This window comes from Vibrio sp. R12-SW3-ISO1 (assembly GCF_059834005.1).
This window is the reverse complement of the sequence record NZ_JCBDGK010000012.1, coordinates 1-49,608: the sequence shown is the minus strand read 5'-3', so window position 1 is coordinate 49,608 and position 49,608 is coordinate 1. Positions and strand designations below refer to the sequence as shown.

Here is a 49,608-nt window from a genome sequence, read left to right as displayed (position 1 = left end):
TCACTAAGGGCAGCCATGACACCGAGGGCCGTTTCATCGCACTCGCAGACAAACCCTTGGTAGCTTTCAAGTTGTTTACTATCCATAGACATAAAAAAGCGATAAGCGGCAATTTCACCTAGAGGCTCAGCCCCTGTTCTTAGCTCTCGAACAGGCAGCGCATTATTTGCCATGACAGACATGTAACCTTGATGACGAAATTGGTAACCATCGCCATACGTTGTGGGAGTGACGAAACATATATTAGTGAGTCCCTTATCCACTAAATGTTGCGTCGCTGCTCGTCCCCCATTGAAATCATCCGGTGCAACCCAAAATGAGCCTTCACACATTCCAATGCAAACGTAAGGGAGATTTAATTGCTTACACATTGCAATACGATCATCATTCGTGGTGATACCGAGCAAGATAGCGCCCCCGACTTGATGTAAGTCTGCGTCGCCAAAACTGACCGGAAGAAGATTTCTACCTGATTTGCGAATCGCTGTGGATAATGATGGCCATAACATCCCTAAATAACGCGAGGCATAAAAATCGAGTGGCCCGAGAGAGATAGCAATAGTGTTCTTATGGCTTCCCGTTAGCTCACGTGCTGAAGAGCTAGGCACATAACCAAGATCTTTACAGATATCTAGAATACGTGCTCGCGTTTTCTCACTAATGCCCGGTTTGTTGTTGAGAGCTCGACTCACCGATGCGATTGATACACCGGCTATTTTAGCGGCCTCATGAATGGTTGTTTTCTTCAACTCTTCCTCTGATTTTGATGATGTCACCGCGCTCTCCTAGAACGTAAACAACGTAAATTTATGTTTATTATCTGAATAAAGAGGAAAATAACAAGAAGTATTTACGTATTCTGTATAGTAAATGCGTAAATGGCCATGTCACCATCTGTTTGGCTAGGTTTACTGTCGTAAAGAAAACGCATCTCCCCACATAACACCCATAGCGTTCATGCTACAATGCGAGCGACATCCATAGCACTAGAGTATCATCATGGCGTTTTCTCACCTTGGCCTCAGCGAGCCGTTGGTTCGTGCAATTGACGAACTGGGCTACAGTAAACCGACCCAAATTCAAACCAAAGCTGTCCCTGTCATTTTACGTGGCGACGATTTAATCGCCGCGGCTCAGACCGGTACAGGTAAAACCGCCAGTTTTGTCTGGCCAATTTTGGAGCGACTCGCCCAAGGAGAGACTCAGCGTAAAAAACGTTTTCGTGCATTAATTCTGGCCCCAACCCGCGAGTTGGCCGAGCAGATTGATGAAAAAATCCGCCACTACAGTCGCCACATGCCGCTCACCTCTGTCGCCCTGTTTGGTGGTGTGGATGATAAAGCGCAAAAGCAGGCGTTGATCGAAGGCGTTGACATTGTGGTGGCCACACCGGGGCGCCTACTCGATTTATATGGCCAGCGCGCCGCCTATTTTGAAGAGGTCGAAGTGTTGGTGCTGGATGAAGCGGATCGCATGTTAGACATGGGCTTTATTGACGATCTGAACAAAATTCTCGACCGACTGCCAACCGATATTCAGCATCTCTTGTTTTCAGCGACCCTATCCAACAAGGTCAGAGAGCTTGCCAAGACGGCGGTTAACGATCCGTTTGAAATCAGTATTGCCGCCAATCAGGCATCGAAAAAGAACATTGAGCAGTGGCTGATTACCGTTGATAAAGATAAAAAATCGGCCCTGTTGAGCCATCTCATCAAAGAGAACGACTGGGACCAAGCGCTGATTTTTATTGAGACCAAACATGGCGCGGCTAAACTCGCCGATCAGTTGGCCAAACGCGGCATTGACGCTGAAGCGTTTCATAGTGGTCGTAGTCAAGCGATAAGAAAGCAGCTTTTAGCGGATTTCAAAGCCGGTAAAATCCGTTACATGATCGCCACTGGCGTGGGCGCACGCGGGATCGATATTGAAGGGCTGACACGGGTGATTAACTACGACCTGCCTTTCCCTGCCGATGAGTACGTCCATCGCATAGGACGAACCGGTCGCGCCGATGCCCAAGGTGAGGCGATCTCGTTTGTCTCTAAAGATAACTTTAAGAACCTGTGCATGATTGAGAGCCGCTTAGGCCACTTGATTGAACGCCGTGAAGTGGAAGGCTTTGAGCCGCGCAAGCCCGTACCGATTTCGATCCTCAACTATGTGCCGAAACATAAACGTCAACCTAAGGAAGAGTCATGAGTCACCCTGACATCAGTCATCCGACTAAGATGACGTTTTTCGAATTCTTGACACCGCTGGTGGCACAAGGGAAAAAGACCATCACGATTCGCGATGAAGCTGAGTCCCATTATGTGCCTGGCACTGAAGTCGAGGTGTTGACACTCGAGACGCAGCAGAGCGTTTGCACCATCCGCATTCTGTCTGTCGAACCGCTGCGCTACGACGACATCAACGAATTTCACGCAGAGCAAGAGCACCTACCGCTGCCTGAGCTGAAAACCTTGATTCGTGACATCTACCCCGATCTGGATCAACTGTTTATGATTCGTTTTGAGCGAGTGGCATAGCCTTTTTCACTCGCCCTGTGCGTGTCTGAATCAGTAGGCACGCACTGATCAACCCCAGTCCGACCCAGCCTTGAATGCTGAACCTCTCACCTAGAAACATCACTGCCAACAGTGCCGCCACCAAAGGCTCAAACAGAGTGAGTAATGTCGCCGTGCGCACTTCGACACTGCGCAAGCCAAAACCAAACAACAGGTAGCCGATAAACATCGGGATCACAGCCATATAGAGAGCGACAGCGCTGTTGATTTCTGATGCAAACAAGGCACTTCCCGTCCAAAATAGTGTAGGCAGCAACAAACATGCACCAAGGCCGAAAATCGCCCCCATCGCACTTTGGGATCGTACACCTAAGGTAATAAGCTGCTTGGCTGCCAGTGAATAACCGGCATAACTCGCCGCAGCCACTAACCCCAACACAACACCGAATGTAAAACGCCCATTGTCCAAGGTGTTCACACCATCACCTTTGGTTAGGGTTAACAGCATGACCCCAATCGCCCCAAAAGCGAAACTGATTAGCCATTGTGTCGATAGCGCTTTAACCGTGCCAAAAAGACGCTCAAAACAGACGGTAAACAGTGGTGCAGTGGCAATAGAAACCACCGTCCCTATCGCAACACCTGACCACCGCATCGAGGTATAAAACGCCAGCGGGTACAAGGTTAAAGCCAACGCGCCCAAAATCAGCGTACCAACATGTTGGCGCAAAATTGCCAGGTCTTTTATGAGTGCGGGAACAGAGATAAGAGCCAAAAGTAATCCCCCCAATCCCATCGCAAAGGCACCGATCGCTAACGGGTGAATGGTCGGAGCGAGCGCCGCAGCGCTGCCAGTGGTTCCCCAAAGTAAGGAAGCGAATAGGATGGCACCAATAGATTGCCATTGTGAAGAAGAAACGTGAGCAGACATTGCCTAATCCAAGCCAGAGATACTCCATTTAGCTTACGGCATGCATAAGACATCCAATGTGCAGAAAGGACGGTTTATTCGGTTATTCTGATGATTATGGCGCTGTTAGAGATGACGTACTTGCTTCGGTGACAGTGAAAAGTGCACCTGAAATCGCCGCGAGAATGCCGACGCGTCTTGATAGCCACACTGCTCTGCAATTCGAGCAATACTTAAGTCGGTGTGAGTCAATAGTGCATGAGCTCGTGACATACGCTCTGCCGTAATATACGCGTGAACGGTTTGTCCGGTGTGCTTTTTGAATTGCGATTTAAATTGTGTCGCACTCAAACAGGCGATGCGACTGAGAGATTCAATGCCCATCGGCGCATCGATATGAGCACTGATGTGCGCTTTTACCCTCTGAATTCGGGCATCACCACTGCGCTGCATTTCTTGTCGTGCTAGCAGCGATGTAAGCAGTTCAAATGCTTGAGTTTCCAAAGGCGTATCAACAGATTGCTCCAGTTGCGCTGCGAGAAACTCAATGTAGTGCTGAAGTGGTGTCGAGATTGAGAACACCGGCATCTTAGCAGTCAGTAAGGGCTCTGGCAACGTGTCGCTATCCACGACTAAAAAACGGGCGGCTTCATCGGCTCGGAAAATGTGCTCAAGTGTTTTCTTCACCACCACACACTGTCCTGGCGAAACCTTTCCGCGATAGTCTTCAAGCTCAATATCAATCGCTCCGCTTAGGGGCAAAACCAATTGATGATAAGTGTGCCAATGACCGCGTTTTTGTTTGGTGTATGAGCGAACACTGATGTCCATACTGTTCCTTGTCCCACTGCATGAGCAGAGCATTGATTGACGCACTAGACGACTGGTCTATTTTTACACTATAGTAGCGGCCATGAACGCAAAAACACAAGATACTCGTCAGCACATTCTCAATATTGGCTATCAGTTGGTGGTCAATAAGGGCTTTACCGCCGTGGGGTTGTCTGAACTGCTGAGCACCGCCCAAGTGCCGAAAGGCTCTTTTTATCACTATTTCAAATCGAAAGAGCAGTTTGGCGAGGCGCTAATTAGCGAATACATTCGTGAGTACATGGCGCGCAGCAACGCGATATTAACTCAGACCGATCTGAACGGTTTTGAAAGACTCGTTCACTATTTCTCTCGCTGGCTGGAGAAAGATTCAGGCACCTGCAATGCGAACCGCTGTCTTGTGGTCAAGTTGAGTGCCGAAGTCGCCGATTTATCCGAGCCGATGCGTCAATCGCTCGCCAAAGGCGCAGAAATGGTGATCGAAAGCCTTGCTCACTGTATTGAAGTGGGCATTGACGATGGCTCAGTCCAGGTAGTCAACGCACATGCCACGGCCACACAGTTATATCAACAATGGTTAGGTGCGAGTTTGCTCAACAAGCTTTTTCAAGATGAAACCCATCTTGAACTGTGTTTACTTAGCTCCAAAGCCTTGCTGGGTAATCCGGCCGTCAAGTAGCGCTGGATCATCACACTTTGCTCCCCCGTTATCGACTATGCTGGTAGCGGGATTTTTTGGCCATACAACTAGACGACTGGTCTAATAACATAACTAAGACGTACTTTATGTCATGTCTACACAGGAGAACATCATGTCAGATTCCATTAACCGACGCGTAGTGCTTGCATCTCGCCCCAATGGCGCCCCCACTGCGGATAATTTTCGTCTAGAGACAACGGACATTCCAAGCCCAGCAGAGGGCGAAGTCCTGTTGCGCAGTGTTTACCTCTCCCTTGACCCGTACATGCGCGGACGGATGAGTGATGCAAAATCCTACGCAGACCCGGTTGCTATCGGTGACACCATGGTCGCAGGTACCGTGTGTCAGGTCATCGAATCTCGCCACGATCAGTTTAAAAACGGTGATTGGGTGCTGGCCTACAGCGGATGGCAAGATTACGCACTGTCAAATGGCGAAGGCCTAATCAATATGGGCCAAAACCCGGCGCACCCTTCCTATGCGCTCGGCGTAATGGGCATGCCTGGCTTTACCGCTTACATGGGCCTACTTGATATTGGTGCCCCCAAAGAAGGCGACACGCTGGTCGTGGCTGCCGCCACTGGCGCGGTCGGTTCTATGGTTGGCCAAATCGGTAAATTGAAAGGTTGTTACGTTGTCGGTGTAGCCGGCGGAGAAGAAAAATGCCGTTATGCGGTGGAGCAGCTTGGCTTTGATGCGTGCATCGACCATAAAGCGGACGACTTTGCTGATCAACTCGCCACGCATTGTTCAAAAGGCATTGATATCTACTTTGAAAACGTTGGCGGTAAAGTGTTTGACGCTGTTATGCCATTGCTCAACACTGGCGCGCGCGTACCATTGTGTGGCCTTATCTCACAGTACAACGCCACCTCTTTGCCACAAGGGCCAGATCGCCTGTCGATGTTGATGGGGCAATTGCTCGTTAAACGCATCAAGATGCAGGGCTTCATCATTTTTGATGACTACGGTCACCGTTATGGCGAATTCGCTCAAGATATGAATCGTTGGCTGGCAGAAGGTAAGATTCACTACAAAGAGCACTTAGTGGAAGGGCTAGACAACGCGCCTGATGCCTTTATTGGCCTACTCGAAGGGAAAAACTTCGGTAAGCTGGTCGTAAAAACCAACGAGCCGGTATAAGGAGTCGTCATGATTACGCTGCACCACCTAAACCAATCGCGCTCTAAGCGCATCATTTGGCTACTAGAAGAGCTGAATCTTGAGTATAAAATCGCGCCTTATCAACGTGATAACGTCACGTTTCTCGCGCCACCTGAACTCAAAAGTGTTCACCCTTTGGGTAAATCGCCCGTCATAGAAGACCAAGGGCTGGTGATCACCGAATCTGGGGCCATTACAGAGTATCTGATCCAACGTTACGGGCCACATCTCGCACCTAAAGCAGACAGCGATGACTATGTCGATTACCTGCAATGGCTGCATTTTGCGGAAAGCTCAGCGGCGCTGCCCTTGCTTCTGAAAATGTTTGTCGCCAAAGATGGCGCGCAGACCAACTTCCTTGCCGGCTACGCCGATCTTGAGTTAGATAAAGTGATGAGTTACGTCAATCAACGTTTAGAAGGTAAACGTTACTTGGTCGCCGACACCCTCACCGGTGCGGATATCATGATGTCTTTCATCGTGGAAATCTTAACCAAGTTCGGATTGCTGGAGCGCTACCCTCATATCGCTACCTACGCCAAGCAACTTGCGACTCACGACAAGTTCAATAAAGCGGAGCAGTTAGAAGCGCAATATGGTTAAACCGTAAGCGTTAGCACCGTTAGAAATCAAAACGCCGCCCTTTTTCGTCACTAAAAGGGCGGCGTTTTTTTGGGTTATTCTGTCGCTTCGTGAATCGCTTCTTTGGTGTCCTTCCATACTTTGGAGGAGTCTTCTTTCACTCCTTCCCAGGTATTGGAACAACCGGCGAGCAGTAAGACAAGCGTTGCAATCATGGCAGAGAGTTTCATGGTAAATCCTTTACAATTTCGCGTTCGTTTCGACAAAGTAGATTAACCAAGTTATGGATAGCAAAAAAGGGCTAAATCGCCCTTTTTGTCACACTTCTGACCGAAGCTTATCGCAAGCAAATATTCAATTTATGCCACTTGGACTGAGCCATTCATCTATGTCAGAATGACCGCTTTCAACGTCACACAATGAAAGCCCTACTATGAATTTCCAAGCCGCAATTTTTGATATGGATGGCCTATTACTCGATACCGAGCGCCTCTGTATGCAGGTGTTTGAACAAGCCTGTGACAACGTTAACCTCCCGTTCTACCCTGATGTCTACCTCTCCATCATTGGTCAAAATGCGGTCAGCATTGATAAGACATTTCGTAAGGTGTACCACGACGATCTCGATAAGCTCGATGCAGAATGGCGTAAAAACTACAAAGCCATCGTTAATCATCAAGCCATTCCGGTCAAAGAAGGCGTGCTTGATCTGCTGAAGTGGTTAAAGGCGAACAAGATCCCAACCGCTGTTGCCACCTCATCACAACGAGAGGTTGCCACGGTGAAATTAAAACTGGCGGGATTGGATCAATACTTTGATTCTCTAACGTGCGGCTGTGAAGTGACCCAAGGCAAACCTGACCCAGAGATTTATTTACTCGCCGCTCAAAGGCTCGGCGTTGAGGCCGCGCAATGTGTGGCGTTTGAGGATTCGAACAATGGTGTGCGCAGCTCCATGGCTGCCAATATGACGACGTTTCAGATCCCTGATTTGGTCGCGCCTTGTGAGGAAGTATTGGCATTAGGCCACTACGTCGAGTCTTCGTTATCGGATGCGCTGGCGCGCTTGAAAACGGAAACAATGGTGGCCTAACACCTAGGCACTATGAATAGATTTTGCTCTCGGCGCGGCGGTTAATATGCGACGCCGAGGGTTCATCGAAATCGACCAAAATCAGTTCACTGTACTTTTTCTGTTGCAAGTTCAAAGGTTTAACTTGCTGCTGGTGTTTACGACGCTTTTGGCGCGCCTTTCTAATCATCTCATCCATGGTATGACTCCCTAGCTAACTGTGGTCAAACAGTTGTTCAATTTGACCGCAGTTTCACTGTAGCAGTTCCCTCTTTTTGCTCCATTGAATTTCCTATCTGCTGTGTAAAATGATCGTATTTTGTGATCCTGTTTGAAAGCGCAGCACCGATCGCTTGCAAATAAGAAGGGTGAAATGTGCTCAAGATAGTGCCCTGTCTCTGACTAGTGTTGTCGTGCCTATTACTGATTATCTCGCCTAACGCATCCGCCGATATGCCAAAGCACTCTGTGTCATAACTCAAGGTTCTATCAAATTGATCCAAGAGCCTTTTAATTGTCTGTTGCCACCCCAACGTGTGAAGTATGCCCTATGATGTTAGGGCACAAAGCAACGTTGGATAAGGAATTAGAATGACTAACCAATACGTACCACCTAAAGTTTGGACAATGGAAGAAGGCAACGGCGGACAATGGGCCAGCATCAACCGACCAGACTCAGGCGCGCGCCACGAACAAGCCCTACCCGTTGGCGAGCATCCGCTACAACTGCATTCTCTGGCGACGCCAAACGGACAAAAGGTCACAATTTTACTCGAAGAACTGCTTGCGCTCGGTGTCAAAGAGGCCGAGTACGACGCTTACTTGATCAAAATTGGTGACGGTGATCAGTTTGGTTCTGGCTTTGTCGAAATCAACCCGAACTCAAAAATTCCGGCCTTAGTGGACCGTTCTGGTGAAACGCCCATCAACGTCTTTGAATCTGGCCACATCCTGCTTTACCTTGCGGAAAAGTTTGGTCATTTCCTACCTAAAGATCATGCGGCGCGAACTCAAGTGATGAACTGGCTATTTTGGCTGCAAGGCTCTGCGCCTTATCTGGGAGGCGGCTTTGGTCACTTCTATGCGTATGCACCAGAGAAATTCGAGTACCCGATCAACCGATTTGCGATGGAAGCCAAGCGTCAGCTCGACGTACTCGACAAAGAACTGGCGAAGCACACCTACCTCGGTGGTGAAGAGTACAGCATCGCCGACATCGCCACCTGGCCGTGGTATGGCAATCTGGTGTTAGGTCACGCCTATAATGCCGCAGAGTTCTTAGACGTCGACAGTTATCAGCACGTCAAACGCTGGGCGAAAGAGATTGAAGCGCGTGAGGCTGTGCAGCGTGGCCGCATCGTTAACCGTGCATGGGGTGAAGAGTGGGAGCAAGTGCCTGAACGCCATAGCGCGGCAGACATTGATAAAGTACTCGCACTGAAACCTTAATTATCCCGACCTCCTCTACTGAATAACCCATTCAGCTCATAACCAAGGCAAAAATTGCCTTGGTTTTTTTTGTGTTCAATAGCCAATTTTGGTGAGAACCAACTTGTGATCGGAACCGTTGGGTGTCGAGAGACTTTCTCTGTGGCACAAACGCCGCCCAGCATTGGCCGATTGTAGCCACAGGTGATCAATGGCAATCATGGTTGATGCAGGCGTTGCGACTTGTGCGCCCCAATTAGGCCAGCTCGCCACCGGCGCGGTCTGAAAGGTGGGGAACAGCTGCGCAAAACGTCGGCTGATGGAGGATAGGTTAAAGTCTCCGACGATCAGCACTTCATCATCAGGGTATTGCTCATTCAACGACTCAATGGTTCGAATTAACGCGTTGCGACGATGCCAGAGTTCTTTGCTGCGCGGCGAAGGTGGATGCGCCACCATTAGAGTGATGGGATCTTGTTTTGGTGGATGCCATAGCGCGCGAATCACGCTCTGCTGATCCGGCGTGTGAAACACAGAGGCGTCCGTTAACGGGGTGGTGCTGAGAATCATTTGGCTCGACGGGTAACCGATGCCCTCTTGGCCGCCATAGAAAAACGGATAGCGGTCATCGAGCAATTTAAGCTGCTCACCAATCTCCGGCGCCACTTCCTGCATCACAATCAAATCCGCCGGCTGCGTTAATAAATAGTTGATGAACTGATGGATGTCTGGATTTTCGTAGTAGAGATTGTATTGCAATACGGTGACGGGGGTATCGCAATCAGCGACGAGTGCTTGGCTGCCTTTGGGTGTCATCAAGGCAAACGCGCCGGCAAGGACAAGGCAGACAAGCGTTTGACCGTAACAGCGGGCCAGCCCCAACACGAGCGCAAGCAGTACATAGCCAAACATAAACAGCGCAGGAAATGCGACGATGTTTTCTACCCACCAGAGGGACTCTTTCAGTGATAACCCTGCCCAGCACAAGGCTGGGAAATAGACAATTGCCCAAAGAATCCAACGCTTCACTCCACCTCTCCCTCAACGTTAGCGCCACTTGAGACAAGGCCCAATCGCGCGTAACAAATTAGAGTAAGTATGGTCGATGATTGACGTTTTCACCGAGTTTTTAACGGCTTAGCCCACGGCTAAGCCGTTAAGATCGGCTAAAGTACACCGCGTGATTGCCTAAAGCGGCTCCACGCGTACGGCTGCGACCTTAAATTCCGGGATCTTAGCGTGCGGATCTTTGGCCGTGGTGGTCAAACGGTTGACCGGTGACTCCACAAAATGGAACGGAATAAACACTACCCCAGGCTGCATACGCTTGGTGACAAAAGCGTCGATCTCAATCTCACCTCGCCTGGTGGAGACTTTCAGCCGTTGCCCATTGCCAATGCCTAAGCGCTCGGCATCCTGCACGCTGATCATCGCTCTTGGCCCGGCAAGGTTATCCAACCCTTGGGTTTTTCTCGTCATGGTACCGGTGTGAAATTGCTCCAGCACGCGGCCGGTAGTCAGCACTAATGGGAACTCCTCATCCGGCAGCTCTGCGGCATAGCGAAAAGGAATCGCCTCCATTTGCCCTTTGCCACGCGAAAACTGCGTCTGATGCATGATACGCGTCCCTTCAGGGTTATTCTTATTGCTCGGCCACTGCACGCCATTAGGCGGGATGTTGGCCCACTTTAAACCACCATATTGTGGCGTGACTCGTGCTATTTCATTGGTGATATCCGAGACCTGACGATAACGCCACTCCCCGCCCATCGCATTGGCGATTTCCTGAATGATCCACCAATCTTCTTTCGCCTCGCCCGGCGGCGCTACCGCAGGAGTAATGCGCTGCACTCGGCGCTCTGTGTTGGTAAAGTGGCCCGATTTCTCGGCAAAGCTACACGACGGCAAGACCACATCAGCGTACTGCGCGGTTTCGGTAAGGAAGATGTCTTGCACCACCAAGAAATCGAGACTCTCAAGCCCTTCAATCACGTGGGCTTGATCCGGATCGCTCAGTACCGGGTTTTCACCCATCACATACAAACCTCGCACGCTGCGTTCGCACGCACCATCGATAATTTCTGTTAAGGTCAATCCGGGCGTAAGCGATAGATTGGGTGCATCCCAAGCAAGAGCAAATTTATCTCGCACCAAGGGGTTATAGACCTTTTGGTAGCCCGGGTAGTTATTGGGCAACGCGCCCATATCACACGCACCTTGCACGTTGGATTGGCCGCGCAGAGGGTTAATACCGCCGCCTTCAATACCGATGTTGCCGCACAAGAGTTGCAAATTGGCGATGGAACGAACGTTATCATGACCGGTAGTGTGCTGAGTGATGCCCATTGAGTAATACACAGCGGTGCGTTTCGCCGTGCCTATCATGCGCGCCATGGCGAAAATATCGTCCGCCTTCACACCGGTGACCAGCTCCACGTTTTCTAACGCGTATGAGGGCGACATAACCTCTTGCATCATGGTATCAAAACCGTCTACGCGCTCTTCGATGTAGTCTCGGTCATACCAACCGTGTTTGATGATTTGCTGCATCACGCCATTAATCAGCATCACATCGGTCCCCGGACGATGCGCAAGATAGAGCTCCGCGTGATCGGCCATGGCGATGCGTTTCGGGTCGGCGACAATCAAGCGCGCGCCATGGTGACGCACCGCTTGTTTAATGTGCGAAGCGATGATCGGGTGCGCTGATGAGGTATCGGACCCTATGATAAAGATGATGTCAGAGTGCTGAATGCTCGGAATATCATTGGTCATCGCGCCACTGCCAAGCGCCGCTTCAAGCCCGGTGACTGTCGAGGCGTGGCACAAACGCGCACAATGATCGACGTTATTGGTGCCCAGCTCTCGACGGATGAATTTCTGAAACGCGTAGTTATCTTCGTTGGTGGTTTTCGCTGAAGAGAAACCGGCCAGCGCATCCGAACCAAAGTCGCGTTTGATGGCAGAAAACTTGTTCGCAATCAGCGTAATCGCTTCAGACCAAGACGCCGGTTGCAACCAACCATCTTTACGGATCAACGGAGTGGTGAGGCGCTCGTCACTGCCAATAAAATCAAAACCAAAGCGACCTTTGACGCACAACATACCTTCATTAACCGGAGAGGCTCCGCCTGTCACCGCCATGATACGATTGCGCGCTTCATCCACATGCAGCGTCAGTTTACAGCCAACGCCGCAGTAGGTGCATATGGTATCCACCTGTTTCAATTCAATATCCCGGCCTTGCGCTTTATTGCGCTTATCCACCATCGCCCCAGTCGGACACGCTTGCGTGCACGCACCGCACTGTACGCAGGCGGAATCGCCCATTAAGGTGCCATTGGGGCCAAAGTTAGGTCGTAAATCGGGGCGAAGTTTCGGGTGGCCTTTTTCGTCGGTCATAAAGCTCAGCACGCCATGAACGCTTTGCTCACGACACGCTTGTATGCATTGCCCGCAACTGATGCAACGGTTGGCATCAAAAACAATAAACTCTGAGCTGCTATCGACGCAGAATTTATGCCGCTCATCGCGCACCGCTTGCCAATCGGCTGCGGATTGAACCTTCACCGATTGCGGGTGGTGTTGCTCGGCCTGATAAGTGGTGGCGTAGTCACGCAGCGCACAATCGGTGTTGGCTTGGCAGCCACATTCTAGGCAGCGCGCAGCTTCCGCTATGGCTTGCTCGTTATCAAAGCCTAGCTCGACTTCGTCAAACGAGCATTCACGCTGCTCGGCGCTGAGCTCAGGCATGATCATCCGCTTCACCTGCTCTAACTGCTTAAACTGAGCAGGGTCGACTTTGTTTAACGACGGCTCTTTGCGCGCATTAAACGGTTTAACAGGCAGTGATGCCATGGTGCCATTGAAAAAGCGATCGATGGCTTGCGCGGCAGTTCGTCCATCCGCTACCGCTTCAATGGCAGTGGCTGGGCCTCGGCGAAAATCACCGATACTGAACAAGTTACCACTACCGTGATGCATAGTAGTCTCATCCACATCAGCGGTATTCCATCGGGTGATAGGAATATCCAGTGTTTCATGACGCATGAAATCCAGATCTGGGGTTTGTGACACGGCCGCAATCACGGTATCAAACGCTTGTGTGAAATACTCGCCGGTCGGCTCTGGACGACGGCGACCTGAAGCATCGGGTGTCCCCAGCGCCATGCGCTCAAAGGTGACTTGATGCACGCGCCCTTGCTCGTCCGCATGGTTTTCCACTGGGTTAGTTAAAAAGTGGAACTTGACCCCTTCGTGTTCCGCTTCCACGATTTCATAATCTTCGGCAGGCATTTCATCGCGGGTACGACGATAAATCAGTGTAGTATCGGCGCCAGCTCGCACCGCAGTACGCGCACAATCTATCGCGGTGTTGCCCCCACCGATCACCGCCACTTTTTTCCCGGTGGTAAAGCGCTGCTCGGTGACGTAATCCTTGAGGAAATCCACTCCAAGATAGCAACCCTCAAGCGTGCTTCCCGGGTAGTGCATTTCGACCGCTTTGGACGCGCCAACCGCAAGACAAACGGCGTTATACTCTTCACTCAGCGCACTGAGCGTGTTCGCCTCTCCTAACTTGCTGTTGGTATGAATCGTCATGCCGTTGCGACACAGCAGATCTATTTCTTGATCAAGAATCGATTTGGGTAAGCGATACTCAGGAATGCCATAACGCAGCCAGCCCCCGGCTTGTGGCATCGCCTCAAACACGTCCACTTGATAGCCTTCATTCGAGAGGTAGTAGCCCGCTGTCAATCCGCCCGGCCCACTGCCAACAATCGCGACACGTTGTGGCTTGTCGGCTTTTTTCTCCGGTACATAGGCCTGATAGGCACGCAGATCAGCGTCGGCTGCGTGGCGTTTGAGCTGGCGAATCGCGATCGGCTCATCGACGAGCGAGCGGCGACACTCACTTTCACAAAACGCAGGACAAACGCGGCCAATCGACAATGGCATCGGCAGCGTTTTTTTAATCACTTCGACCGCTTTTTGATGGTCATTTTGCGCAATATGGTAGAGATAGCTCTGAATATCGACCCCAGCGGGACACGCGGTCTGACACGGCGCTTCACAATCGGCGTAATGATCTTCCATGATGCGATTTAAGGCCCTGCGGCGATGCTCTGAAAGCGCAGGAGACTGCGTTACCACATTGAGCCCAGAGTAGACCTTCAATTCACAGGCACGTTTCATGCCGCCACTTTCCACTTCGACCACACACAAATCGCATGGGATTTTGTCGTTTGAACGGTTCAAACCACACAAAGATGGGATCTCAACGCCGCAGACGTTCGCGACCTCAAGTAACGTTTTGTCCGTCTCGACAATTCGATAAGCTCCATCAATGATTATCTCAATCACACCGCACTCCATTCTTTGCGACATTACACCTTTATTAACCATACAATATTAATGGTTAATAACCTGTGATTGATCACACATTCGTACTCTTTAGCACGTGAATTTCCGCAGTGGATTTCATATCAAACCTATGCTCACCTAAGTTTCTGATATTGTTCAGCATACATCGATAATCATACAAATAAATTAGGCATCATATTGTTAACAGAAAGGGTAATTATGTGGCACGTCATTTTCATATTTGTAATGTATAATTTCGTTTTTAACATTTAATAATAGATAACAATAATGTTACTTTAGACACCGTTGGTCACACCGATGAATCAAGAGTTTAATTGACGAAAAACGGTGTTAATGAGACACCATTCTTTCGGTATTTTTATGGTGATTACTATTGGGGTAATGACTTTGAAAATATCGCTTTAAATGGCGTTTAATAACACTCTCTACGTGTGGCAAACATTCCAAACTATCTCATTTCATACTTTGATCCGTGCGGTTTGCCCACTGCACGGTTTTTTTTCGTCTTTTTCTCGAGACATCGCATTTTGTGAAGCATCGCAATAATTATCCACTTGATTAACAGGTGAATAATTTTTCTCATGTCGAAGCGCCAGTTTGCCCCCTATAATTATCCAATTGTTTAATTGTTGATTGGAGAAGCCCGTGCAAGAGAGACCACGCCGCGCAGGTCGACCGACGCAAAACATTGATGCCCGAGACGCGCTCATCCTTCACGCGCGCGAACTGTTTATGGCGATGCCGTATGACAAGGTCTCGACACGTTTGGTTGCGCAAAAAGCGGGGGTCAACGCCGCGATGATTCGCTACTACTTCGGCAGTAAAGAGGGGCTATTTGAGACCATGCTGAGAGACACACTCGAGCCGATGAAACATCAATTGCAACAGATGTTTAGTGTCGGTTCTCAGCAAAGTTTTATCGACATTATGCGCACTTACTATCAAGAGATGCACAAAACGCCGCACTTTCCCAAGCTCATTTGGCAAGTGATGAATATGCCTGCGTCGCAAACCCAGCGAAAACTCATGCAGAAAGTCTTTGATGATGTGAGCCGGCCCATGCAGTCAATGATTTTTGAGAAGCTAGCCGCCAACGGCATTATTCGCCCTGGTATGGATCCCCTGCTGTGTCGAGTCTCCTTTATCAGCTTGATGGTGTTTCCGTTTATCGCACCCGCTTCTCTTCTCTCGATTCATGGCATTGAACTAAGCGAATCTTTTTTAAACCGATTACTTGAACACAATATTGACGTTCTTAAACATGGCTTTTTACAAGCCCAAGGCGAACACGATGAAAATCAATAAGAAACTTCTGTTTTTCCCTGCCCTTGGGGTCGGGATCCTCATTCTCGCCCTCGCGATCATGACCAAGCCGCAACTGCCCGTAAAGCCAGCGGGTGAGCGTGCCAGACTGGTCGATACTCAAACACTGGAACTCAAAGCGATAGCGCCACTGGCAATTGGTTTTGGCAAAGTTGCACCAAAAGTCGAGTGGAAAGCCATCGCGGAAGTCACCGGGAAAATTGTCTATCGACACCCGGATCTTGAAAAAGGACAAGTCCTACGTGCGGGGACGGAAATTCTGCGTATTGACCCGCTCGACTACGAACTCAAATTGGTTCAAGCCCAAGCTGATCTCAATTCTGCTCACACTTCTTTAGCTAAGCTCAACCAAGAAGAAGCCAACCTCAAACAGACGTTAGTGATTGAGTCAAATCGACTCGACATTGCCAACAAAGAACTCGCGCGCCAACAAAACCTGCGTCAAAAAGGGCTGAACTCTCAATCTGACGTTGACCAGCAGCAGCAAAGCACCTTATCGCAACGTAAACTGGTGCTCGACATCGAGAACCAAATCGGATTGATGCCTGACGAAAAACGCGTTGCAGAGGCGCAAGTAAAAGTGGCAACCTCCAAAGTGGACGAGGCCAAGCGTTCTCTTGAGAAAACCATCATTCGCTTGCCTTACGACTTACGCATCGCCAGCGTTGACATCGAGCAAGACCAAGTGGTCAATCTCCAGCAAACCATGGTGGTCGCTCATGGCATACAAGTGATGGAAGTGGAAGCGCAGCTCTCGATTCACGACATGCTGACTATCGCAGCAAGCCTAGGTGAATTTGGCCGCGACGAATCCGGCATTCCGCAACCCAATATGACGGATATTAAGGCTAACGTGCAACTAAGCAGCGGAAACCTAAAAGCATCTTGGCCTGCGCGTGTGGCGCGCATCAGTGAAACGGTCGATCCTAATCAGGCGACGGCGGGCATCATCCTCGAAATCGAGCAAGACTATCGCGCACTTGCGCCGGGCGCTACGCCGCCACTGGTTAATGGCATGTTTGTACGCGCGGAAGTCGAAGGCCAAGCCAACCCGAGTTGGGTCATTCCTGAACGGGCCCTCCATGGCAATACCATTTATCTGCTCGATGAAGAGAGTAAATTGCGCATGGTGCCGGTGGAGGTACTTTATCGCCGCAATAACCAAGTGGTGATCGAGGGGGATTTGGAGCAAGGACAAGCGCTGATTCTCAATGATCTCCTCCCTGCGATTGAAGGGATGCTGCTCAAAGATGCGCGTTCGCCACAGGAGCCGAAATCATGATTCGTTTTTTCGCCAAGCACCCAACGGCGGCCAACTTATTGATGCTCACCTTGCTACTGCTCGGCGTGACATCTCTCACCACCATCAAACGTGAGACATTCCCTGAGTTTGATCCACCTTATATCATGGCGGGCGTCGTCTACCCCGGCGCGTCGCCACAAGAGGTCGAAGAGAGCATTTGTGTGCGCATGGAAGACGCGGTGGATGGTCTGGCCAATATCGTTGAAACACGCTGTGAGGCGGTCGAAGGCTCAGCGCGTTTAGTGCTCAAACTCGACGAGAAAGCCGATATTGGCCGCATGTTGGTGGATGTGCAAACTCAAATCAACGCCATCAACGATTTTCCGCAGGAGATCGAATCCCCTATCGTTCAAGAGTTGGATTGGAACGAGCCTGTGGTTGATGTGGCTATCACCGCAGATACCACATGGCCAGAGTTAAAAGCCTACGCCGAACAGCTTAAGCGAACGTTAAAACTTGACTATGGTGTATCGCTCGTCGATGTGGCCGGGTTTTCTGATCACCAATACCGAGTGGAACTCGACACCAGTGCCATTCGCCAACTGGGTCTGAGTGTTGGCGATATCGCGACGCAAATCGGCAAGCAGAACGTCAAACTGCCCAGTGGCAACGTGGAAACACCTGACAAAAACTTTCTCATTCGCTTTGATGAGCGACGCGTCACACCAGAGGCGCTCGAAACGATTGTGGTTGGCTCTGGGCCAAATGGTTCTCTGATTCGCTTGCGAGACGTGGCTAAAATCACCGATCGCTTTGAGCTCGATGAGCAAAAAGTGTTGTTTGATGGTCACCCATCCGCCCTGCTCAAAGTGAGCAAAAACAAAGAAGACGACGCACTGCGCATTAAAGAGCGCGTGGCTGCCTTCGTGGCCGACCAACAAGTGCACGCGCCCGATGGCGTCACCCTTGAAATGACCAATGACCTCTCCTCAGTGTTATGGGACCGCCTGACCATGATGGTACGCAATGGTTGGCAAGGGATCGTGTTGGTGTTTGCCACCATGTGGCTCTTCTTTAGCTTACGCTACTCGTTTTGGGTGGCCGCAGGCTTACCGGTGGCTTTTTTAGGTGGGCTGTTTTTGATGGCGCAGCTTGGGCTATCCATTAATATCATGTCCTTGGTCGGCTTGTTGATGGCCATCGGTATCATGATGGATGATGCCATCGTCATCGCTGAATCCATTGCCGCCCACTTAGATCGAGGTGAAGAGATCGATGACGCGGTGATCAAAGGCGTCAAAAAAGTGCTCCCTGGGGTGATCTCCTCCTTCTTAACCACGGTGTGTATCTTTGGTAGCTTGCTGTTCTTGCAAGGTGAGATGGGCGCAGTGCTCAAAGCGGTGCCGCAAGTGCTGATTTTGGTCTTAACGCTCAGCTTGGTGGAAGCGTTTTTGATTTTGCCGAATCACCTGTCGCACTCACTGCACAAGCAGAAAGTCGAAAAAGCGCCCAATCGTTGGAAGAAGCGACTGCTCGATTCATTTGAGCATTTTCGCAACACCACGCTGGTCAATGCTGTCGACAAAGTGGTGGCCTACCGTTACGCATTTTTAGGCGCGGTGGTGGCGATGCTTTTGATCTCTGCCTCAACACTGGTGAGTGGCGTTTTGAAGTTCCAACCCTTTCCTGAACTGGATGGTGACATCGCCGAGGCACGCGTGATTTTACCGCCGGGCTCTTCGCTGCGCCAAACTGAACAGGTGGTGGATCGCATTGTTGCTTCAGCACGCAAACTCGATAAAACCTGGAGTCAGGAGTTTGAGCAAGGCAGACCGCTTGTTGAGCACATCACTAGCCAGTTTAATACCAACGCGGATGCCAATGAGTCTGGCCCACACATTGCGACGGTGAGACTCGATCTGCTTGGCGCGGAAAGTCGCAACACCCTTATTGATGACTTCATTGCTGCGTGGCGTGATGATGTCGGTGAGCTCGCCGACCCCATTTCTTTGGTATTTAAGCAGCCGACAATGGGACCGGGTGGCCGCGCGATTGAAATTCGCGCCAAACATGATTCATTGGAAGAGCTGAAAGCCGCCTCCATCGAGATTCAACAATACCTCAATGAATTTGATGGCGTACATGGCGTCTTAGATGACATGCGCATGGGCAAAGAAGAGGTGTTGGTGAAGCTGCGCCCAGGCGCCGAGAGCTATGGGGTGAACGGGCAACTGATCGCGTCGCAACTTCGCGCAGCATTCTTTGGACAAACGGCGGATGAAATTCAAGTCGGCGTGGAGAACATTTCTATCGAGGTGAGGCTGGACAAAACGCAGGCTGGCGATCTTGGCCAGTTGGCCAACTTCCCTATCATTCTTGCAGACGGCAGTCAGATCCCACTTGCCAGTATTGCAACCTTGGATTTCCAACGCAATTACGTGCGGATTCAACGTATTGATGGGCTAAGAACCGTCAGTGTGTTTGGTGATACTGACAACACCAAAGCCAACTCCACCGCCATCATTCGTCAGTTTCAGCAGCAAGAAGCGCCAAGACTGGTCGCTAAATACCCGGGGCTGAGATTTGATTTTGAAGGCGAAGCGAAAGACGCCGCGGAAACCGGCGCCTCAATGGGTAAAGGATTTTTGCTCGGTCTGTTTGGCGTGTTCGCCATCTTAAGCTATCAGTTCCGCAGCTATCTTGAGCCGTTTGTGGTCATGCTGGCGATTCCACTGGCGTTTATCGGTGTGGTGTGGGGCCACGTGCTGCTTGGCCACCCATTGAGTATGCCGAGTATGATGGGCTTTGTATCGCTGGCGGGGATCGTGGTGAACGATTCCATCTTACTGGTGCAGTATATCCGCCACCATGTCGATGAAGGGGACAGCGTGCACGACTCCGTGGTCAAAGCGAGTCGCGAGCGTTTTCGCGCCGTCTTTCTCACCTCGATGACCACCGCCGCCGGCTTACTGCCGCTCCTGACGGAAACCAGTTTGCAAGCGCAGGTTATCCAGCCACTGGTCATCTCGATTGTGTTTGGTATCTTCGCCTCGACACTCCTGGTGCTGTTTATGATCCCGGCTGCCTACGCCATCCTAGCGGATTTTGACTTGGTGCATAAACACGAGGAAATCTAACAACAAAGGCACCCGCGGGTGCCTTAATTGATTGTGAGATGAACTCAGTGGGCTAGAGAGTAAGGGGAATCAGCTCCAAACCGAGTATCGAACTCACCCCCATCACCACCAGCAATGACACTTTAAACACCGCCTTAGACCACACCATGTAGTTCTCCTCGGTGACCGGTCGAAACGTCACTTTTGTCCACCATAAACAGACCGCCGACGCGACCAGCAGGTATTCCCAACCCGCTTCACCGAGCAGATACAACCCCAGCGCAACCAAATTAAACGCCAGTACATACGCCAACATATGTTTGCGCGCCGTTTGGATACCGGCCACTGCCGGTAACACCGGAATGCCCGCCGCTTTGTAGTCGTGCATGCGAAACATGGCAATCGCATACGAATGGGGCATTTGCCACAAACTGAACAAGGCAAACAACAACACGGCTTCCAGACTGATGTAGTTGGTCACGGCCAGATAACCAACCAAAGGCGGCACGGCGCCAGAGACGCTGCCAACTAAGGTGCCATAGACCGAGGTGCGCTTGTACCACATAGTGTAAAAGAACACGTAAAACACGTAGCCCAACAACACCACCACCGTCGCGAGCGGATTGGCCAAGGTGTAAAGCATACCCGTTCCGACAAGCAGCAAGATCAGGGCAAACACAAAGGCGTGATCGACATTGAGCTCACCTTGCGCCAACAAACGACGCTCGGTTCTCGCCATTTTTACATCAATATCTCTATCAAAGATGTTATTGATGACGCACCCTGAGGCAATCACCAACGCAACGCCAACCAAGGTGCTCAGGAGCAGCGATGCGCTCGCGGACTCTGATTTAGCCGCAAGGAAAAACCCTGCGGCAACAGAGATCATATTGCCGATGATGATGCCCGGCTTAGTGATCGAGAGATACCCTTTCAACATGAGCGGCCTACATCATCATGTTGATATTAAGGTTCCACATGATCCAGATAGAGCCGCCAATCAAGATAAGAACCACTATCGCGGTAAACATCAGCGAGACGAAGTTCCACTGGCCTTCTTCGGTGCGCGTTTCCATATGGAGGAAGTAAACAAAATGCACCACCACTTGAACAATCGCGCAGCCAAAGAGCACCGCATAGGTCCATGCCGGTGACAAGCTTTGCGTGGCAACAAAGTAGAACGGTATCGCAGTTAAGATCAACGAGGCGAGAAAGCCTTTCACGTAGTCTTTTTTCCCGCTGTCCGCAGCTTGATGACTCATGGCATGACTCCTACTAAGTAAACGATGGTAAAGACACAAATCCAGACGATGTCGAGGAAGTGCCAGAACAAACTCAAACACTGAAAACGCATTTGCATGGTGTCCGTCAGCCCTTTAGTGCTCAGTTGCCAGTAACACACGACTAACCACAGCAAGCCAAAACTGACGTGCAGCCCGTGCGTTCCAACCAAGGTGAAAAAGGCCGACAAAAAAGCGCTGGTTTGAGGCGTCGCCCCTTCCGCTATCAGGTGATGGAACTCATACAGCTCCATCGCGATAAAGCCTGCGCCAAGCAGGAAAGTGACGATCATCCAACGCTTTAGGCCAGCGACATCACCACGTTTCATCGCAATCATGCCAAAACCAAAGGTGATACTGCTCAGCAGCAGCAACATGGTTTCCACAAACACAAACGGCAGCTCAAACAGCTCCTTGCCTGTCGGACCGCCTGCGGTGGCGTCCGACAACACCGCATAAGTGGCGAACAAACTGGCAAACAACACACAGTCGCTCATCAAATAGATCCAAAAGCCAAACTGCTTGTTTGCGTTACCATCATGATGGTGATCGTGCTCGCCATGTCCAGCGAGCGTTTGAGTATCAGCGTGCATACGTCACCTCCATATCCTCATCGTTGCACTCTTGGTCAGACGAGCCTTGACTGGCGCTGGTCGCTCTTTCACGATGCGCCGCTTCAATCGCTTTGATTTCATCGACTTGGACGTAGTAATCCACATCATCATTGAAACTGTGCTTGATACAGGTGACGACCATGCCCACCAAGCCGATGGCCGCAAGCCACCAGATGTACCAGATCATCGCAAAGCCAAACACCAAGGCCCACGCCGAGACATAAATGCCCGTTGGTGTGTTTTTAGGCATATGGATCGGCTCGTACTCAACCTCGCAGGTGAGATCGTGTTCACCGCGCTCTTTCTGATACCAGAAGGCATCAAGCTCATCCCCTTTGGGCAGATGGGCGAAGTTGTAAAATGGCGGTGGTGAAGAGGTCGACCATTCGAGTGTACGACCACCCCACGGATCGCCCGTCACATCGAGGTTTTGTCTGCGATCGCGGATGCTGACGTAAATCTGGATGAATTGACACAACACACCCAGCGCGACAATCGCCGTTCCGAAAGCCGCGACAGCAAGCAGTGGGAAAAACTCTGGGTCGATATTTTGGCTAATGCGACGCGTCATGCCCATAAAGCCCAACGCGTAAAGTGGCAGGAAGGCGAGAATGAAACCAGTAATCCAGCACCAAAACGCACGTTTGCCCCAAGACTCATTGAGCGTAAAGCCCGTCGCTTTAGGGAACCAATAAGTGATCGCCGCAAAGCAGCCAAACACCACACCACCAATGATCACGTTATGGAAATGCGCAATCAGGAATACCGAGTTGTGCAAGACAAAATCCGCCCCTGGCACGGCCATCAAAACACCTGTCATGCCACCAATCGTGAAGGAGATAAGGAAACCTACCGTCCACATCATCGGCGTGGTAAATCGGATACGACCGCGGAACATGGTGAACAACCAGTTAAAGATTTTTACGCCCGTCGGTATGGAGATCACCATGGTCGCGATGCCAAAGAAAGCATTGACGTTTGCCCCTCCCCCCATCGTGAAGAAGTGGTGCAACCAAACAACGAACGCCAAAATGGTGATGACGATTGTTGCCCATACCAGAGAGGTATAACCAAACAGCTTTTTGCGTGAGAATGTTGCGGTCACTTCAGAGAACACCCCAAACACTGGCAGAACCAGAATGTACACTTCAGGGTGTCCCCACGCCCAAATCAGGTTGACATACATCATCATGTTGCCGCCCATATCATTGGTAAAGAAGTGCATCCCTAAGTAGCGATCGAGCGTCAGCAGCGCAATCGTCACGGTCAAGATCGGAAATGAGATGATGATCAGGATGTTGGAGCACAGTGAAGCCCAAGTGAACACGGGCATTTTCATTAGTGGCATCGAAGGGGTTCGCATGCGCAAAATCGTCGCAAAGAAGTTAACCCCAGATAAGGTCGTTCCAACCCCTGATATTTGCAGCGCCCATATCCAATAATCCACACCCACCCCGGGACTGGCCTCAATCCCCGACAATGGCGGGTAAGCGAGCCAACCTGTTCGGCCAAACTCACCGACGGCAAGCGACATATTGGTTAAGATCACCCCGACGACAAACAGCCAAAAACTCAAGTTATTGAGGAAAGGAAATGCTACGTCTCGCGCGCCAATCTGCAAAGGGATGATGATGTTCATCAAGCCAATAATCAGCGGCATCGCGACGAAGAAAATCATGATCACGCCGTGCGCCGTGAAAATCTGATCGTAGTGATGCTGCGGTAGATACCCCACTTCACCGTACGAAGACAGCAATTGCTGGCTGCGCATCATCACCGCATCGGCAAAACCACGAATCAACATGATCATTGCCACCGCAATATACATAAAGCCTAATTTTTTGTGGTCAACCGAAGTAAACCACTCACTCCATAGGTATTGCCACTTACCCATGCGGGTAATGGTACCCACTACCGCCAACCCCACTATCGCGATCACCGCCATGGTCACCATGATAATGGGCTCATGATATGGAATGGATTCTAACGTTAATCTTCCGAACATTATCGTTACCCTTTATGTTCTGTACTGTGCATGTGATCGGTCATTTCCTCATCGCCACTCATATTGAGCGAGCCCATAAACTGCATCACCACAGAGTGAAATAAGTCATCAGGGACATGAGAAAAGTAAGTCACAGGCACGTTTTCGCTCGGCGTTGCCAGTGCTTGGTAATCATTGAAATCACGCAGCACCTTAGGTTGCGCTTTCACTTCGTTGACCCAATTCTCAAACGCACTCGCATCAGGCAGAGCATGAGCGGTAAACTTCATGTGAGAGAAGCCTTCACCGCTGTAACTCGCTGACATTCCTTTGTATTCACCTTCATGATTGGCGATAAGATGTAGGCGCGTCACCATGCCCGGCATGGCATAAATTTGACTGCCAAGACGCGGTATGAAGAAGGAGTTCATGATGTTGTCGGAGGTGATTTTGAATTTCACCGGCACATCTTTGGGAAACGCCACGTAGTTGACGGTGGCAATATCGTGTTCTGGGTAGATAAACAACCACTTCCAGTCCAATGACACCACTTCGATGGTCATGGGTTCAATATCACTGTCTAGCGGTGTTGAAGGTTCCAGTTCATGGGTGGAGCGCCAGGTAATCACGGCCAAAATCGCGATGATAATGATAGGGATCGTCCATACCACAATCTCAATTTTGGTCGAGTGAGACCATTCCGGCGTGTATTCTACATCCGTATTGCTGGCGCGGTACTTATAAGAAAAATAGATGGTCATCAAGATCACAGGAATCACGACGATCAACATCAGAACCAATGCTGTAATGATCAGCTCTTTCTCTCGTACTCCAACCAAGCCTTTAGGATCAAGTAAAGCAGACTGACATCCAGAGAGGAGTATCGTGGCGACGAACGCACTCACCCTCAACAAGATGTGTTTATATCTTGAGGCTTCCATTGACTTTCTCGACTGTCGTAGCGGATAAACACCGACAACGTCGATGTGTTGAGCAATCCGCGGTTAAACCGTATCCATTTGCTATGGATTTTATTTACTTGCACAACCGTGTTTGCTTTCGCCACATCGAGGCATATCCGCTCTGATGGCCGTGTACTCGTCACTACCACCGCCCATTTATGCCAAAATGTTACAAAAGAAACACTTTGTTACAAACGGCGCATTATGCGGATCTAAAAATCAAATCATAGCGCCGCAAAATGCAATCTTACCTTCCATATTTGAAACAAATTACAACCTAAATCCATGTTTTAAATATGGATTATGAATATAAGGCCCTGTATTTACTGGACTGGGAATATTGATCTGGGTCAATCAATGTGTAGAAAATCGAACGACTTGAAGCAAGTGGGAAGAGGAATTTAGAGGGAATTTTCTTTGTCAGCGCAAAAGGTGTTGCAAAATGTAAAAAATTATTTCATGCAAAAAATAAGGCCAGAGAACATGCTCTGGCCTTATCTTAGAATTCTCTCATCCGAGCAATTACGCTGCTTCAGATGATTGAGCGATTTGTAGATCTTTAGCTGGGTAAGTCAACATCAATCCGTCCGCTTTAACGTGCACGTAAAAACCGCCACTGCTTAAACCGTAAACGGTCATTGGGCCGAAGTCCTTACCTTTTGTCGCTACTACCACATCACCGATTGCGTACATTTAAACCACCTCAATTAACTGGATTTTTCACTAACCTACCTTAGGTTATGCGGCGACTGTAAGGGCATTTTTATCCGGTGCCTAATCCAGTTTTTTATCGTTTCGATTAGCAATAGTTAACCATTTTCAATTAGCGCTGGATTTCTCGTAATAGATTGAAAATAATGACCAACCAACACCTTCCCATTCACCGAGGGTGCCAACGAACAAATATGGGAGAGCGGGCAATGACGCAACCGATCTATCTCTTTGATTGGGGAGATACCTTAATGGTCGATTTTCCAGACCAAAGCGGAAAAATGAGTACATGGGAAAAAGTCGAAACGGTAGAAGGCGCCGAGCAGACGTTGCAAGCGCTCGCAAAAGAGCATGCGGTTTACGTGGCCACCAGCGCTCAGCACTCTTCAGAAAGAGACATTGAACAAGCCTTCCAGCGAGTCGGGTTAGACAACTACCTGAACGGCTACTACTGCAAGGCGAACCTAGGGTTAGAGAAAACCAGTGTGGCGTTTTACCACGCCATCGCACAATCGCTGGAGGTTGAACCAAGCCATCTGATCATGGTTGGAGATTCACTGGAAAAAGACATCTACCCTGCCCAACAAGCCGGGCTCAATACGGTTTTGTACAACCCAAGCAACGATGCGGTACCTGAAGGCATCACACACATCCAGTCACTAACTCAGTTGCTCGAACGCGACTAAAGTACAGGCCAGTGAACAAAAAAGGCAGAGCTCAGTGGTCAATACCACTTTGGCTCTGCCCTTTTCATCTGTGACAAACTCGAGACATTAACGTCAAATTAAGCCGCCGTGGGTTTGGGCTGATAGCGACCCGGTTTATGGTTCATGGCCAAGATAAGGTTAGTCGCAATCGCGCCCAGTACCGACAATAGAATCAGATGGATATCGACGATAAACAGCGACAAAATCACGATGGTACAGTCAAGACCCATTTGCACTTTACCGGCACGAATACCAAAGCGCTCCTGAAGAAACAGCGCCAAGATGTTAAAGCCACCTAAGCTCATTTTGTGGCGGAATATCACCAGCATACCGACGCCGATTAATCCACCACCCAGTAACGCCGCATACACGGGTTCAATACGGGCAATCTCAATCAAGTGATGAAGATGGTCGACCGCAAACGACACTATGGTCACCGCAATAAACGTGTTGATGGTAAAACGCCAGCCCATACGAGTGACCGACAAAATATAGAAGGGTAAGTTGAGAGCGAAAAACACCTGACCAAAACTGAAATCACTCACTTTAGTGAGGAAAATCGCCAATCCCGCGGTGCCACCCGTGAGCAGCCCCACCTTGTTAAAGAAGATCACCCCAAGTGAGACCAGGGCACTACCTAAAATGAGGGCGAGTAAGTTTTCTCGCAAGCTATGTTCGTTGTCCATAATCCGGCTTCCTATCCTTTAGATTCAAAATATTCTCAGAATCAAACGGGCATAAGATGAAGTTGTTTGGCAAAAATGTCGAGATCGTCCGTGATAATGATCACATCATAAGTGTTAAAGGAAGTTTACACAGTGTTCACCAATTCAGTGCATTTAGCGAGTACCAGCCCACACCGCCGTGTTTTGAAAGAGGTTGAGCGCAACTCGGTGAGCGCTGTGCCGCTTTGATCCGTACAAAGCCTTGTGATTAAACAGACACAAGCGTCATTGAGAGGAGTAAAGCAGAGGATGAAGGTTTTAATCGTGGGTGGCTCTGGCGGTATTGGCCTTGCTATGGTCAAGCAGCTTATTGAAGATGACACTATCGACACCGTTTATGCGACGTTTCGCCAACGTCAACCCTTGCTTTCGCATCCCAAGCTCAACTGGTTTTTGGTGGATGTGTGTGATGAGGCGCAGATTGAGCACTTAAGCCAAACCATCTGCCAACTCGATTGGGTCATCAATACGGTGGGCCTGTTGCATGACGATACGCATCAACCAGAAAAGCGACTTGCGCAGCTCGACAGCGCGTTTTTCCTTCGCTCAATGCAGACCAACGCACTGGCGACAGTGTTGCTCGCTAAATACTTGCAACCGCTGCTGATGAAGAGCAAACAGCCTAAATTTGCGAGCTTATCGGCTCGGGTCAGCAGTATCAGTGACAACCGTTTGGGTGGCTGGTATAGCTACCGCGCCTCAAAGGCGGCGCTCAATATGATCATCAAAACCCTGAGTATTGAGTGGTCACGGTTTAAGCCGAGCAGTTGCGTATTCGCGCTGCATCCAGGGACAACCGACACGGCACTGTCGAAGCCTTTTCAGTCCAATGTCCCCGAAGGAAAACTGTTTTCTACTGAGCGCGTCGCGCGTCAACTGCTGGCGATAGTGTTACAGGCCGATGAGCAGCTCAGCGGTGAGTTTCTCGCTTATGATGGGACGCGCATTGAATGGTGAATGGCCTGTAACAGAACATCACGCCATTAGTCACATCGTGCTCGATCAACACTAGTTAGCGATGGGCTGAATCGATAAGTGGTGGGAGGCCACTTGCCATGATGGGCCTCTGTGGCCTTTCGCTTGGTACATCGCTAAGTCCGCCAAACGCATCAAACTGGCTCGGTCTTGGGCATGGTCTGGGAAACAACTCACCCCGATACTCACGTCTAATCTCACCGCTTCGCCCTCGAACACGATAGGTTGATTGAGGTGATGCATCAGCTCATCAATAAGAGCATCGAGACAGGAGAAATCATCGAGTAAATCGAGACAGACGACAAATTCATCGCCACCCAGCCTACCGACAAAATCACTGTCACGGAACGAATGGCTCAATCGATGCGCCACCGTCACCAAAATACAGTCACCAGCGTCATGGCCCAAGGTGTCATTGATCTGCTTGAATTTGTCCAAATCAATAAACAGCAACGCGAGCTTGTGGTGCTGCAAACGCGCTCGTTGCAACGCGTCTTCCAGTTTGGCATTGAAGGCTCGACGATTTTTTAGATTAGTTAACGTGTCATGCTCAGATAAGAACGTCAGCTGCTTCTGTTTCTCTTTTAACTGTAACGTTTGACGTTCCACTTCACGTTGTAACTCTTGCTTGGTCACCGTGGTCTCTTTGAGGTTGCTGGTCATACGATTGAAAAAGGTCGCAATGGTTTCAAATTCTGAATCCATTTTTTTCAGCGATACCTTGGAGTCCAAATCCCCTTTGGATACCGCCACAATCGCCCTTTTGATTTCCGTCGCACCAATACGATAACGAAGGAAAATGTGCAAACTGATCAAACACACCACAACCGAGCCGATGATCATCCACCCAGCGGCAAACCACATCAAGGCTTTGAGTTCGCGGGCGCTCTTATCCAAAACTTGGCGATGCACATACGCCAGCTCCTCCGTCATGTTTTGTACAATCATGCTGTAGCGAGATTGAAACAGCTCACGACTACTCAAATCACTCGCTAACGGTAAGGCCGTATCTTGCGCCGAATAGATCCGACTCTCTTGCGCAATCACAGCGGAAAGGCCATCACTCATTCTTTGCATATTGTCCAAGCGGTGATCACGGTTTTCAAAAGTGCTGAGCTGCGCCGCGAGGTCTGAATGAGCGCTGATGACGTGATGCAAGCTCTGCTCATCATAAAACTGCATAAATAACCACAACTGACTTCGCAGCATATCCACCGACAGTTGTAGTTCGACCACCTGATCCAATTCGATTTTTGTTTGACGCTGCTGGGCGTTAATGTTCAGCAATAACACCACAATCAACACGGTCAGTACGAGTGTGGTCCCAAACAATAGCGAGAGTTTCTTGGTTAACGACTTCAGCATAATTATTCTCGCAGCTCCGACCATTGCTCAAACGGCTCGGTGTAGAGCAGTTGACGAAAATCTGGCATATCATTGTCAACCAAACCATTTTGCTTCGCCCAACGTGCCTGGATCTGCAGGTTGGACAGCAGAGCGTTGCCTAGGGACAATCTGAACACATAGTCATCCCACGACCACGTGATTTGTTCCGCCGGCAGCGCAAGAAACTCCGCCGCCAGCTTCTGCGCGTTGTCTGGGTTGAGGTGAATCCACTCTATCGCTTGATCGAGCGATTGAATCAGTTGCATAGGAGCATCATTAGCTTGAGCCAAATAGGGTTGAGTAGAAAGTAGATTAAAGCTCAATTGATACAGTCCGGTTAAACCGAGATGATTAATTTCACCGCCGGTTGCTTGGTGAATCTGGTAGATCATGGGCTCCCAAGCCGAAATGGCATCCACCTGCCCTTCAAGTAGCGCTGTGACAATCTCTGAAGATGCTACAAACACCTTGTTGATATCGAGATGGCTCGCCTCATGGGACAGCAAGACCGCATCTAAATAGAACTCGCTCGCACTGCCTTGAATCACGCCAATGCGTTTACCTTGCAGTTGACTCACTTGACGAATGTCCGACGAACTGAGTGAGACCAGTTTTACGTCATTGTCTGACTCGACGAAGGTGGCCAGTAGTGCCAGTTCAGGGTGATCAAAAGCGTTAAACATGGCCACCGATTCCGATGCGGTCGCTAAATCGACCTCGCCTTGCATCAGTAAATTCGCGCACTCGACCCCACCGGTGCATGGGATCATTTCAACGGATAAGCCCTGTTTGTCATACAGCCCCAACGCGTTTGCCACAATAAAGGGAGTGGAGAGTGGCGTCGTCGAGACGGCAATCCTCATCCTATTCAATTCACCTTGCTGGTCATCCTTACCTTTGGCGCCCAACCACATAAACAGTGCGACGAAAACCACACTGATCCCTATCCATAGCCACTGACTTTTTATTGTTTTCTGCATTCATTCTTCGCTTTATGTACGCAATCATGCTCGTATAAATCTAGTCAATAGTTGTCTATCTGGACAGAAAAAAATGAATAAAGCCGAGGATTTCTCACAATTAACGCGCCCATCAAGCAAAGTGCGCCTTCGGTTGTTGTGCGATTCATCATAGTTAGCCTTATTGGGCTTAATACCTCATGCTTTAGCTCCCCAAACTGGTGCGCATGCACCCAAGCACGCACCAATAAAGTGAAATTAAATTACATAAAATGAATCTTCCGTGACATTAAAAATTAGCTGTTGATCACATTTAAACAATGAACTATGTTATTTACATACAAACATGTAATTTAACTACAACGAGGGAGTTGGGTATGTTATCAGTGATTAAAAATCTATTCGTTCACGATAGAGACTACGCAGGTCGCGACATCGACCTCGTCATCGAACGCCTGGCGGCGCAAACGAAAACCGACCGTCACGCGTGGTCTTACTTACAAGACCTGTCCGTTTACGAAAACACCACCAGCGGCATGCGCGTGTATCCGCATGAAGTGGCAAAATACGCCGCATAAACGGCGCGCTCAGTCGAACATCGACATTCACATCTCAATAGGCCTCATCGCGAGGCCTATTTTTGTTTCCCTTGTTACACAGTTTTCTTGTCAAAAGGTGACTCCTCGGACTACTCATTAAGTATCATTTCATATAGGTTGTTATCAAAGCGGCGACTCAACTTATGAGTGACTCTATCGGTGACGCGATATTACGCATAATCAGCGAGACATCGCCCTAGAAAGAAGTGAACCATCGTATCTAGGACACAATCAGTGGCTTGATGCGCGGTGTAATAAGAATAAAGTGGTTGTCTATGTATAGTATTTCGCTTTGTGTTCGCTCCAACACTCAGCTAGAGAAACATCTTGAAAAGCAGGAACTTGGCTTTTCTTCTGCGATTCTCATCCAGTTATTTTCCAGCCAGTCCCCTAAGACAGTTCAAGGGCTTTCTCGTACCTTGCACAGCAAATGGCCGGATGCCGTGATTATCGGCGCCAGTGCCCAGCACGTGATCCACGATGGGGTCATAGAGCGCGGAGCGACACAGGTCGTGATCACCCGATTTGATCACGCCACCTTGACCTATGCATCAGCACCAAACGCCAACGGTGCACAAGGCGGTGAGTCCCTGTCTCACTCTCTGTCACTGAGTTCAGAGACCAAGGCCATACTCTGCTTCGTTGATAGACTGACGGCAAAAGGCAACACCTTCTTCCGCTGCTTTGATAGTAGCGACATCCCCGTCGCGGGCGGCGCCTCAACCATCACCGAAAAAGGCCGCTGGGTGCTGCTCAATGGCGAATGTTCCCAAGAGTGTAGCGTCGCGGTCGCGATTCACAGCCCTAAGCTTCACGTTTGGCGCTCAGCGTTCAGTGAGTGGAACGCCATAGGGCAAAGATTTAAAGTCACCCAAACTTCCGACAATACCGTCTATACGCTCAACCATCAAAACATTACCGAGTTGTACCAGCGCTACTTAGCCGATGGGCAGCAACTGCCGCAGCAAAAGCTGATTGATTTCCCGCTCATTAAGGGCGACCCGCCCCATCAAGATGTCTATCTACCGCAGTATGTGGATGAGAATTCGGGTTTGGTGTTTGATAAAGCCCTTAACGTTGGCGATGAGGTTCAGTTTTGCTATGTGCACCCCGAACTCACCATTCACCAAGTTCAAGACAGCGCTTACCACCTGGCTCAGCAGCAGCCCGATGCGATCTTTGTCTTTAACTGTACGTCTCGACTGGACTTTATCGAGGGCAATCAAGAGGTAGCGCCACTGCAACAAGTCGCGCCGACGTATGGATTTTATTGTATGGGCGAGCTCTACAAAGAGGCGTCCACTCAAGAGATTTTGCACCACAGCATGACGTACCTTGCCATGCGAGAAGGCGACGCCAGCGGCCCTGTACCGTCACTCACACTCGATAACACCTCCAGTGTGTCGCCGCTGTTTTCGATGATCCGCAACGCGTTTGCTGATTTGGACACGCGTAATCTGCAAATGCAGCACAAAATCCAATCCCAAGCCGAGGAGTTGGCATCAAGTTATCGCATTGACCACACCACAGGATTGCCGAACCGCTCTGTTCTTCGTCAACAACTGGCAAAAATCGGAGACGACAAAGCCCTGTTTACACTCAAGTTAGCTAATCTCCCTGAAATCAATGAGAAATATGGCTACGCCATTGGTGACCGTCTGCTGGTACTGCTGACCTCTTTTTTCATCGACAATCTGGATGATGTCTTTGCGGACAACGCCACCTTGTATAGCCTTGGCGTGGGTGAATGGGCGACGATTTTTACCCTTGATAATCAGATAGACAGCGTGCGCGAGCGCTATTACCGTGCCATCAAACAGATAGAACATTTCGATCTGGACCACCTTGGCATTGTGGAAACCGACCACATCGCCGTATCCATCTGCGCAGGCGTGGTGTATCGCCGAGACTTCCCACACTGCAGCCCGGATGAGCTGTTGTTTAAATCGGTCGATGCGCGTCGCTACGCAATCAAACATCACCGCTATTTGTATAACGCCAGCAACTTGATTTCTCAAGACCAAGAGCGTCAGGTCCGGTTGAAGCAATTATCTGTGGCGAACAGCGCCATCAATCAACATCAAGTAGTGCCGTTTGTCCAACCGATCTTTGATGCCAAAACCCGAGAGCCCGCGTTCTATGAGTGCTTAGTACGCTTGCAGCATCAAGGTGAGATTGTCTCTCCGGGCTTGTTCTTACCGCATATTCAAGGCACGCGTCTCTACACCAAGATGAGTCGTCAAATGATCAAGCACACCTTTGCTAAAATGCGCTTGAATAACGATATCTTCTCATTGAACCTCTCTCCGCAAGATCTCCTCGACGACCGAACGCTGGCCCTGTTAGAACAAGAGGTGCATAGCCTTGCTGACCCGAGCCGAGCCGGCATTGAGATCGTCGAGTCCGAGCAGATCCGCAACTTTGCACGCATGCGTGAAGTGTGTGACCATTTTCGCGCCATGGGCGTTGCGATCATTGTGGACGATTTTGGCTCTGGTTATTCCAATTTGGATGAGATCATTAAGCTCGAGCCGTCAGTCATCAAACTCGACGGCAGTTTGATTCGCACCATAGACCAAGACGCCAAACAGCGAAAAATCGCCTCGCAGCTGGTCCGATTGTGTGAAGTCTTTGACGCCAAAACCGTCGCAGAATTTGTGCACAATGAGCAGGTATGCCAAATCGCCACGGACATTGGCATCGATTACCTGCAAGGGTTTCATTTAGGTGAGCCAAGAGCGCTGAATTAAAAGGCGCTCAATAAACATACCAACGCGCACCAAGTGCTCAACTTGGTGCGCGTCTGTTCAAGGGTCTTTTACTGCTGCTCAGCGCGAATTCGTAGTACTTGTGCGTAAGTACAATCTCCGAGCATATCGTAAGCATGAATCGCCTCCTGTCCCATGACGAAGGGATGAGGCTGATTAGCCTGACGATTAGGTAAATCTCGCAACATTTTTTCCGACGAGCCATCGCGAGTGGGATGATTGGACAGGTAAATATCCACGCCAGCCTCTTTTGCAATCTGTTTAAAACGCTGAGCGGCCTGACTGTAGGCAAGGATTCTCTCTTCATCAGGACCATAATTGAGCCCTGTTCCGCCCCACAAACTGACGATGTGTTGTTCACCGTTGTCGTATACCGGGAAAATCAGTGACATCGTACCCGGCGTGTGACCCGGAGTCAGATAAATGCTCACTTTAGTCTCACCTAGAGAGATGGATTCACCGTCGGCTACTGTGATGTCACGTGATGGTTTCTTACCCCAACGAGGACTGGCAAAGTCTTGCACTGGCTGCTCCAGACGCGTCCACTCGACATCGGTCATCACCAAGCGTGGCTGGTAGTGCTCGACGAGGTATTCTTGTCCACCATAGTGATCGCCATGACCATGCGTAATCAGCAAATACTTGATTGAATTGGGATCCAAACCCAACTCAATCAACCCCGCTTCAATATATTGCTTAGCTTGCGCGTTGTTATTTAACGCATCGACTAAGATAATGCCGTCACTGGTTGTAATGGCCCAACTGGATACGCCACCCGTGCCGATGTAGTAGAGGTTATCAAACACCTGTGTCGGTGGGATGGGTTCAGAGCGCCCCTTGCCGCTTTTCTTTTCTTTGCGCTTCTGTTCGCTGTTCACTGTGCGAATCGCCATATTTCGAATCGGCGACTCAAGATCGCAAATATTGGTCAAACCTGGAAACAAGTCGGCGTATTGCATGCCTTTTTGCGCATACTCTTGCGCGGTGGGTTCACTGGCATGGGCGCAACATGCCAATGCCATTAGAACAGTCGATGCGAGTACTTTCATTGGTTGCTCTTATCCTATTAAAAAGTGGTGTTAACCGCTAACCAGTAACGACGCCCGTCTTCAACATAACCATACTCATCCACCGTTGTTTCTTGATCAAACAGGTTGTAAATGCCTGCCATCAACTTGACGTTGTCTGTCACTCGCCAATTTGCTCCGAGATCAACATAGGTGATAGACGGTGCTAATGTGCGCGTGCTTGTGCTGGTAATGTTGTCTTTCTCGCGGCTTTGATAATTGACACGCAACCACGAGTTAACGTCATCGCGAATCGCCCAATCACCATTGGCAGAAATTAGATGCTCAGGTGACTGCACAAGCGGCAATCCATTATCCTCGTCATCGGTCTTTTTCTCACTGTGAGTATAGGTGTAACTCGCGCTGACTTTAATCGTGCGCGTCAAACTTTTTGCCACAGAACTTTCTACACCGTAAGTGTTAGCCTCATCAATATTGACGTAGGTGCGATCGCAGCGTCTGCGGTCGGTACAACTCGGGTCGACAAAGTCGTTTTCAATTTTGTCTTTAAACTCGCTATAAAACAGAGTGACATTAGCCGATAGATCCGCAGTATCAACAAAATAGAGGCCCACCTCGGTATTCACCGATGTCTCAGGCGATAGGTCTGCATTACCATACACATCGCAACGACCGTTACAACTAGGCTGCGCCCAGTCTTCATCCATTTCTGTGAGTGTCGGCGCTCGGTAACCTGTCGATACGCCCCCTTTCAGTGTCCATTCAGGGGCCAGTGACCACACCCCGTAGACTCTCGGGCTAAAGTGACCATCAAAAATATCATTTTGGTCATAACGAAGACCCAACGTCAGTGCAAAGTCATCCGTTAAGTACCACTCGTCTTCGGCAAACAGTGACCACTGCTTGTTTTTAGACGCCAGTGCGTTGCTGTCGTCCGCCAACTCTTTCTGCTCAAAGGAGGCGCCCAAGGTCAAGTAATGTGCAGCAAGGGGTAAGCTCCACTGTGTGTTGAGTAAACTGTTTTCAATTTCTTTCTCAGCACCGTTGTTACGTACTGTTTCTGTGCTGATAAACGTGGTGCCACTGCCCCATTGATAATTACCCGAGTGAGTCCCAGCCACTGATTCACGTTGATATTCACGCTCAGCGACTTGTGACTCGCGTGACACTGACTTATCAAGCGTCGTGACACGCTCTTGATCATGCTGAGTGTATTCAACCGAAAAGGTATCTTCATCAGTCGGAGTCAAATGCACCGCAGCACGGTAGTTGTCGAGCGTCTTACCCGCATAACCACCTTCTATTTCATCCTCTTTTCGCTCTTGGTAAAGACCTGTTAGCGATACACTCAGCAGATCTGGAATCACTGGACCCGCAAGATACAACTGACCTTGATAGCCATTGCCTGAACGAGAATTCTCTTGCAGCGTTGTCTCCACTTGCAGACTGCCGTGCCACTCTTGGTAATCTTTACGAGTGATAATGTTGATCACACCGCCCAGAGCATCGGAGCCATATAGAGTAGACATGGGGCCACGTACCACCTCAATACGTTCAATCGCACTCAAAGGTGGAAGCCAATCTTGCTCGGTAAACGTACTGCCGTTGGTCTGCGTTTCACGACCAGACTGCTTACGGCCATCCACTAAGATCACGGTGTATTCTGAAGGCATACCGCGGACGGAAATATCTTGACCATCACCACCACCGGTAACGGTCACACCCGGGATGTCTTGTAATGCATCAGTAAGATCCTTATAGGCGCGATTCTCGATTTGAGCACGGTCGATAACACTAATGGAAGCCGGCGCTTCAGTAACGGTTTGCTCGTAACCTGCCGCAGTGACAACTAGGGTTTCCATAGAAGAATTGTCATCGGCGAAGGACGGCATGGATGTCACTGCCGCACTGGCGATCGCCAACGCAACAGGACGAAGAGAAAATGGGCAAATAGACATAATGGTATTTCTTAGACATATAATTGATAATCGTTCTCAATTTAATATCCAATGAAAATGATTCGCAACTACATTATCATCAACAATAGCGAATGCCATTATCCCATTTATGCATAACGATCGGCCTTTTTATGCAGATGTGTGCTCTACGTCAAACAGATCCTTAAAGATGCCGCGAACCCAAATACACATAGGGTCGTCATGAAAACGCTTATGCCAATACAAATAGACATGTTGGAACGCCAATCTCAACTCTGGCGGTACTTCTCTCGCAATCAGGCGCGTATCTTGGCATGCACGCTGCGCGTACGGGGTTGGCAGGTGGAAAACAATATCGCTGGTCGCCGCAATATCTGGAGCAGCATGAAAGTTCGACAGTTGCACCGGAATCGACAAGCGATTCTTTTTGTCCACTAATCCAAGTTCCATAAATTTATGCTCGAAAGAGAGGGTTTTCTCGCCCTGCAACGAGATTTGACCAAAGCTACAGCCCAACAAATTTTCGGCTGTTAATGTCTCATTGGCCAGTGGATGCGATTTACTCATCAACAAGCGAAAATCTCGCTTGGAGACCAGTGCACGATAAAGATTTTGGTCGCCACTGGCGGGCTCATGTGACGAGAGTGCAAAGTGCACATCGCCGGCGATCAAGGCCTCAAAGTGACGTTGCGGCGTGGTATCCAAACTGACGATCATATTGGGTGCACGCTGTCGGATTTGTGCGATAACAGGCGGCATCAAAGTATTGATTTGCGGTTGCAAACCAAAGAAGCGAACGGTGGTTTCGATGCTACTGGGATCAAAAGACTGCTTATGAACAAGCGTTTCCAAGCTATTGATGATGAGATTGATGTCTTGTTTAATGCTGTCGGCTTTGGTGGTTAACTCATAACCCGAATTGGTGCGCACCAACAACTCATCATCAAACAGCGTTCGCATTTTCTGCAAAGCTCGACTGACCGAAGATTGGCTGATGTTCATCGCCAAAGCAGTATTCGAAACGTGCTTCTCTTCGAGTAAGTTTTTCAAAATCAGCAGCGAGCTAATGTCGACCTGGGATACATTCATGCTTGGACAACTCTAGAGTCAAAATTCGTCTTAGTCCGCTAGGGTAATCTTTGCTAAGAGAAATGTCAGGAATAAATTGAGCAAACCATGACAGGGACACTCGCCCTCAAGAAGTCAATACCATTAAGCCCTGCCTTAACGCAGGGCTTAATCCGTACAGGGTCATCGCCTCGCCGGTTACTCACCAAAAACTAACAGCTCCGCCGCGTCATTCGATGGGTTGGGGCAAATGACAAAGCGAGACGACATGTTAAGATTGGAGGGGGTTCTACCGCGCATTTTCACTTCGCTTAGCCAGCGCAATTCGCTCTGCCAGCTCAGCAAAACCAAACCCGCCGTTTGAGTCGGTGATCCACTGTGGCTGGTGATTAAGCTGACTCAGGACATGGCGAATGTTGTGCACGCCAAAGGTCGTCGATAACCACTCGAACATCCCTTCATCGTTAAGCGAGTCACCCACGTAAGCGATATTGGACAACGCCGGAAGTTGGCCATGATTGTGCGCGCGAAGATAGGCTTCACTGCTGGTGCGCTTAGTGTGCTGACCCAACCAAGCGTTGATGTGAATCGAGCTTTGTGTCGCATTGACGACTTGCTCGTCCACTTCAATAGCGCGAATGTCAGCCAGCAGTTGTTCACACAACGCTGTTGATAATGGAGTACGCTCTTGGCCTGTGTTGACTGCGACATCGCAGTAACGAAACGCTTGATCGCTGGCAAACGTTACGTCTGGGTAGTCACGCAGCCGCTCGGCAATACGCTCGATTAACGCTCTCTGCTGGCGCTTCATCTCATCCAAAGGCGTAAGTGTGTGGGTGATGAATCCACTTTCGCTGCGGCGCATCCAAAACGCGCCGTTTTCACCAATCACACCATCGAGCGGCCAGAGTTTGGCCATTTGATCGCACCATCCAGCGCAAGCACCCGTGACACCCACCACTTTCACGCCGACATCACGCAGCAGCGTTAACGCATTCAGCGTTTGCGCAGGCAGCTGTCCTTGCCAGGTTAACGTGTCGTCGACATCGGTGAGTAACCAGGTGATAGACGCGAGCGACGCTTGGTTAGCGCTAAGCAACGAATCAGGCATTCACCACCTCTTGATGGCGGCCTTCGGTCAGTGAAATGCGCTTCGAGGTGTTGGCATCAAAAAGATGCAGATGCTCGGGTTTGATGTCGACACCAAAGCTATCACCGATGGCGATTTTGCTATGACCTTCAACCCGCACCACCAAACGCTGCGCCTCTTCGTCGAGCGTTTTACAGTAGAGCAAGAGGTCAGCGCCCAACGCTTCGATCAACTCGACTTCAACGTGGAACCACGGGTTATCATCGCACAGCTGCAAGTGCTCCGGTCTGAGTCCAAGCTTAATATCGCCCAGGTTTAGCGATGCGGTCTCTAGCGGATAGAGCGCCTGAGCCAATTCAATACCATCAATGGTTACACTCGCATCAAGAATATTCATGGAGGGAGAACCAATAAAGGTCGCGACAAAAAGAGAGGCCGGGTAGTCGTAGATATCAAGGGGTGTGCCCACCTGCTCCACGTTCCCTTTGTTCAATACCACTAGCTTGTCGGCCAAGGTCATGGCTTCGACTTGATCGTGGGTGACATAAATCGATGTGGTCGCGAGACGGCGTTGCAGCTTTTTGATCTCCAATCTCATCTGTACGCGCAGCTTGGCATCGAGGTTTGACAAGGGCTCATCAAACAAAAAGACCTTAGGTTTGCGAACAATCGCTCGCCCCATCGCCACGCGCTGTCTTTGCCCTCCAGAGAGTTGACCCGGTTTGCGATCCAGTAAGTGATCCAACTCGAGCATTTTAGCGGCCTCATTCACCAAAGCGTCAATCTCTGCCTTCGGTGTTTTTCGGTTGCGTAGCCCATAAGCCATGTTGTTGTAGACCGTCATATGTGGATACAAGGCATAATTTTGAAACACCATCGCGATATCTCGCTCACTCGGCTCGAGCGCATTGACGATGGTGTCATCGATAAACAGCTCCCCAGAGCTGATCGCTTCCAGGCCGGCAATCATGCGCAGTAACGTCGATTTGCCACAGCCACTTGGCCCCACTAAGACCACCATTTCGCCATCGTGAATGGTCAAATCGACACCATGAATCGCTTGGTATCCGTTCGGGTAGCATTTCGCCACGTTATTGAGAGTAAGTGTAGACATGAATTATTTCTCCGAATCAACCAGACCTTTGACAAACGCTTTTTGCATCGCCAGCACCACAATGACTGGTGGCAACATGGCAATAATGGTCGTGGCCATAATTTTGTTCCATTCAATGACCCCATCGACAACACCCAGCATCTGCTTGATGCCCATCACTATGGTGTAGTACTCGATGTCGGTGGTGATCAGTAACGGCCATAAGTATTGGTTCCAGCCGTAAATAAAGGTGATGACAAACAGCGCCGCGATGTTGGTGCGAGAGAGCGGCAGTAATATGTCAAAGAAAAACTTAATCGGTCCTGCGCCATCAATGCGCGCCGCCTCCACCAACTCACTTGGCACCGTCATAAAGAACTGGCGGAATAAAAAGGTCGCCGTCGCACTGGCGATCAGTGGGATGGTTAAGCCATAAAACGAATTGAGCATGTTGAGGTTAGTGACCACCTCAAAGGTCGGCATAATGCGCACTTCTACTGGCAGCATTAAGGTGAAGAAGATCATCCAAAACGCCAACATGCGGCCCGGAAAGCGAAAAAAGACCACCGCATAGGCTGACAAAATCGAAATGGTCAGTTTACCAAAGGTGATGCACAGTGCCATCACGAGGGAATTCAACAACATACCGGTAATCGGCAGTGCTGTATTGTTAACTTGGCTTGCATTACTCAGCAGTTCGCTGAACACACTTAAACCGAGGTCGCCAAACCAAAGTGGCGTTCCTGTCGCAAAGGCGGTGTTTTCATGGGTGGTCGCCACCAGCGCAATCCAGACTGGTAGTGCAATCGAGACGATGCCAGCCACCAACACAAAGTGGCAAAATAGAGTGAATAAGGGTCTGCGTTCTACCATCAGTAAGCCACCTTCTTCTCAACGTACTTAAATTGGAACACGGTTAACGTCGCGACCAACACCATTAACACCACCGACTGCGCAGCCGACGATCCTAAGTCCAAACCAATAAATCCATCGTTGTAGACTTTGTACACCAACGTCGAAGTGCTGTTGCTCGGCCCGCCTTGCGTCATCGCATGGATGATGGCGAAGGTGTCGAAAAAGGCATAGACAAAGTTAACAACCAATAAGAAGAAACTCGTAGGCGAAATCAATGGGAAGCTGATGGTGAGAAAACGCTTTACCGGCCCACTGCCATCGATGGCCGCTGCTTCAATTAATGAACGGGGGACGGACTGCAACGCCGCTAAGAAGAACAAAAAGTTATAGCTGATTTGTTTCCATGTAGAGGTGATGATCACCATCCACATCGCGTGGGAGCCATTGAGTGTCGGGTTCCAATCAACCCCTATCCACTGAAGGAGTTGGCTGGCCACGCCAATCGTTGGGTCAAAGAGAAACAGCCACAAAGAGCCCGCCACCACAGGCGCAACGGCATACGGCCAGATCAGAAAAGTACGATAGAAGGTACTGCCACGAACGATATGCTCGGCAAACGCCGACAACACCAACGCACTGACCAGCGCTAGCACCGCTACGCTTAGACTAAATTGCAGCGTCGTGAATAATGAATCGAGATAATACGGATCGTGAAGCAGCTTTTCGAAGTTTTCCAAGCCAACAAACTCACGGCTCATCCCAAACGCATCTTCCAGTTGAGATGATTGAAAAATCGCTTGCCCAGCCGGCCAGATAAAAAAGACCAGGGTGATCACCAGTTGCGGGGCGATCAGCGCAATGGGCAGCCATTTGTGTTTAAAAATAACAGGCGATGACATAGATAATCCAGATAGAAAAGGCGGAGCACATTCGCTCCGCCAAACGAGGGTGTTACTTTTGCGTGCGCTCAAAGCGGCGCAATTGCTCATCACCACGGCTTACCGCATTGTTCAATGCTGTTTTCGCCGTCGCTTTACCAGACCAAACGGCCTCTAACTCTTCGTTGATGATGTCGCGCGTTTGTAAGAAGTTACCAAAGCGAATGCCTTTGGAGTTGACCGTTGGCTCAACCGACGTCATCTGTACAACAGCAGTGTCTGTGCCTGGGTTCGCCTCATAGAAGCCTTGGCTCTTGGTCAACTCATAGGCAGCCTTAGTGATCGGTAGATAACCGGTAAACTGGTGCCAATCGGCTTGCACTTCAGGGCTAGAGAGATACGAGAAGAACTTCGCTACCCCTTTGTACTCTTCATCAGAGTGACCACGCAGTACCCAAAGCGAGGCTCCGCCGATAATGGTGTTTTGCGGTTTGTCGACCAGTTCCGCGTCATACGGCAGCTGCGCTACACCGACGTCAATGCCTTTCATGTTCTCTTTAATGCCCGCTAGCCCCGCCGACGAGCCCATGGTCATCGCACACTCTTGGGTGTAGAACAGTGGCATACCATCGGATTGACGACCTCCGTACTTAAAGATCCCTTCTTTTGACCACTCGCCCATTTTCTCAATGTGCTTCACAAACGCCGACTCATTGAACTTGAACTTGGTATCGAGTCCGTCAAAACCATTGCTGTTGTTGGCGACAGGGACATTATTGCGCGCACCGAAGTTTTCAATTTGCGTCCAAGATTGCCAAGTGGTGCTAAAGCCGCACTTAGCGCCCGATTCGATCAGCTTGCGTGAGACGGTTTCCATCTCTTGCCAGGTTTTCGGTGCCTCTGTAATGCCCGCTTTTTCAAACATCGCTTTGTTGTAGTACAGCACAGGCGTTGAACTGTTGAATGGCATCGACAACATTTGGCCTTCACTGGTGGTGTAGTAACCCGTCACAGCGGAGAGGTAGTTGTCTGGATCAAACGGCTCTTTGGTGTCTTCCATCAACTGGTAAACCGGGTAGATGGCCTGCTTGGCACCCATCATGGTTGCGGTGCCGACTTCAAAAACCTGCACAATGGCTGGCTGCTCTTTCGCACGAAATGCCGCAATCGCACCTGTCATGGTTTCTGCGTATGAGCCTTTGTATACAGGTTTGATTTCGTAGTTATCTTGACTGGCATTAAAATCCGCCGCTATTTCATTGACCTTTTTACCTAGCGCACCACCCATGGCGTGCCACCATTCCACTTCTGTTTTCGCTTGAGCTTGCGCACTCAGTAGTGCTGCGGTGACGGCCAAACCGGTCAGGTGTTTGATAGACATAATGGTTCCCTTATGTGAGTCTTACTTGCGTAAAGTCCTAGTGTGGTTAAACCTCAGCGGATGTTCACTTCTCTTTCACATCCGCTGCTTCAGAATTCAAGTGAACATTAATTAGCGAAAGTTACGCTGAGATGACACTTAAATGAACATAAATGAAACTTAACTTTCGGTTGAATGTCAGTTTTGGCTGTCATCAAACGGTCACATGAAGATGACAGAGTTCGTTTGAAACAAAATGAACATAGACAGTGAAGAACAATGACAACACTCCCTACCCTTATCCCAACCATGGCCCATCGCGGCCTCTCTAGTCTTGCGCCAGAAAACACACTCGTCGCGTTTCAGCGTGCCGTTGAATTGGGCTGCCAGTGGATAGAAATCGACGTCCAACTGAGCGCCGATGATGTGCCCATGGTGATTCATGACCACACGGTGAACCGCTGTACCAACAGCAAAGGTAAAGTGAGTGAATTGACGTTACAGCAACTGAAACAACTCGACGCCGGGTTGTGGTTTGCTGATGAGTTTGAAGGGGAACCGATCCCTACCTTAGCGGAAACATTGGCCTTGACCCAAGCGGCCAACGTCAACCTTAACATTGAGCTCAAACTCTACCCTCACACGGACATTGATCGCCTGTGCCATCACGTCGCTGAGGTGATCAATGAGATGGGGATAAACCCTCAAACCCTGCTCTTTTCGAGCTTTAGCACCCATGCCTTACAATGCATCAAACAGTATTTACCCGATGTGCGCCGCGGACAATTGTGGCAAAGCATTCCCTATGACGCGGCGTCGGTCCTGACTCAAATTGATGCCTACAGCGTGCACTGCGATTACCGCTTTTTGACACAAGCGCAAGCCAAAGCGATTAAACAGATGGGTTATCAGCTCTACTGCTACACCCCCAACTTTCCCGAATTAGTTGAGCCACATCGCTTATGGGGCGTCGATATGATGATCACCGACGTGCCTCAGCGTTATACTCAGCGTAACGAAACTCACACTGGTGCCGAGCGCCACGCTATTCATGGATAATCTTTCACTCCGCCAACACGCGATCATTGAGCGCATTCATCAACAGGAATATTGTTCGATTGATGAATTGGCTCAGCAGTTTGATGTCACGACACAGACTATCCGCCGTGACATCAACGAACTGTGCAACCTAGGCTTGACCCGTCGTCACCACGGCGGCGTCAGCTTACCTGCCACCCTAAGCAACCGAAGTTACACCTCACGCCGCATGACGAATGCCAAGGACAAACACGCCATTGCCGAGCGCGTTGTGCAGCATATTCCAAATGGTTGCACTCTGTTTTTGGGTATCGGCACAACCATCACCGCGATAGCAGAGCAGCTTGGGCATCACCGAGAACTGCGTGTGGTGACCAACAACTTTGAGGCGGCGCATATTCTCTCCCAGTTTGAAGAGGTAGAAACCTGGATCCCAGGCGGGCGCATTCGCAGCAATGATCGCGATGTGGTGGATGATAAAGTCGCCGACTTTTTCGCCCAGTTTAGTGCTGACATCGGTATTATTGGCTGCGCAGCGGTCAGTGATATACGCAGTGGCCTAGAGAATACAGAAGTGACGCAGTATGTGATGGAGCACGAATTGCGGGAGGCGCATGTCAGCCAAGCGATATTGGCCCATGCAGAGCAACGTTGGTTAGTGGCCAACGACAGCAAATGGCAGCGACGCGCCAATACCAAAGTCGCGCCATTGGAATATTTTGATCGCATCTTCAAAGACAGCAAACAAGCCTAACCTGCTCTAGGTTTCACCCTCAAGATGGGTTAACGTAGAAACATTGTTTTGTTTTTTTCAGTTAACGAGGCCGTTAACTCATTGCAAGGAAAGCTATGGTCGAGCAGGTTGTTGGCATTCTTTTCCCCGTCTTTGCGTTGGTATTGATTGGGTTTTCTGTCGGGCGTTGGTTAAAACCAGACTTCAAACCGATCAACCGCATCAACATGGACGCTTTCACCCCCGCATTGGTGTTCTCCTCTTTAGTGGCGATGCCTCTCGATACCAACCAGTTGCCCCTTTTGAGTGCGTCACTCATTTCAGTTTTATTACCCGGGCTATTGATGATCCCAATTTGCGCCATCAGTAACCTGCGCTTTAAAGCCTGGGCTCCGCCACATATGTTTCGCAACAGCGGTAACTTGGCGATCCCTCTTTTTACTTATACGTTTGGTGAGACGGCGCTGGCGCCTGCGGTTCTGCTGTTCGTGGTCTCCGCCTGCTTGCACATCAGTATCGGCTTAGCGCTGCTGAGTGAAGGCAACCCAATCAAACAAGTGGTCAAAATGCCGATTTTTCTGGCGGCCAGCGCGGCGCTTTTTCTAAACCTAAGTGGGATTGGTGTGTGGTCCCCTTTGTATGAAGCGACGGTGTTACTCGGTCAAGCCGCGGTACCCGTGATGCTGCTCTCTTTAGGGGCGCAAATGTGTCATATGCGTTTGAGTGGATTTCGTATCGGTGTGCTGTGCACGCTGCAATCCTTGTCGACGGGTGCAGTGGCGTTTGCCGTCATCTATTGGTTTGTGCCGCTGCCGACTTTAGAGCGGCAAATGATGGTGCTGTTTACCATGTTACCACCGGCAGTAATGAACTACCTGTTTGCCGAACGGTTTGGAGTTGAGCCGACGAAAGTGGCGTCGATGGTGCTGTTTGGTAACTTCTTCAGTTTGATCACTCTGCCACTGCTGCTGACATTCGCCTTATCTCTGGGCTAACTGCTTATCTCTACTAACTGGCTTTGACATGTCCAAGCGATGTAGAAACAAAAACAGCGGCCATTGGCCGCTGTTTTCACATCATCATTGATTACTTCTTCAGTTGAGTGAAGTAGTCAAAGATAACCGGTACGTCGTTTTGACCTAGGCCAGCGTCAACCGCTGCTTGTAGGCTCTTTGACGTGCCTTGAGCGATGAGAGACTCAGTGCCTAGCTCTTCACATAGCGCTAGGAAGTAACCAAGGTCTTTGTTTGCGTTCGCTACAGAGAAGCCCAGTTTTTCTTCGCCATCAACAGCGTAGAACTTACAGAACTGCATGAATGGTGAGTTAGATGGACCTGCTGACATGATGTCAAACAATTGTTGGCCGTCTACGCCTGCAAGCTTAGCAACAGCGAATGCTTGAGACATTGTCGCAACCGTTGTCATACCCATGAAGTTGTTAACAAGCTTAGTCACGTGACCTGAGCCTAGTGCGCCTAGGTAGAAGACGTTTTCGCCTTGCTCGTCAAGAACAGGCTTCACTTTGTTGAATGTTTCGATATCGCCTGCTGCCATGATGTTCAAAAGACCATCTTTCGCGTGTGCAGGTGTACGACCTAGAGGTGCGTCAATCATACCCGCGCCTTTCTCAGCAAGGTCAGCACCAATCTTCTTAGTCGAAGCTGGGATAGAAGTACCGAAGTCGATAAGCGTTTTGCCTTCAGACATACCCGCTAGGATACCCGCTTCACCGTAAACCACTTTCTCAACCACTTCAGAAGTCGTCAGACATAGCATTACGATGTCACTTTTCTCAGCCAGTTCTTTACCAGACGTCGCTTCAGAGGCGTTGCCACGAGCAAGAACAGCAGCGACTGCGTCTTTGTTAAGATCCATAACGTTAACTTCGTAGCCACGGTTTTGTAGGTTCTCAACCATGTTGCCGCCCATAAGGCCAAGACCGATGAAACCAATTACAGGTTTAGTCATTTCAGACTCCTAAATGCAATATTGTATGATTATATGATGTGGTCGTAGAATAGCGCTCATGAGCGGCTAACGCAATCCTTGATTCAATAAAAATTGTGGCAAAGCCCTAGAATTGTGAACTCAATCAGAATGAGACTGTGCTTTAAAACACAAACATTGCCGAGCAAAAAGAAGAAAAAATCACACCAATGAATCGTAGAAAACGCTTATTTGTGTGACCAAATGATGGGAATTGTCCGCCTTTAGCGCTCGTCATCTAACACAGGTGACCAGTTTTCAGGATCGGTCAGCCGCGTTTCACTAGGCGATGCTTGCGCTCGAATGTCACTTGGGTTGTAAATAGAGCAACTCTCCATCGACAAACAGCCACAACCAATACACCCACCTAAGTCCTGTTGCAGCGCTTTCATCTGCAAGATGCGGTGCTCAAGCAGTTGATGCCACCCTGACGCCATCACTTGCCATTCTTGCCGATTGGGCGCTTGGTGGTGTGGAAGGTGGGCAAACGATGCCGCGATCTCCTCCAAGGTCAGTCCAACTTGCTGAGCGGCTTTAATGATGGCAACACGTCGCAGCACACTTCGATGATATCGGCGCTGGTTCCCAGCGTTACGCCAACTGAAGATAAGCCCTTTCTGCTCATAAAAATGTAACGCCGACACCGCAACACCTGAACGTTTAGCGACCTCTCCGACCGTCAGTTCCATCTTGGCTCCTTAATTCACTCGAACGTTATCGACTCAAATGAAAAATAACGCTTTACCTAAAGTTAACTTGAGGTTTTAGAGTAGCAGCAACTGATCAATATTGGTACACAGAAAGGAACACCACAATGACATTACACGGACGCAATAAGACCACTCCCTACCTAACCGGACGCTTTTTTGATGGCATTTCTTCTGGGCTATTTATGATGGCTCTACCTTGGCTCATGTTGCAATCGGACAATATGGGCACCTTTGTCGCCTTAGTGGCACTCACTTGTACTGGTCTCTCATTTTTCTTAACGCCCTTCTTTTCAACCTTGATTGACCGCCATTCACGCAAAACAATCTTAGTGATGGTCCAATGGGTGCAAGCCATCTGCGCCGCGCTGGTGATGATCCTGTCATACCACGGCATGCAATCCCCATGGCTATTGGCACTCGCGCAACTGGTGTTTTGGGTCTCGAGCAATCTGGCTTGGTCTACCAATAATGCGTTTACCCAAGAAAATTATGACCACCATGAGTACGCCGCAATTTCAGGACAACAAGAGATCATAATGCAAGGCACCACGCTAGGTGCTGGCGCGTTAGGTATTGTGCTCCTCGAGCAATGGGGAATTGTCGAATTCTCAGCTTTTGCCATGTTGGCATCCACATTGGCGGGTATCAGTTACCTGGTGACACCTTATCGACAAGCGTTACGCGCCGAACGTAAAGTACGCTTTTGGCAACAACTGGTCGAAAGCCGCTCCATTGTGCTTTCTGAACCACGCTTTTACGCCTTCTTGATGCTCTCTTCTCTCTCCTACCCCATTTTGACTTACTTGGGAAAGTTGGTGCCGATCTGGTTTGCACAGCAGAACATCGCTGGGCACTGGCTCGCGGGCTACAACATGGCGTTTGGGATTGGCTCGTTGCTCACCGGACTCATCGTACACAAATTACTGACCCGTCGCGCCTTACCCCGCACCATGCTGCTTGCCATGTCGTTCAGTAGTGTGATGGTGCTAGGGATGAGCATCTCATTAAGCCCAGCGGCCTTGCTTGTCTTTACCTTGTTATTTGGCCTTTTTAATGCGTTAAATCGAATCGCGCGAACGAACTGGATGCACCACACTATCTCCATCCATCAACGAGGCCGCGCCGACGGTGCATTGCAAATGTTTGCCACTCTAACCCAGAGTATGAGCTATGTGCTGATCGCTTTGCTCAGTCATGCCCAGTGGATCGAACTGGGGTTCTTACTCGCTGCAATCACCATGGGCGGAGCGACCCTCGCCATGCGTTGGCTACTGACTCATGCACCAGAGTCCAGCGTTATGAACGCGTCTATTAAGAGAGGAGAGGTGTCTGCCACCGCAATGTGATCAAAGGTAATCAACACATGGCCGAAACTACCGATCATTTATCAGCGCAATTGCAGTATTTTAAGGTGTAGATGTACCTACTCACGTGGTTCAATTGGATGTACGAGATGCCGATGCGGTAAAAAAGGCGGTCGATGAACTTCCAAGCGAATTTGCACAAGTGACCACACTGATCAATAACGCAGGACTGGCGTTAGCACCCGAAGGCGCTGCTGAAGTAGCGCTAACAGATTGGCATACTATGATCGAAACCAACTGCACAGGATTGGTCAATGTAACACATGCTTTACTTCCAACACTGATTGACATTGGTGCTGGTACGACCATCATCAACGTCGGTTCTATTGCAGGTCAATGGCCCTATCCCGGCAGCCACGTGTATGGTGCGAGTAAGGCGTTTGTCAAACAGTTCAGCTACAACTTACGTTGTGATCTCCTCGGGACCGGAGTACGTGTGACAGACCTAGCTCCCGGTATCGCGGAGACAGAGTTCACGTTGGTCAGAACGAAGGGAAATCAATCTGCATCGTACAACTTATATCGAGGCACCACAC

General features: G+C 49.8%; 45 protein-coding genes. 19 read left to right on the top strand and 26 right to left on the bottom strand.

The genetic code is table 11. The features are described from left to right. On the bottom strand, positions 1-776 hold a 776-nt coding region (locus tag AC6R0R_RS03355; RefSeq protein WP_500625703.1), incomplete at its 3' end, for a LacI family DNA-binding transcriptional regulator. 223 nt (positions 777-999) lie between these two features. Between AC6R0R_RS03355 and AC6R0R_RS03350 the strand changes: the two genes are divergently transcribed. Together AC6R0R_RS03350 and yqfB are read left to right on the top strand one after the other, a co-directional pair. After that, a complete protein-coding gene (locus tag AC6R0R_RS03350) occupies positions 1,000-2,199 on the top strand; it encodes a DEAD/DEAH box helicase (protein ID WP_500625702.1) in 1,200 nt (399 codons plus the stop codon). Then, positions 2,196-2,528: a N(4)-acetylcytidine aminohydrolase gene (yqfB, locus tag AC6R0R_RS03345; RefSeq protein ID WP_487901553.1), complete on the top strand. Its 333-nt coding sequence runs from the start codon at positions 2,196-2,198 to the stop codon at positions 2,526-2,528. Before AC6R0R_RS03350 ends, yqfB begins: the two co-directional genes overlap by 4 nt. Here the strand turns inward: yqfB and AC6R0R_RS03340 are convergent. Both AC6R0R_RS03340 and AC6R0R_RS03335 read right to left on the bottom strand, forming a co-directional pair. Continuing rightward, positions 2,500-3,438 (bottom strand): DMT family transporter, encoded by a 939-nt coding sequence (locus tag AC6R0R_RS03340; RefSeq protein WP_500625701.1) that lies wholly within the window; start codon positions 3,436-3,438, stop codon positions 2,500-2,502. The genes yqfB and AC6R0R_RS03340 overlap by 29 nt on opposite strands. Positions 3,439-3,543: 105 nt before the next feature. Beyond that, a complete protein-coding gene (locus AC6R0R_RS03335; RefSeq protein WP_500625700.1) occupies positions 3,544-4,248 on the bottom strand; it encodes a helix-turn-helix domain-containing protein in 705 nt (234 codons plus the stop codon). Between the two features lie 82 nt (positions 4,249-4,330). Between AC6R0R_RS03335 and AC6R0R_RS03330 the strand changes: the two genes are divergently transcribed. The 3 genes from AC6R0R_RS03330 (at position 4,331) to AC6R0R_RS03320 (ending at position 6,716) form a co-directional block, all read left to right on the top strand. Next, positions 4,331-4,927, top strand: a complete 597-nt coding sequence (locus tag AC6R0R_RS03330; RefSeq protein ID WP_500625699.1) for a TetR/AcrR family transcriptional regulator — start codon at positions 4,331-4,333, stop codon at positions 4,925-4,927. Positions 4,928-5,060: 133 nt separating this feature from the next. Then, positions 5,061-6,092 (top strand): NADPH-dependent curcumin/dihydrocurcumin reductase, encoded by a 1,032-nt coding sequence (gene curA, locus AC6R0R_RS03325; RefSeq protein ID WP_500625698.1) that lies wholly within the window; start codon positions 5,061-5,063, stop codon positions 6,090-6,092. A gap of 9 nt (positions 6,093-6,101) precedes the next feature. Then, positions 6,102-6,716 carry a glutathione S-transferase family protein gene (locus AC6R0R_RS03320; RefSeq protein ID WP_500625697.1) on the top strand — a complete coding sequence of 205 codons (615 nt, stop codon included), beginning with the start codon at positions 6,102-6,104 and terminating at the stop codon, positions 6,714-6,716. 74 nt (positions 6,717-6,790) lie between these two features. On the opposite strand, the gene AC6R0R_RS03315 is transcribed toward AC6R0R_RS03320, so the two are convergent. Next, entirely contained in the window at positions 6,791-6,925 is a 135-nt protein-coding gene (locus tag AC6R0R_RS03315) for an entericidin EcnAB (RefSeq protein ID WP_334551715.1), read from the bottom strand. 203 nt (positions 6,926-7,128) lie between these two features. Between AC6R0R_RS03315 and AC6R0R_RS03310 the strand changes: the two genes are divergently transcribed. Continuing rightward, on the top strand, positions 7,129-7,788 hold the full coding sequence (locus AC6R0R_RS03310) for an HAD family hydrolase (RefSeq protein WP_500625696.1): 660 nt from the start codon (positions 7,129-7,131) through the stop codon (positions 7,786-7,788). A gap of 10 nt (positions 7,789-7,798) precedes the next feature. Here the strand turns inward: AC6R0R_RS03310 and AC6R0R_RS03305 are convergent, their stop codons facing one another. After that, positions 7,799-7,966, bottom strand: coding sequence for a hypothetical protein (locus AC6R0R_RS03305; RefSeq protein ID WP_500625695.1), 168 nt, complete (start codon positions 7,964-7,966; stop codon positions 7,799-7,801). Between the two features lie 392 nt (positions 7,967-8,358). On the opposite strand from AC6R0R_RS03305, the gene yghU reads away from it, so the two are divergent. Continuing rightward, positions 8,359-9,216 (top strand): glutathione-dependent disulfide-bond oxidoreductase, encoded by an 858-nt coding sequence (gene yghU, locus AC6R0R_RS03300; protein ID WP_334551711.1) that lies wholly within the window; start codon positions 8,359-8,361, stop codon positions 9,214-9,216. Positions 9,217-9,291: 75 nt separating this feature from the next. On the opposite strand, the gene AC6R0R_RS03295 is transcribed toward yghU, so the two are convergent. Together AC6R0R_RS03295 and fdhF are read right to left on the bottom strand one after the other, a co-directional pair. Continuing rightward, the gene (locus AC6R0R_RS03295; RefSeq protein WP_334551710.1) at positions 9,292-10,224 is read right to left on the bottom strand and encodes an endonuclease/exonuclease/phosphatase family protein; all 933 of its coding nucleotides are present in this window, start codon (positions 10,222-10,224) and stop codon (positions 9,292-9,294) included. Positions 10,225-10,383: 159 nt separating this feature from the next. After that, positions 10,384-14,559, bottom strand: coding sequence for a formate dehydrogenase subunit alpha (gene fdhF, locus AC6R0R_RS03290; protein ID WP_500625694.1), 4,176 nt, complete (start codon positions 14,557-14,559; stop codon positions 10,384-10,386). Positions 14,560-15,225: 666 nt separating this feature from the next. Here fdhF and AC6R0R_RS03285 point away from each other — a divergent pair. Genes AC6R0R_RS03285 through AC6R0R_RS03275 form a run of 3 tightly spaced genes read left to right on the top strand, consistent with a single transcriptional unit; the run spans position 15,226 to position 20,283 of the window. After that, on the top strand, positions 15,226-15,885 hold the full coding sequence (locus AC6R0R_RS03285; RefSeq protein ID WP_500625693.1) for a TetR/AcrR family transcriptional regulator: 660 nt from the start codon (positions 15,226-15,228) through the stop codon (positions 15,883-15,885). After that, positions 15,872-17,185 (top strand): efflux RND transporter periplasmic adaptor subunit, encoded by a 1,314-nt coding sequence (locus AC6R0R_RS03280; protein WP_500625692.1) that lies wholly within the window; start codon positions 15,872-15,874, stop codon positions 17,183-17,185. Before AC6R0R_RS03285 ends, AC6R0R_RS03280 begins: the two co-directional genes overlap by 14 nt. After that, positions 17,182-20,283, top strand: coding sequence for an efflux RND transporter permease subunit (locus AC6R0R_RS03275; protein WP_500625691.1), 3,102 nt, complete (start codon positions 17,182-17,184; stop codon positions 20,281-20,283). The genes AC6R0R_RS03280 and AC6R0R_RS03275 overlap by 4 nt, the downstream gene beginning before the upstream one ends. Before the next feature lie 52 nt (positions 20,284-20,335). Here AC6R0R_RS03275 and cyoE read toward each other — a convergent pair whose 3' ends face one another. From cyoE to AC6R0R_RS03245, 6 genes are all read right to left on the bottom strand, one after another. After that, positions 20,336-21,202 carry a heme o synthase gene (cyoE, locus tag AC6R0R_RS03270; protein ID WP_500625690.1) on the bottom strand — a complete coding sequence of 289 codons (867 nt, stop codon included), beginning with the start codon at positions 21,200-21,202 and terminating at the stop codon, positions 20,336-20,338. 7 nt (positions 21,203-21,209) lie between these two features. Continuing rightward, positions 21,210-21,524 (bottom strand): cytochrome o ubiquinol oxidase subunit IV, encoded by a 315-nt coding sequence (cyoD, locus tag AC6R0R_RS03265; protein ID WP_500625689.1) that lies wholly within the window; start codon positions 21,522-21,524, stop codon positions 21,210-21,212. Continuing rightward, a complete protein-coding gene (gene cyoC / locus AC6R0R_RS03260) occupies positions 21,521-22,135 on the bottom strand; it encodes a cytochrome o ubiquinol oxidase subunit III (RefSeq protein ID WP_334551703.1) in 615 nt (204 codons plus the stop codon). Before cyoC ends, cyoD begins: the two co-directional genes overlap by 4 nt. After that, entirely contained in the window at positions 22,125-24,161 is a 2,037-nt protein-coding gene (gene cyoB, locus AC6R0R_RS03255; RefSeq protein ID WP_500625688.1) for a cytochrome o ubiquinol oxidase subunit I, read from the bottom strand. The genes cyoC and cyoB overlap by 11 nt, the downstream gene beginning before the upstream one ends. Positions 24,162-24,166: 5 nt before the next feature. Further along, the gene (gene cyoA, locus AC6R0R_RS03250; RefSeq protein WP_500625687.1) at positions 24,167-25,081 is read right to left on the bottom strand and encodes a ubiquinol oxidase subunit II; all 915 of its coding nucleotides are present in this window, start codon (positions 25,079-25,081) and stop codon (positions 24,167-24,169) included. 543 nt (positions 25,082-25,624) lie between these two features. Next, positions 25,625-25,795 (bottom strand): hypothetical protein, encoded by a 171-nt coding sequence (locus tag AC6R0R_RS03245; RefSeq protein WP_500625686.1) that lies wholly within the window; start codon positions 25,793-25,795, stop codon positions 25,625-25,627. Positions 25,796-26,022: 227 nt separating this feature from the next. On the opposite strand from AC6R0R_RS03245, the gene AC6R0R_RS03240 reads away from it, so the two are divergent. Next, positions 26,023-26,499: an HAD family hydrolase gene (locus AC6R0R_RS03240; protein ID WP_500625685.1), complete on the top strand. Its 477-nt coding sequence runs from the start codon at positions 26,023-26,025 to the stop codon at positions 26,497-26,499. A gap of 98 nt (positions 26,500-26,597) precedes the next feature. Here AC6R0R_RS03240 and AC6R0R_RS03235 read toward each other — a convergent pair whose 3' ends face one another. Beyond that, positions 26,598-27,206, bottom strand: a complete 609-nt coding sequence (locus AC6R0R_RS03235) for a DUF6198 family protein (protein WP_334551698.1) — start codon at positions 27,204-27,206, stop codon at positions 26,598-26,600. Between the two features lie 288 nt (positions 27,207-27,494). Between AC6R0R_RS03235 and AC6R0R_RS03230 the strand changes: the two genes are divergently transcribed. Continuing rightward, entirely contained in the window at positions 27,495-28,202 is a 708-nt protein-coding gene (locus AC6R0R_RS03230; RefSeq protein ID WP_500625684.1) for an SDR family oxidoreductase, read from the top strand. 51 nt (positions 28,203-28,253) lie between these two features. Here the strand turns inward: AC6R0R_RS03230 and AC6R0R_RS03225 are convergent, their stop codons facing one another. Together AC6R0R_RS03225 and AC6R0R_RS03220 are read right to left on the bottom strand one after the other, a co-directional pair. Beyond that, complete coding sequence (locus AC6R0R_RS03225) at positions 28,254-29,585, bottom strand: diguanylate cyclase domain-containing protein (RefSeq protein ID WP_500625683.1); 1,332 nt, start codon at positions 29,583-29,585, stop codon at positions 28,254-28,256. A gap of 2 nt (positions 29,586-29,587) precedes the next feature. Continuing rightward, positions 29,588-30,586, bottom strand: a complete 999-nt coding sequence (locus AC6R0R_RS03220; protein ID WP_500625682.1) for an ABC transporter substrate-binding protein — start codon at positions 30,584-30,586, stop codon at positions 29,588-29,590. A 356-nt stretch (positions 30,587-30,942) separates the two neighbouring features. On the opposite strand from AC6R0R_RS03220, the gene AC6R0R_RS03215 reads away from it, so the two are divergent. Further along, on the top strand, positions 30,943-31,143 hold the full coding sequence (locus AC6R0R_RS03215; protein ID WP_334551694.1) for a hypothetical protein: 201 nt from the start codon (positions 30,943-30,945) through the stop codon (positions 31,141-31,143). Between the two features lie 296 nt (positions 31,144-31,439). Further along, positions 31,440-33,914 (top strand): bifunctional diguanylate cyclase/phosphodiesterase, encoded by a 2,475-nt coding sequence (locus AC6R0R_RS03210; RefSeq protein WP_500625681.1) that lies wholly within the window; start codon positions 31,440-31,442, stop codon positions 33,912-33,914. 68 nt (positions 33,915-33,982) lie between these two features. On the opposite strand, the gene AC6R0R_RS03205 is transcribed toward AC6R0R_RS03210, so the two are convergent. The 8 genes from AC6R0R_RS03205 to ugpB form a co-directional block, all read right to left on the bottom strand. Beyond that, positions 33,983-34,981, bottom strand: coding sequence for an MBL fold metallo-hydrolase (locus AC6R0R_RS03205; protein ID WP_500625680.1), 999 nt, complete (start codon positions 34,979-34,981; stop codon positions 33,983-33,985). A 17-nt stretch (positions 34,982-34,998) separates the two neighbouring features. Further along, positions 34,999-36,918, bottom strand: a complete 1,920-nt coding sequence (locus tag AC6R0R_RS03200) for a TonB-dependent receptor domain-containing protein (protein WP_500625679.1) — start codon at positions 36,916-36,918, stop codon at positions 34,999-35,001. Positions 36,919-37,047: 129 nt separating this feature from the next. Beyond that, positions 37,048-37,986: a LysR family transcriptional regulator gene (locus AC6R0R_RS03195; RefSeq protein ID WP_500625678.1), complete on the bottom strand. Its 939-nt coding sequence runs from the start codon at positions 37,984-37,986 to the stop codon at positions 37,048-37,050. A 268-nt stretch (positions 37,987-38,254) separates the two neighbouring features. Next, positions 38,255-39,076 carry an HAD-IIB family hydrolase gene (locus AC6R0R_RS03190; protein ID WP_500625677.1) on the bottom strand — a complete coding sequence of 274 codons (822 nt, stop codon included), beginning with the start codon at positions 39,074-39,076 and terminating at the stop codon, positions 38,255-38,257. Further along, complete coding sequence (locus AC6R0R_RS03185; RefSeq protein WP_500625676.1) at positions 39,069-40,169, bottom strand: sn-glycerol-3-phosphate import ATP-binding protein UgpC; 1,101 nt, start codon at positions 40,167-40,169, stop codon at positions 39,069-39,071. Before AC6R0R_RS03185 ends, AC6R0R_RS03190 begins: the two co-directional genes overlap by 8 nt. A gap of 3 nt (positions 40,170-40,172) precedes the next feature. Continuing rightward, positions 40,173-41,021, bottom strand: coding sequence for a sn-glycerol-3-phosphate ABC transporter permease UgpE (gene ugpE / locus AC6R0R_RS03180; RefSeq protein WP_500625675.1), 849 nt, complete (start codon positions 41,019-41,021; stop codon positions 40,173-40,175). Beyond that, complete coding sequence (ugpA, locus tag AC6R0R_RS03175) at positions 41,021-41,902, bottom strand: sn-glycerol-3-phosphate ABC transporter permease UgpA (RefSeq protein WP_487901580.1); 882 nt, start codon at positions 41,900-41,902, stop codon at positions 41,021-41,023. The genes ugpE and ugpA overlap by 1 nt, the downstream gene beginning before the upstream one ends. Before the next feature lie 52 nt (positions 41,903-41,954). Beyond that, positions 41,955-43,262 (bottom strand): sn-glycerol-3-phosphate ABC transporter substrate-binding protein UgpB, encoded by a 1,308-nt coding sequence (gene ugpB, locus AC6R0R_RS03170; RefSeq protein WP_500625674.1) that lies wholly within the window; start codon positions 43,260-43,262, stop codon positions 41,955-41,957. A gap of 279 nt (positions 43,263-43,541) precedes the next feature. Between ugpB and AC6R0R_RS03165 the strand changes: the two genes are divergently transcribed. The 3 genes from AC6R0R_RS03165 to AC6R0R_RS03155 all read left to right on the top strand — a co-directional run bounded on the left by AC6R0R_RS03165 (position 43,542) and on the right by AC6R0R_RS03155 (position 46,007). Further along, entirely contained in the window at positions 43,542-44,300 is a 759-nt protein-coding gene (locus tag AC6R0R_RS03165) for a glycerophosphoryl diester phosphodiesterase (RefSeq protein WP_500625704.1), read from the top strand. Next, positions 44,293-45,033 (top strand): DeoR/GlpR family DNA-binding transcription regulator, encoded by a 741-nt coding sequence (locus tag AC6R0R_RS03160; RefSeq protein ID WP_500625673.1) that lies wholly within the window; start codon positions 44,293-44,295, stop codon positions 45,031-45,033. The genes AC6R0R_RS03165 and AC6R0R_RS03160 overlap by 8 nt, the downstream gene beginning before the upstream one ends. A 95-nt stretch (positions 45,034-45,128) precedes the next feature. Beyond that, positions 45,129-46,007 carry an AEC family transporter gene (locus AC6R0R_RS03155; protein ID WP_500625672.1) on the top strand — a complete coding sequence of 293 codons (879 nt, stop codon included), beginning with the start codon at positions 45,129-45,131 and terminating at the stop codon, positions 46,005-46,007. Between the two features lie 91 nt (positions 46,008-46,098). Here AC6R0R_RS03155 and AC6R0R_RS03150 read toward each other — a convergent pair whose 3' ends face one another. Continuing rightward, entirely contained in the window at positions 46,099-46,980 is an 882-nt protein-coding gene (locus AC6R0R_RS03150; protein ID WP_334551681.1) for an NAD(P)-dependent oxidoreductase, read from the bottom strand. A gap of 242 nt (positions 46,981-47,222) precedes the next feature. Further along, positions 47,223-47,687 carry a redox-sensitive transcriptional activator SoxR gene (gene soxR / locus AC6R0R_RS03145; protein WP_500625671.1) on the bottom strand — a complete coding sequence of 155 codons (465 nt, stop codon included), beginning with the start codon at positions 47,685-47,687 and terminating at the stop codon, positions 47,223-47,225. A gap of 125 nt (positions 47,688-47,812) precedes the next feature. On the opposite strand from soxR, the gene AC6R0R_RS03140 reads away from it, so the two are divergent. Both AC6R0R_RS03140 and AC6R0R_RS03135 read left to right on the top strand, forming a co-directional pair. Then, positions 47,813-49,054 carry an MFS transporter gene (locus AC6R0R_RS03140; protein WP_500625670.1) on the top strand — a complete coding sequence of 414 codons (1,242 nt, stop codon included), beginning with the start codon at positions 47,813-47,815 and terminating at the stop codon, positions 49,052-49,054. A 94-nt stretch (positions 49,055-49,148) separates the two neighbouring features. Further along, on the top strand, positions 49,149-49,608 hold a 460-nt coding region (locus AC6R0R_RS03135; RefSeq protein WP_500625669.1), incomplete at its 3' end, for an SDR family NAD(P)-dependent oxidoreductase.

Excerpts from the sequence above, each read along its gene's own strand:
- AC6R0R_RS03350 (WP_500625702.1), top strand. The coding sequence starts at position 1,000 with ATGGCGTTTTCTCACCTTGGCCTCAGCGAGCCGTTGGTTCGTGCAATT.
- yqfB (WP_487901553.1), top strand. The coding sequence starts at position 2,196 with ATGAGTCACCCTGACATCAGTCATCCGACTAAGATGACGTTTTTCGAA.
- AC6R0R_RS03340 (WP_500625701.1), bottom strand. The coding sequence starts at position 3,438 with ATGTCTGCTCACGTTTCTTCTTCACAATGGCAATCTATTGGTGCCATC.
- AC6R0R_RS03335 (WP_500625700.1), bottom strand. The coding sequence starts at position 4,248 with ATGGACATCAGTGTTCGCTCATACACCAAACAAAAACGCGGTCATTGG.
- AC6R0R_RS03330 (WP_500625699.1), top strand. The coding sequence starts at position 4,331 with ATGAACGCAAAAACACAAGATACTCGTCAGCACATTCTCAATATTGGC.
- curA (WP_500625698.1), top strand. The coding sequence starts at position 5,061 with ATGTCAGATTCCATTAACCGACGCGTAGTGCTTGCATCTCGCCCCAAT.
- AC6R0R_RS03320 (WP_500625697.1), top strand. The coding sequence starts at position 6,102 with ATGATTACGCTGCACCACCTAAACCAATCGCGCTCTAAGCGCATCATT.
- AC6R0R_RS03315 (WP_334551715.1), bottom strand. The coding sequence starts at position 6,925 with ATGAAACTCTCTGCCATGATTGCAACGCTTGTCTTACTGCTCGCCGGT.
- AC6R0R_RS03310 (WP_500625696.1), top strand. The coding sequence starts at position 7,129 with ATGAATTTCCAAGCCGCAATTTTTGATATGGATGGCCTATTACTCGAT.
- AC6R0R_RS03305 (WP_500625695.1), bottom strand. The coding sequence starts at position 7,966 with ATGGATGAGATGATTAGAAAGGCGCGCCAAAAGCGTCGTAAACACCAG.
- yghU (WP_334551711.1), top strand. The coding sequence starts at position 8,359 with ATGACTAACCAATACGTACCACCTAAAGTTTGGACAATGGAAGAAGGC.
- AC6R0R_RS03280 (WP_500625692.1), top strand. The coding sequence starts at position 15,872 with ATGAAAATCAATAAGAAACTTCTGTTTTTCCCTGCCCTTGGGGTCGGG.
- AC6R0R_RS03275 (WP_500625691.1), top strand. The coding sequence starts at position 17,182 with ATGATTCGTTTTTTCGCCAAGCACCCAACGGCGGCCAACTTATTGATG.
- cyoE (WP_500625690.1), bottom strand. The coding sequence starts at position 21,202 with ATGTTGAAAGGGTATCTCTCGATCACTAAGCCGGGCATCATCATCGGC.
- cyoD (WP_500625689.1), bottom strand. The coding sequence starts at position 21,524 with ATGAGTCATCAAGCTGCGGACAGCGGGAAAAAAGACTACGTGAAAGGC.
- cyoC (WP_334551703.1), bottom strand. The coding sequence starts at position 22,135 with ATGCACGCTGATACTCAAACGCTCGCTGGACATGGCGAGCACGATCAC.
- cyoB (WP_500625688.1), bottom strand. The coding sequence starts at position 24,161 with ATGTTCGGAAGATTAACGTTAGAATCCATTCCATATCATGAGCCCATT.
- cyoA (WP_500625687.1), bottom strand. The coding sequence starts at position 25,081 with ATGGAAGCCTCAAGATATAAACACATCTTGTTGAGGGTGAGTGCGTTC.
- AC6R0R_RS03245 (WP_500625686.1), bottom strand. The coding sequence starts at position 25,795 with ATGTACGCAATCGGTGATGTGGTAGTAGCGACAAAAGGTAAGGACTTC.
- AC6R0R_RS03240 (WP_500625685.1), top strand. The coding sequence starts at position 26,023 with ATGACGCAACCGATCTATCTCTTTGATTGGGGAGATACCTTAATGGTC.
- AC6R0R_RS03235 (WP_334551698.1), bottom strand. The coding sequence starts at position 27,206 with ATGGACAACGAACATAGCTTGCGAGAAAACTTACTCGCCCTCATTTTA.
- AC6R0R_RS03230 (WP_500625684.1), top strand. The coding sequence starts at position 27,495 with ATGAAGGTTTTAATCGTGGGTGGCTCTGGCGGTATTGGCCTTGCTATG.
- AC6R0R_RS03225 (WP_500625683.1), bottom strand. The coding sequence starts at position 29,585 with ATGCTGAAGTCGTTAACCAAGAAACTCTCGCTATTGTTTGGGACCACA.
- AC6R0R_RS03220 (WP_500625682.1), bottom strand. The coding sequence starts at position 30,586 with ATGCAGAAAACAATAAAAAGTCAGTGGCTATGGATAGGGATCAGTGTG.
- AC6R0R_RS03215 (WP_334551694.1), top strand. The coding sequence starts at position 30,943 with ATGTTATCAGTGATTAAAAATCTATTCGTTCACGATAGAGACTACGCA.
- AC6R0R_RS03210 (WP_500625681.1), top strand. The coding sequence starts at position 31,440 with ATGTATAGTATTTCGCTTTGTGTTCGCTCCAACACTCAGCTAGAGAAA.
- AC6R0R_RS03205 (WP_500625680.1), bottom strand. The coding sequence starts at position 34,981 with ATGAAAGTACTCGCATCGACTGTTCTAATGGCATTGGCATGTTGCGCC.
- AC6R0R_RS03200 (WP_500625679.1), bottom strand. The coding sequence starts at position 36,918 with ATGTCTATTTGCCCATTTTCTCTTCGTCCTGTTGCGTTGGCGATCGCC.
- AC6R0R_RS03195 (WP_500625678.1), bottom strand. The coding sequence starts at position 37,986 with ATGAATGTATCCCAGGTCGACATTAGCTCGCTGCTGATTTTGAAAAAC.
- AC6R0R_RS03190 (WP_500625677.1), bottom strand. The coding sequence starts at position 39,076 with ATGCCTGATTCGTTGCTTAGCGCTAACCAAGCGTCGCTCGCGTCTATC.
- AC6R0R_RS03185 (WP_500625676.1), bottom strand. The coding sequence starts at position 40,169 with ATGTCTACACTTACTCTCAATAACGTGGCGAAATGCTACCCGAACGGA.
- ugpE (WP_500625675.1), bottom strand. The coding sequence starts at position 41,021 with ATGGTAGAACGCAGACCCTTATTCACTCTATTTTGCCACTTTGTGTTG.
- ugpA (WP_487901580.1), bottom strand. The coding sequence starts at position 41,902 with ATGTCATCGCCTGTTATTTTTAAACACAAATGGCTGCCCATTGCGCTG.
- ugpB (WP_500625674.1), bottom strand. The coding sequence starts at position 43,262 with ATGTCTATCAAACACCTGACCGGTTTGGCCGTCACCGCAGCACTACTG.
- AC6R0R_RS03160 (WP_500625673.1), top strand. The coding sequence starts at position 44,293 with ATGGATAATCTTTCACTCCGCCAACACGCGATCATTGAGCGCATTCAT.
- AC6R0R_RS03155 (WP_500625672.1), top strand. The coding sequence starts at position 45,129 with ATGGTCGAGCAGGTTGTTGGCATTCTTTTCCCCGTCTTTGCGTTGGTA.
- AC6R0R_RS03150 (WP_334551681.1), bottom strand. The coding sequence starts at position 46,980 with ATGACTAAACCTGTAATTGGTTTCATCGGTCTTGGCCTTATGGGCGGC.
- soxR (WP_500625671.1), bottom strand. The coding sequence starts at position 47,687 with ATGGAACTGACGGTCGGAGAGGTCGCTAAACGTTCAGGTGTTGCGGTG.
- AC6R0R_RS03140 (WP_500625670.1), top strand. The coding sequence starts at position 47,813 with ATGACATTACACGGACGCAATAAGACCACTCCCTACCTAACCGGACGC.